This window comes from Paenibacillus sp. EC2-1 (assembly GCF_049311625.1).
GTDB lineage: Bacteria > Bacillota > Bacilli > Paenibacillales > Paenibacillaceae > Paenibacillus_AQ.
Window position 1 is genome coordinate 5374043 of record NZ_CP186006.1, and the last position, 57671, is coordinate 5431713.

Genomic DNA, 57671 nt, shown 5'->3' on the forward strand with positions numbered 1-57671 from the left:
GCTTATCACTACAGCATGTACAACAGATTCTGGTTCCCAAGATAGTTCAGCTCCATATGAAGAGAAAAGTTATACAGTAGATGCGGGTAAGGTCAGCCAACTGTCTTTGACTACCCGAGATCGCACGATTGAATTAGTAGAGTCAACGGATAATCAGATTCATATCAATTATTTTGAAAATGAAAAAGAATCCTATGAAATTAATGTTTCAGACAATAAAGAACTTACAATGGAAGCAGTGAATAATAAAAATTGGAAAGATTACATTGGGCTAGACACGGAGAAAGCACATCGTAATGTCAAGATCGCTGTTCCAAGTGGGATTGCTAGCGGGATTACCATTAAAACATCCAAAGGTAATATTATTTTTTCGAACGTAGATATTGCTGGATCTGTTGATGTAGCAACTTCAGATGGAGCCATCGAAGTTACGAATACGGAAGTTGATAAGATGCTGAAACTGCAAACTAAGAATGACAACATGATCTTGTCCGATGTGAATATAAAAGGTTCCGTTGATGCATACGTATCCAATGGTGATATAGAGGTCACAAATGTCGGAGTTGACGACACCTTGAAATTAGAATCTAAGAATGGGGACATTACTGGCACCGTTAAGGGTTCATATGATGTCTTTAGTATTTCGAGCAACGCCTCCAAAGGTAAAAGTAATCTCCCAGAAAATAAAGCTGGGGGTTCTAAGACTCTAGATGTCAGCACAAATAATGGAGACATCAACCTTGAATTTGTTGACTAGTCTTAAAAAGACCAAAATAGCCAAGAGAAGGTACCTTCTCTTGGCTATTTTACTAATGATTGAGTAGCTCACGTCGTCTTTAGATCATTTAGAATCGGCTGAAGCACTTGCTGAATCGAAATGCGCTCCTGTTGCTTCCACCCATCTTCAGATCGTTCCACCCATATTTCTTCATGATTTAAAAATTCATTTATCGTCATAAGGGGATTCATATCCTCAAGCGTTGTGCAGTGGATACGCGCTTGGTTCACGAAGCGAAAAAGAACCGCATTTTCAAATAAATAGTCCTCAATGTCAGGCTCTATATCTTCGTGTAGTAATGTCTGAATGATAAGTCCTATTCCATCGTAAAGATCTTTAGAGATCGTCTCTTCGTATAGTGCTACGGCAAGTTCCCCTTTGATAGCACACATATAGGCTAAGTACTCGCTCGGAACCGTACTTTCACAGCCCTTGGTCAGCAGCCATTTCTTTATTTCAGGTGTTCTAGCTTCAAGCTGTTCAACGGCAGCAATTTTACCCCAGCCATGGACGGACTGTGCAAGCTTCCATATCTCATGATTCGCTTCCTTCGTTCCATCATCTAGCGCGAATACAACATATGAAGTGAATTCCTCATGCATACCTAGTGTAAAGAGTAAATCCTTATATTCCTCACAAGCGGTACAACCAAGCACTGTGATTGCGAACTTCACAACCTCTCGATGTGCTGCATGCTCTAGTAGCCATAATGCTTCTTGCTGAACGAGTTCTTCATTCCACTCGGCTTGTTGAAAGAGTTCTATAAATTGATCACGATAGGTGGCTATGTTATCAAAAATTATTTCGTCGTACGTCGCCTTTCTCGTTTTGTCTATCGGATTGCTGAGTTGCTTTCTAAACAATTTTAGTAGTTTTTTTGCGAATAAGGGAGTTGGTGCGTCATCGATTATGCGGTCAAATAATCCCGCATCCATTCGGGGTTGATTCTCATCATAGAAGTACTCATCATCTGGTAAACGGTCATCTACTATTTTGTTGTGTGTCTGAACTTGCTGCTGAATGGCAGATACAATTTTTTCTCTATGGGTCCAAGGAAGAAAATCTAGTTTAAGAGATTGATTCAGCACTGTATTTTGGCCGACTTTGACAATACAATTAAACTTTATGTATCCTCCAAGTTTGACGGAAACTTTATGTTTCGTGCCATCTCCCAGTTCAAGAACACCTGACATTTTAGAGTAAGGTATGACGTGAGAGAGCAAAGATTTTCGCTTATTGCTATCAACCGTAATACCATCAATGATAAGCGCCTCTTCACGTAACTGATGTACCACCTCAATAACGTGTCCTTTATAATCTATCTTCCATGTTTGATTGGCTTCTTTTTCTACATCTTTTACCGCATTGCGCGCTGCACGTTTTAATTCATCTTTAAAACCCATAATGTCCTTCTTTCATAATTGAATTGGTTTTGTTCTTTACGATAATACCATGAATTGATTGCTCTACATGTGTGTTCTTTTATATGACGAGATGATCAAGAATAGACGAAAAGGCACCTTTATGGGGTACCTTTTCTTATGAACTCATATTTTACTTTTCAACTTTGAATCGATGAACAAGTCCATTCAGCGTCTCAACCATACCGTTTAATTCTTCAGCTGCTGAAGCGACCATTCGCAACTGCTTCTGCTGATCTTCCATGGTCAAAGCGACCTCTTCCGAAAGTGCACTACTCTCCTCGGATACCGACGTCATGCTCTCTAATTTCTCTTGTACTTGATATACCTGTTCTCCAATGCTTGAAATGTGAGCCCCATTGTCCTGCATCACTCCTGTCATCACGTCTACAGAAGAAGAAATGGCTTGGAATGCATTGCTGACACGCGATACCGTTATCGCCTGCTCGGATGTACTCTCCTTAACAGCGGTCATGGCATCTACACTCCTGCTTACGTCCGATTCAAGCTCAGATACAAGTAGCAAAATGTCATCTGCCGCTGCATTCGACTGTTCGGATAACTTTCGAATTTCAGAGGCGACCACCGCAAATCCCCTGCCTGCATCACCTGCACGGGAAGCTTCAATGCTAGCATTCAGAGCCAGCAGGTTCGTTTGCCCTGCAATTTCTCGGATCGTTGTTAGGATCTGATTAATTCCTGCTGCTTTATGTTGAAGCTCTGTAGTGGCAGACTCAATCTCTTCCGCAGCGCTTAAATTCCCCCGATTGGCGAATTCTAGCTTCTCAATCGTGGTCAATCCTTCCTGGTTATCCTTCTGTATGAGATCAATTGTATCTAAAACATGCCGCGTCGCTAGTTGAAGCTGCTTATATTTCTCCTTCATTTCAGTTGAAATATTGGCACAATCCTCAATCGACATTGCTTGCTCATTGTTGCCACTTGCAATCTCTTCAACAGATGTGGCTGCTTCGTTTATCGATATCTTTACTCCATCCGATACCGAGAACAGCATTCCTGAAGCTTCACGGATCTGATTGGACACACCAATGATATTTTTGCTCAGCCCAGACAAATCACGGACCATCTTATTAAAGTTATCTCCGATCTCCCTAAACTCGTCCCTGCTCTCAATGGAAGTCTGTACGGTCAAATCTCCGTCACTAACCTTCTTCATATCAGCAATAAGGCGGTGAATGGGCTTCGTCATTCGTCCGCTCAGCAGTAAGGCCATGAGCACGGACAATATGAGCGCCCCAACAACTAACCATAAAATGTCGGTTGCCAGCGAGTTTACATCTGCATAGATCTTAGATCTGGGAGAAACAACGAGCAGTGATTGTCCGTTGGATAGTATTTTATGTGATACGAGCATGTCATCTTCACCAAACGACGTATTCGTAACGCCAGTATCATTCTCCTGTATGGTTTTAAACAGCGAAGGATTCAGCTCGGATAAAGAATCAGACTGCTTGTACTCAGGATGGATCAAGAACTGACCTTTCCCGTTTATTAAAGCTCCATAACTATTCTCAAAAGGTTTAATCGATTGCACCAGATTTTTTATTCGGTCAAAATTGAGATCCATCCCTACGACGCCAACAGGTTCACCATCTTTAAATAGTGGGACCACATAGCTAATCATATCCGTTTGTATATTCTCATTGCGGTAAGGATCAAGCCAGGTTGCTTTACCCGCCTTGATGGGGATGTAATACCAACCTACATGCTCCAGATCGCTTGATTCATACTGACTAAAATCTGTCGGAACCAACTGCTCAATTGTGCCATCCCCATCCGTATCTGCATGAAAAACCCCGGATGTCGGATCCGTATAGGTGGGATTAAATCGAACATAAAATGCCATAGCACCATTCGTATCTTCTGCAAATGCCTTTGCAATCGGTCTGATTCTTTCCTGATACTCTTTAACGTAATCAGGATTCTTTTGAAAAGCGTTCACATCGTCTAATAGCGCCAATATCGATACGCTTAAACCATTCACCGATGCTTCAATCTGATTAATCGTAACGTTGAGCTCATTCGCCTTACTCTCTGCCAATAAGCTCATATTCCTGTTCGAGTAGTCCTTGAGCATGTCGATGCTCCGATTAATACTGACTGACCCTACACCCACTCCCGCTACAATGGAACATAGCATAATTGCTGCCATAATTTTGAGCTTAATACCCTTCATCTGTCTAACTCTCCCTGTTGTCCAAGATCCATTGCTTGGCTTATTTTACCACGGGGTGAGTAGCTCGGAAATAAAAAAGTAGTGGCGTAGAATAGTGCTGTTATTTTTGAGAATCAAGAATGAACATGGAGGCATCTTGTCCCATAAAAATCTTATGACCTGAATAAAACGTTTTGGATTGAATATTTCTGTACCCTATTTTCGTCATCAGGTTAGTTAGCTCTTCTTGATTGAATCCGTTATGAACCATATCCGATACAACTTTCTCATTTTTATCAAAATCGACGATTAATAAATGCCCGCCTTCATTGAGAACATTCAATAATCTGGATAACACCAATTCAACATCAGCAATATGGAGTAGAACCTGAGCCATAAAAATATAGTCAGCACGTACATCAAACAAATCTTCCTGTTCCATATCAAAGCACAATGTATCTGCATTCTGAATATTAGATTCAGAGATTTTCTGCTGAATTTGATTAATCATGTTTGGGGATGTATCCATAAAAAGGATAGAATCAAAATCGTTTACCAAGTTCATTCCGACAAGACCCGTTCCACACCCAAAATCAATAGCCTTCTTATGGTTAGCTTCAATTAAGTATTCACGAATCGCATCTGAGGATACCTTCGCAGTATGAGTTCTTTCCGAATTGTCATAGGTACTCGCTATCATTTCAAACTTATCTGTATTTCCCATGATTACCTCTCCGATCTGCTGAAAAATGAGCAGTAAAATAAAAAAAGAGGGGGAAAATGCCCCTCTTCTTAATTCCAAAAATAAATTAGTTTGGGGAACTGCAGTCCCCTTCTATATTTTATTCTTCAACTTTGCTGTTTGCAACAACAGTGATTTTCCAAGTCTCTTACAAATCTGGTAACATTCCTGTCTCCACAGTAATTTCGCTTGTTGCCCATAAATTCTGTTCATCCCAAGCTTCTATCCGAATGTTATAGGATGTGTTCGGACTCAATTCCGTAAAGGTATAATGATTCTCATCAGGAGAGCCGATCATACTTAGATCAATCTCTTCATCATTAAGATAAAGCTTTATTTTTTTCCCTTCATAGTAACCCCATAATACAGTAATTGAATTAGCGGTCACCTCCGTGGACTGAAAGTCAAAAGGTTGAGTGGTTGCCGTATAGTCGGCGAACGCTTCAATCTCATTATCACCATGAACTGCGACTACTCGTAGATTATAGACCGTATCTGGCTTAAGTCCCGTAAGCGAAACATGAGTGTCAGGTGTAGACTCGACTAACTTATCATTCATATAGACGTGATAAGTTATCCCCTCTTCCCCATAGGCATCCCAGTAGAGTTCTATGAAACTGGATGTGACTTCAGCCCTCAAATTCTCAAGCTTATGATAATACGCGAAACGGAATGAAGTGTCGGTCAATCCACCTTTTCCATCGCTGGCTGTAATGCGAATTTCGGAAATACCCTTACCTTTTGTCGTAATCCGTAGCCCACTTCCATTCACGACTACTTCTGCTACAGCTGAGTCACTCGAACGGGCTGAGAATATTAACGCATCTCCATCGACATCATGGAAGACTGTGCTCATATCTATTTCATAAGCATCGTCAGCGTTTACCATTCGATCCGATAGTGGTTTAACCACCTTTGGGGCAGTATTGGTCGGTGTTGTTGGTGTTGTTGGTGTTGTTGGTGTTGTTGGTGTTGTTGGTGTTGTTGGTGCAATTGGCGTTGGTGCTGGTGCTGGGATCGAAGCCTTCGGTTGTTGTGCTTGTTCCTGCTGCTTTTTCTTTAGCTCCAAGGCTTTTTGTTGCTCTTCAAATTTTTGCTTATCCGCATCCGAAAGTCTTTGCTTATACAATTCTTCTGCTCGCTTGGCAGCCTCTTCTTGTTTCTTCTTGTTCTCCTGTTCGAGTCTTTCTTTTTCCGCTTTAATCTTATCTAACATAGCTTTCTTTTGTTCGTCTAGTTCACGCTGCTTATTCTGTTCCTCTAGCCGTTTTCTTTGTTCAGCCTCTAGCTGCTTTTGCTTTTCCTGCTGTAGTTTCTGCTCAGGCGTTAATTGAAGAGGAGGAACTTTACTTAAATCAATACTATGATCTAATTTCTTATTAGCCTCATCGATCAGTGCCTGCAACTGTTTAGGATCCATTTTATTCTGATCAAGAGCCTGTTTTAAAATATTACCGAGCAGATTATTCAAATTATTTTGATACTGTTCTAGATCACTTGGAGACAAATTACCCAGACTTCCCCCAAGGTTGGAGCCCAAAGCCTCATTCTTCATTTTCTCTAGCATCTCTGCATTTTCCTGATCTATTTTATTCTTTTGCTTTATTAGCGATTCGATGACAGCAGGTGAGAGTTGATTGATGAGACTAGATGGGTCCACTATGGACGGCATACTTGATGATCCCAAATTCGGAAGTAAATTTATGATCTGCGCAGGAAATACAAGGACCGGATTCTGACTGGTCCCCTTGCCGCTTACTTGAACCAGGCCGCTGTTTACAAAGAGTGTAGGTATCCCTGTAACCGGATTGATGCTCACCATAAAATTTGTCCCACGAACATGGGTCACACCGGTCGGCGTCAGGATGTTGAAGGTATCCTTGGCATTTACCAGCGAGGACACATGGGCTGAAGCGAGCCCGCTCCATAACATAAAGCTTGTGTGCTTTGTACGAGATGTACCACTCAAATTTGAAATGTAAAGCTCCGAGTTTTCACTAATTGTAATTTCATCCTTACGATCATTCGTCCTCAATATCGCGCTCGTATTCTTTTCCGTAAGAATATGATCACCTTGATGAAGATTCATACCATTATAAGCCTGGTAAGTCATTGAGCCACCTGCCTGAGTTATCCAGACGGTTCCTTTAATCTGTTCAATAACTGCCGAACGAGATTTTCGATCCGCTGCAGGAAGCTTATCAATAGCTTCTGTGATTTCCCTCAAAATAACCGTTCTCGTGTTCGAATCCCATTGTACATCTACTCCGAAGGCCTCACTGAAAAACCTGACCGGAACATAAGAGCGGCCATCTTTCGCATAAGGTGCTGCCTCCATCACCCGCTTTTGTTCCGCATCTGCCATCGTATTCCTAATCGAAATTTCTGAACTCCCCATTTGCAGCCTGATTCTTACTTCGCCCTTCGTTAATTCAATGGTACGCTGGTTATCCAAAAATCCAACCTGATAGCCCATCATTTCACTTAACGCCCTTACAGGAATCATCGTGTGTCCCTTTACAATTTCGGGTTGCATGTCAAAGCTCACAACCGATTCATCCATGACAACCTTCACCTGAGTATTACGTGGCAGATCCGCAGGAAGCTTATAATACTCAAGTTCGCGGATTTTATTGTTATAACTGTCCGCAATGAGCAATCCGCCACTTGGCAAAACCACTACATCGGTCGGTCGATGAAGCAGATTGTTATCATTAATACCATCGACTTGACCAAACTGCGCAGGTACACCCGCAATAGTACTCACATGTCCGTCTGCAAGATAACGAATCGTGTGGTTTAAGCTATCAGCAATAATTAGCCCCTGTTCCTTCGTTACAGCGATCCCTCTAGGAGATTGAAAGCGTGCCCCCGTAGCAGCACCATCCGCATAACCACCTTCAGCATACAGACTGCCTTTCGCATACACAGGCTTCTCCCCCGGAGACAAGCCCGCCGCAGTTGTAACCGTACCTTTTGCTAAATCAATATAACGAATGACCTGGTTACCTGTATCGCTAACATATAAATTACCTTTATGGTCAATTGCAATGCTGGTAGGCTCATTAAACTTGGATGCCGACAATTGACCGTCCGCATAGTCACCTGCACGGACCACGTATCCAGCTTCAACCTCAACCACGCGATCTGACGGAGCATTAAGCGTAGTCACTTGCCCATTCGGCGATATTTGGCGGATCAAATGATTCAACGTATCCGCAACATATAGTGTTCCATCTGCGGCAACAGCAACATCCTGAGGGTGATAAAATCTTGCCCCCGTTCCCATGCCATTTCCTTCGCCGATTATGCCATCTCCTGCAACGGTTGTTACTATTCCATCCTTAGATATTTTTCGTATCCGATGATTTTCAGTATCTGCTATGTAAATGTTACCGTGAATATCTGTGTCCATTCCCGAAGGACCGTTGAACACTGCGGCCTCCTTGGCACCGTCATGCCACGCTCCATCAGGAGTTACGTTGTCTTTTACGTCATACTTGAAGCCCGCATAAGTAGAAACCTCTCCATTCTTAATTTGACGAATGAGATGATTTCGGGTGTCTGACACAAGCACAGAACCGTCCTTTAATACAGCCATTCCCTGGGGCATGCGAAAAGATGCCTCTGGTGCCGCTCCATCAAAATCATTAAACTCGCCGCTTCCTGCGAATGCCGATACTCTTGATAGAACCTTTAGGCTATCATCAATAGACTGCTTGTTTTGAGCCCCGGCAGCCCCTACAGAGTTACCCCCAATTAATGTAATCGTCAGAACAAAGATTAGAAACCGGCTAAACTTGATCCTCACTTTAATCCCCCTCGTGAAATTCATCTTGCACACCCTTCTCCAAACAAGGAGATAACTATGCTAATTTTATAATTATAGAAAAGATGTACATTGCCGAGTAGTGTTGGTTGTCATCAATTTGTCATGTGACAGTCCACTAACCGAAATCCAAACGTCACATAGCGATTCGGCTCTAATCCGCATACCTTGGCAACAAAAAAACACCCTTAATCTGTCCAGAACAAAGTGGCCAGTTAAGGGTATTCAGATTATTCTATCTTTGCACCGCAGGATGTGCAGAATGCAGAATCGCTCTCTAACTGCGAGCCGCAACTGGTGCAAAAAGCATTCACTTGCTGCTGAGTTGTATCCAGAGCCGGTACAGGAGCAAGCTCCTCTACCTTTACTTCACTACCGCAGGAGTTACAGAATCTCGAATTGGCAGGGATGACGGCGCCGCAACTGCATCTTTTTTCCCCTTTAACCAATAGCATCTGCATTTCGAGCGATTCAATCTCGTGTTCCACTTGCGTAATCGCATAGGAACCTTGTTGTATTTGCTCCAACGCATCCTGTAAGTTTCCTCTTTGATTGGCTAGATGAACAATCTCGCCAAGCTTCTTAAGATGTAAGTTTCTCTCTTCTCGCTTACTTGAAATTTGAGAACTTATTCGTGTAGTTTCTACTGTTTGGGCTGCTTTGTCTTTTACTTGGTTCATACCGGATTTCATTTTATTGAAGAAACTCATAGTCTACCCCTCCATCTAAACATTATTTCAGAGCATAGGACGATGTCGTATACTTAAATAACGCAAAGCCTAAGAACACATATATAGCAGGCATAATCATGCCCGATAAAGATAAGCCCGTAAAGGGAAATAACAGAATAAATGCAAATGCCCACAGTGCATAAGGCGTGTATTTCACGGTGTTCGAAGCAAGCGTAGTCCAAACCGTAAGAAAAAATACGACATGAGCCAGTGATGCAATTGGAATCGTGTAAAAAATCGTGTTTAACGTACGATAAGAGCTTACCGGTAGGAAATTATACAGTAACTCTCGCAGCAGCTTTATTCCTAGCGCTCCGAATAATAGTTTTAGCTCCATTGCCCTTACGAGTGGATACCACTTCATTGTCTGAAACCATTTGCCGAGTTCTGTTACTACTTTCGAAAATTGCTCCATGAACGTTCCTCCTAACATTTTTTATAAGCTATTAAAAGTTATAAAAAATGTCATCTATGTACCACTTTTTCCCCACTTTAATTAAATCCAAAGATTCTTCCGTCGACTCTACTTCATCCCCATACTGGACTTCAACCATAAACTCCACCGTCGCTTCTTTGCCGTCGATTTCCACATCAAGAATCTTATAATCCTTAACCTTAAACGGAGAATCCTTTATCATTTCTTTAAATTTATCTTTGAAGAAAGTCACCTCAGACTTCGTCATCCGCTCATCCGGTTTGAAGTAGCTGTACATTTTTTCGATATCCTGCTTTTTGACGGCTTTAATAAATCCGGTAACCGTCCCCTTCGGACTGGACATCCCCGCCCCTCCGCCGAACACCTTAGGTATAAAGAAGAGAATGAGAATAGCAACAACAGCAATAATGCCCCACTTTTTATAGTTAATCGTTGTTGTCTTAGCCTTGAGTGGCTGACTGACCGGTTTACCGCAGTTGCCGCATTGCCCCTCATGTTCTTGAATCTTGGTTCCGCATTGTCCGCAGTACATTGTATTTGCCACCTTATCCAAAATTATTTTTCTACTGTTTTCATTAAAGTATGAATCTTCCAATCTCCGTTTTGCTCTATCAGCTTATATGTGCTCGTATAGCTTCTTTCCTTCCGATTGCCATCCTTATCGATAATGTTGTAGGTGTCATTCGTCGTCACCTCTATGCTTGTATCGTCTAGTACACGAAAGGAGACAGCTTGTACGTTCAGAAGCTCTTCTGTAATTCCCTTTTTCTCTAAATACGGGATATATTTCTTGGATTCTTCGTATGCCGGACCGTCCGGATCTATTAGTCCTGATACGAGACTGAAATCTCTGTTATTAATGGCTTGAACGGATAATGACAAGTAATTGTGCATAACCAATTGTAAGGATTCTAGATCCACCCGATTTGCTGCGCTTTGTACCTTCGCTTCATACGCAACTGTATGCTGTTCTCGAACTTCCTTAAGGTTATCGCTGAACTCTTCCCCGTCGTAAAAAATAGACACTGCATCCATTAACCATTGCTTCTTATTCTCGTCATATATCAGCGTGTAATATCTGCCCTGTGACTCTTCAGAGCCTTCTTTCCACACTTCTCCCTCTTTGTACTCATACAGGTAGCTGCCAATAGCCAGTGCGCTTAGCCTCCATTGCCCCTCCTCCTTGAAGACAATAAAGCTATCCCGATCAAAGGTCGAACCTAAATATGTCGATCGCTCTGCTTCCCGGCTCTGCTCGATTTGATCCACAATCGTCTGCTCGTAGCTCATCATATTATCGGTTACCGATTCTAGCGACATCAGATCGCCTGATGTAACAGCTTTTAATTCATCACGGTTAAATTGCACAATTTGCTCGATTAGTTTATCTTCGAACGCAGCATCTTGAATATCCCCGATGTTAATTCGAACGAAGCTGCTCTCGACCGGAACCTCTTCGGTTCGCATTGTCCCCCATGGCAGCTCCAAATCAATCATGAACTTCACCGTGCCGTCCGTAGGAACCGGACCGAACGATGGTGTTTCAAATGGATTGATGCCCGTTGCCTTACCATTTACATGGAGTTCTCCCTTTAGACCCGTCCCATCGTAATAGCCGGTATCGATTTCAACTTCTGTACCGCTCAGCTCCATGTAAGCCGTATAATCTTGCCCTCCGCTCATGACTGTCGCTGTTTCCTTCTGCTCTAGATCGATCCACTCTGTATGCAGAGCCGTTTCAAGTTCAAATACGCCCGGGAAATATGGACCAAAGGTCTGGTCAAAATCTGCTTTATTCGCGACCGCCGCTTCTTCTCCATTAATTTTAATAATCGTGTCTTTATAGTTCGTTGTAACGTAAATATGTATAGGTTCTATATGAAGTTTATATTCTTCGAAAATAAATGCTATTTTCCCATTTTGCTGAAGCAGCACCTCATAGTCTATATCATTCTTTGCTTCACTGACGCTTTTTAGTGTAAAAGCCTGTCTGCGCAAATCTTTTACGATATCGTCTACAAGCTCATTATTTTTCTTTAAATAATCCACATAGCTTTTGACGGTCTGCTCGTTTATGACCAGCGTCTCCTCATCGGAAGCAAACATCGAGGCCACCGCTTTATAATCTTGCGATTGGACTGCATTCTCAAATCGGCTAATTAATCGTTCCTCCGATGTCCAATAATTGCCCAATTGATAGCCCCCTACCAACAAGGCCGCAACTAGAAGCAGTGATGCCGCCAGGATCAATCGGATACGCATCTTTCCTGTTCGAGACGTAGAACTCGGCTTTAGAGTGTTTGACGCAGTGGCAACAGCCGCAGCCTGCAAAGGCTCGCTTGACATCTCCTTAACGTGGTTGGCCGCTTCCGTCTTCAATGGATCAGACGCCTCTTCGGCTTCAATATGGACTGTTTGCTGAAGGAGGGAATTTATTTCGTCTACATCTGTTTTCGCCCCGCAGCTTCTACAAAATTTGTAACTTGACGTGACTTTAGACCCGCAATTACTGCAAACTTGCAATTGAACCATTCCTCTTTCCTATGTATGATGAAATATGAGTTGCTATACACCTAGGACAAAAGACACTTTTTCCATTATATAACTGTGCAATTTATACTGTAAAGAGATAAATAAATATAACTTAATAATTTTCCCAGCTTCAAAGAGATTGTAACCGCTGTCGCAATTTATACTGCTCTATGCGGAGTCCACATGATCACGATTTAGTCTCCGCAGTACAACATAATAACAAAAGCTGTCTTCGGGGCCTGATTAAGGCCCAAAAGACAGCTTTTTTTCATTCCAACCCAACAGTGCTAATGCGTATAAACAATTCCGCCCTCCGGTAACCTCTACGAGGCCCGTTCTGCACAGACAATCTAGTAAGGAAAACGATAAGTCATCCTACTTCTCCTGCTCCTTCATAACCTGCTCAATTCCGAGCAGAATCAGCTTCAACCCGAACTCAAATGCCCTGTCGGTCCCCATCAGCTCAAATAACCCGTTCGTGAACATTCTCCGGAACAGTCCCGCTTCCCCATCGCTCATGGAATCCAGAAGACGAATCATCTCCTCCCTTGGAGGTGCCGCTCCATTATCCTTAAGGATGGCGGAGATATTACGCTCATGCTGATAATCATCCAGTACGAAATAGTAGACGTAGTTCACAAGTGTAGTAACCACCTGCATCTTCTGCTCTTGCTCAAGCGGCGTCGATTCTACACAGAGCAGCATACGGTTGGTGAACCGGATGATGTCCGGTTCGTGGGGCAGCGTCATCATCATGAGCTGCGTAGAGCAGGGATAGCGGCTGAGCACGTTTCGCACCGTTACCGCAAGCCCGGTCAGTTGGTCCTTCCAATCCCCTTCGGAGTGAAACTCCTCCAGAATGATTTTCGATACCTGATTGGCCAGTCGCTGGTAGATAGTCTGCTTACTCTTGAAGTACCAGTACAAAGAGGGAGCTTGAATTCCTAACCTGTCGGCGAGTCGTCTCATGCTGAACTTCTCAATGCCATCCTCTCCAAGAATCTCCCACGACGTTTCTAATATCTTATCCTCCGAAATCTGAGGTTGCTGTTTTTTCATCAATACCCACCCTTTTATCTAACAGTGTAAGTTTATACTTTACAGATTCATAGGCTCATGATAACATCTAACACTGTAAGGTTCAATCTAACGGTGTTAGATGTTTATAAAAAAAGAAAGAAGTGATCCACATGGATGCAGAAAACCTCCATTACTTTGAAAAAGCACCTATCGCAAAAGCGGTAGCTCACTTTGCTGTACCGATGATGCTAGGCACGTCAATGAGTGTCATCTATGCTATATTGAATGCCTACTTCCTTGGTACGCTCCATAATACGGCCATGTTAACCGCGCTCGCATTAACCTTGCCATTATTCGCTATTATTATGGCGCTAGGCAACTTGATTGGTATGGGCAGTGGGACGTATATCTCTCGTTTGCTAGGTGAGAAAAAGTATGATGATGTGAAGCATGTATCTTCCTTCGCCTTTTACAGCAGTATCGTTCTCGGTCTCATCGTGATGGCTGTAGGACTCCCCTTGATCGATTCCATCGTTAATGGCCTTGGGGCAACAGCTGAGTCCTTCGGTTTTACAAAAGAGTATGTCACGATTATGCTACTCGGTTCGCCATTTGTGGTATTGTTCTTCACACTGGAGAATATCGTTCGCTCCGAGGGTGCCGCCATCACGTCGATGATAGGTATGATTCTCAGCGTTGTCGTAAATATCATTCTCGATGCACTAGTCATCTTCGTCTTCCACTTAGGCGTAACCGGTGTTGCGTCTGCGACGGTTATTTCCAACTTGGTCGCGAGTATATTCTACGCCTTCCATATGGGATATAAGAGCCAGTTCTTAACTGTCTCCGCAAAATGGTTCAAGGCTACCAAAGATATTCTGATCAACGTATTCAAAATCGGAGTTCCCGTCTTTATTATGAGTATCTTTTTAGGTGCAATGTCGCTCATCTTAAACCATTTCCTTGTTGAATATGGAGATCAGGCTGTAGCGGCCTACGGCATTTCATCACGTTTATTACAGTTTCCCGAATTTATTTTAATGGGTTTATGCGAAGGAGTCGTGCCGCTCATTGCCTTTTCTTTTACAGCGAATAAATTACGTATGAAGCATACTATCGGATTTACGATCAAAATGATTGTAGCGTTAGCTGTCGTGTTCGGTATCATCGTTTATCTGATTTCCGACAACTTAATTGGTTTATTTACACATGACCCACAATTAATTCAGATGGGTAGCTACATTCTGCATGTGACGTTCTTATCCTTGTTCGTTACAGGAATGACTACGTTATTTACGGGGATCTTCCAAGCAACAGCGCAAGGAACTGCCGCGTTTATTATGTCAGTTATTCAAGGTATCACCCTGATTCCTGTACTCTATATCGCCAATCACACGAATGGCTTTCACGGGGTGGTTTGGTCACTTGTCATTGCTGATGTGGTAGCATTCCTTGTCGGAGCCATCATGCTGTATATTCTTCGGAACAAGTTACAGCCAGATTTGGATGCTTTAGTACACTAGAAAACAGATAACACATAAATAGGCAGGATCAGGTTACCTCTACTCCCTTTATTGAAAACCCAGCTTTATTAAAGATTGTTGTATTTCCTGATCTGCTTTACCCTTGAAAGTTGCAAATTCCACTGAAGATAAAGAGCTTGGAAGTTTCTGATGGATATAGGAATCAAAATCGATTGCCGTTTTGAGAATGCGAAGCTTGTGAAGCAAGGGCAGATGCTCCATTCCTATCAAACGAGTCAAACCTTTACAATTCCTGATAGATAGCTCCTCCAGTGACTTCATTTGCTGTTCAAAGCAGATTTCTTGCAATTGAATTTGATCCTCAATAACAAGTCTCCTCAGCGCGTGAAAGGCCGTAATATTACTCAGATCATGAAAACCACGGACTCTACAGATCTCCAAGTTCTCGATTGCATTCTCTTCAATTTCCTGAATATGCTCTCGGCCTCCAAGCAAAATACGAAGGTGCTTCAGCGTCCTCAACCGGTTAATAAAATGTAACGGTAACTTGCTGATCGAGTGCAGCGCAAGATAATTCAAGCCCTCCAAATAACCTATAGCATCAAGGTTTTTAACCTTGCCGCCTACATGCAACTCTTCCAGATAAGAGAACTCTTTGAAATATTGCAGGTTGAGGATCTTCTTATCTGAGATAACGTTTAAAATGTTTAGAGACCGCAACGTATCCATCCCCAGAATTTCCGAATTCTCTAGCTCATATATACCTAAACTCAAACTGCGCAGGTTCTCCAATTTAGCTAATGCTTCGGTGTTATGTGCATGGACGAGGCTATTGAGCTGCAGCATTTTGAATCCGCAAGAGGGTATGACAATCAAAAGACAAGGAATTGTGGGCATAGAAACGTACTCCAAAATCCCCATCCCAGCGTGCGCAAAGTTCATCTACTTCTTCCAATATGGAGCCATAAAACTCTGGGTGGGAGAACTGGACAATTACTTGGTTGCCACCGCGCAAGTCCTGCTCGATCTGAACCTGGTCCAGCGTAACAGGATTATCGATCAGAATTCTTTTTTTCCATGTTTTACGCATCTGTTCCCCTCCTACTTGCCACTGATCACAAGTCCGTATTTTCTGGAAATCCAGGACTTACTCAAGTCGTGAAGCGCATCATGGCTTATACGCACAGAGGGCTTTTGCTCCTTCATAGCAGCTGCGTCAAGCGCTGAGAAGCGAAGCGGCTTTGTTATTTTTTTAATAGAGCTCGTTATTTCATTAAAAAACGTATATATTAACCACTTATGCTCCCGGATATCCTCATAGATATAATATTTCCCTTTATCATCTTCCAAATTAACTTGAACGCCTTTAGGAAATGAAAGCAAGATACACGGCAGCTCATCCTCTGCCCATTGTCCGCCATATGGAAAATGTACACCTTCATTTCTCATGAAAAATCCGGAGCTTTCATCATTAGACGTAACAGAAATGGAATACACAAAAAAGGGGTGATAATCTGTCCTTTTCTCCTCTGCCGTAAAATACTGATAAAATGTCTGATACGCCTCATACACCTGACTCTGATCATGCTCTGTCTGGGCATAATTGGTGAGATGGAATTGCGTTTGCTTATGCTCAAAAAGCTTCAAAATGCTTTCAAACTCTTCGGGCGTAATGAAAAATTTAAGTTTATAGAATCCGCTGTTCTTCAACTTGTCCATTTCTCTTCTTTCACCGCCACTCTTCATCATCTTGATCTATATTAAGTAAGCGTACCTATATAGCTCATGTGTTTTTAAAATTCATATTTTCCAAAACGTTTTTTGAGAGTTTCTTCGTGCGGTATCCACTCCGAATCACTCCATAAAGACATTCCTACAAGATCCGACAGTTTATCTACGGCTTGTTCTGGACTCGTAATGCTAATGAAGTCATCAAAATCCACATTACGGATATCAAGTACTTTCCGCAAGTAGTCATCATTAAGACGCTCTTCTTGGAGTTGTTCAAATTCATCCCTCGTCCACTCTTCACAAAAAATTCTTTCCGCTTGAATGTCTCCATTCTCAAAGCACGACAACTCGAATATTTCCTCATTCATATATCCAGCAGTCATCACTGGCTCCTCGATAAGCTGTGATAACGTTTTACCAATCTTCTTCACTGTACCCCATACAAAATAGTCGTGGAGCACGCTGATCCAGTTCTCGTTGCTTTTGCTTACGTACATGACAACTTTGGACTCTTGAGCCTCTTCATTTGACTTGCCTATTACTTTGCCATGCTCTTCGCTTAGCTCTCTTAATGCTTCGACAGTCTTCTCTAGGTTATTTGTCTTGATGTTCAAATTTGCGAATGATCTCCCCACGAGATGGCCTCCTCTAATCGATTTCTTACTTAGCCTGATTCTTGTATATATTCTATGGATCGGTTCTATTTATGTATCTTATTTCCATTATAGTAATCGTTTGTCCTGAGTCTACCTACTTTTCACCTGAATTTTGGAAATTATTTTTTTGCAAGGCTAGAAATATATCCTTGTCCATTCAGCACAATCTCCAGCTCTTTCCCTGCTAGGCTTCGCTCTCTCATTACAAATAAAAAGAGGATGCCCCTCCGTCATTTTATGACTTTTGGGATATCCTCTGTCAAACTATTCACGAATACAAGGTCAACGGTGCAGCAGATTCATAATGATGGTCACTGCCTCTGCTCTTGTTGCTGTTTCATTTGGTTCAAATAAGTTGCCGTTACGTCCGCTTACAATGCCCAGTTCCCTCACAGCAGCAACCGCCCCTTTGGCCCATGAAGGAATTTCTCTATCATCAGCAAAGCCTGTTGACGTCTTAGTTATTATATCTTTTCCTACTACTCTATGAATCATGACCGCTAACTCCGAACGTGTTATGCTCTCGGCCGGACGGAAGGTTCCATCTTCATAGCCTTGTATAATCTTCGCTCCTAGCGCTTGTGCAATGGACTCCTGAGCCCATGCAGGTATTGAATCCGTGAATCTCAGCTCCGCACTTTTTTCAGTAGGCTTTAGTGCCTTCATCAACATAACCGCGAATTCAGCGCGTGTCACCTTAGCATTCGGCTTGAAAGTTCCATCGGTATAACCCTTGACGATACCAGTGCTCACCGCTTGCTTAATATTGGCCTTCGCCCAATGTCCGGAGATATCGCTTAATTCAGCTTCCGTTGTCGGCTTAGTAGATGGATCAGCTACGGGTACACCAGTCACTTGATCAACTACGAGCACAGCAAACTTTGCAAAATGGTCAATATCTACGGAAATGCGATCCCCATTTATTTTTCCACCATTCTTTTTCACCCAATCCTTTTTCACCTCATCATAATAGAAGACCGCTACCGTGTGGCCACTTTTCAAATGTGCTGAGTCGAACACAAAGGTCAGGGTTACCGGTTTACTAAAGTTCTCGGGGAAGTTTTTTAGAACCTCATAGATCGAGCTTGAAGGAATCTCATGATTGCCGAGAAGACTCTGTGTATCGAGCAGTTTCTCAATCGTTAATTTCAGTTCCTTGTTTGTAGCATTAGCAGGTATAGAAATAACAAGTCCATGATCCAATCTAACTTCGCCTGCTTGACCTACGGGAAGCGTTAATTTCCCATTGGTGGAGATAACAGGGGGTATAACAGTTGACCCACCGCCGACGTTGTTGTCATTTCCACTACTGTTATTACCTCCGTTGGTGCTACCGTTGGAACCATTGTCTTGTACAGCTCTCGTGATTATTACTGTATATTTCACACTTGTACCATCTTGGGCAATGACGAATAACTCCACTCGATTCCTGCCTACTTCAAGGGGTAGCGCTAAGCTAGTTGCCCCGCTTGCTAAGCTAATTGGACCAGCTACAAGACTATTCGCACTATTGTATACACTCGCTGTCACAGTACCAAAAATAGGATCACTGACCGTCGCTGTTACTGTAAAGTTAGATAAGGAATACGGTACGCTCGCTGTATATTCATATACACTTCCGCTCACAGTTTGATCTAATCGTACACCGCTCAAATTCAAACTATTCAGGCTTGCGCTTGAGTTTAATATTGGCATGGTATCGACTAATACTTCCGCTGTACTTCCTACGTTATGAAGCGTTAGCACCGCATTATTGCCTGCTGCATCCTTTATCGACGCGCCATTCAGCGATAAGATTGTAATAGCAATGCCGTCGCTGTCATTATCTCCAGCCTGTACGGTGTAGCGAAATTGCAACTCCGTGGTATCGGGCATCGTCCCACCGTCCAAAGAGGCTATCCGATTCGTTCCTCCGATATTGATTTCAAGTTGCGGTGTCCCGCTCCCTTTAATCGTAATTTCCTTACTCATATTCACGGTGAAGTTTAACGAATCACCAATTTTATAAGTCCCTGCGCTCGGTACTGCTACACTGGAGATCGACGGAGGAACTGCATCCACGAGTACATTCGCTGTACTTCCTACGTTATGAAGCGTTAAGATTACATCGTTACCATCCGAATCCTTAATCGACCCACCGTTCAACAGCAAGTCTCTAACGGTAATGCCGTTGCTATCCTCATTCCCTGGTTGAATCGTATACCTGAAAGCAAGTGCATTCGACCCTGAACCAGATGCATAATTAGCATAAACAGTAGTAGATCCTATAACTAGTGCTATACGAGGAGTTCCCATAACGGTTACGGGCTCGCTCATGTTCACTGTGAAATCCAGGTTACCACCAACGCCATACGCGCCGTTACTCGGAACGGCTACACTCGTTACAGACGGCAGAGATCTACTGGCCGTTCTAAAATTCCATACATAATTTGTTGCAATTCCACCAAAATTCGCGCCGTTAGAAACGTTGACGAATGCGCCCGGATCAATATGCACGTAATACTCCGTGCTCGCTTGAAATGGCTTACTTGGTTGTATCGTGACATTTCTCCCTGACGAATCGATCGTAACTGCTCCGCTGGAGGCAACCACGAAGCTTTCGAACACGGCATTCGTAGGATATTCATAGATGGTAATGGTCGCCGAGCCATTTCCTTTTGTAATGCTCTCATCAAAGGTGAGGGACAGCTTAGTATTTGTGTCTACGTTTGGATAATCATCGGCCGGACTTTTGCTTACAATTACAGGACCCGGATCTGCCGCTTTAATGGATGGAGATAACCTTAGCCACTCCAGCAATGAAATTTGTAGTATTAATACAACAGCTAAAACAAGACATATCTTTTTAAAATATCTGCTCATTTATTCACTCCCCAAAAATTCAAACTCGCCCTTTATTGGCCTATTCACCCACCATTGAAATGACCCTTTCAGATTCATGCGTCTTTACTTATTCCATCACTCTAACAACAGAAGCATTAACTACATCTATTATATTGGAACCTATTGTATTTAATAGTGACTGCTATCATCAGTATTGTCACATGACAAATTAACGTAATAATCATATAACAAACCCGACAACAGAGATTATGGAAAGAACCTTCTAAGACAAACCAACTACTTTTCGGATAAAACTCTGGCTAATAAAGCCTTTTTTTTACCTTGATACGTCTAATTAGATATACGAACTAAAAAGTGGGTGAGGAAAATCGAAGATCTGGTACAAAAAGCACGATTAGGAGATCATCATGCGTACATCACGCTATTTCAACAGTATGAAGAGCAATTATATCGAACTGCTTTTGTATACGTGAACAATCAACAAGATGCTTTGGATGTCATCCAAGAAACAGCCTATCGCTCATACAAGTTAATTACAAGCTTGAGAGAACCAAAGTATTTTAAAACGTGGCTAATTCGTATTTGTATAACTTGTTCAATTGACTTGCTTCGCCAACAGAAAAAAGTCACACATTTGAGAGCTAAACATATGGATTTCGCTATTAGTAGTGAGGATTACGATGTGCCACTTTCCGTTTCATTGAAACAATTAATTGAAAAATTAGACGAGGATGAACGAAGCGTAATTCTTTTGAGGTTTTATCATGACTTTACTATCAAGGAAATTACCGAAGTCTTGCAAATCCCTCTCGGTACCGGCAAAACGATACTATACCGCGCCTTGCACAAGCTGAGAAAGGTGATAAAGGAGGAGTATGTGTATGAGCAATAGCATAAAACAGGCGATTGAGGAAATTCCAATTCCTGAAATGCTTCATGAACGAGGTTTAATGGGCATTTACCAAGCGAAAGAAGAATGTGATGCGGCGTTGACTACTCCAATGAAGAACAAGCCGATTAAGCGCCGAATGGTTGCTGCTTCGATCATCGTTGTCCTATCCATGAGTGCAGCAGTAATATTCAATCCCCATCTTTCAGCTGCTATTCAAAGAGCGCTACAATTCATACCAGGAATCGGTGTTATTCAGAAAGCAGACGGTAGCTCAGATTCGTATATGCTAACAGAACCCATTGATATTAAAAATAGCAATCAGACTGGCGCTTTCGTAACTGCTATGTTGGTTCAAAAAGATCTGACTACAATTGAAATGAACGTATACCCAAACTATTCTTATGATATTAGAATCAAGGACGAATCTGGTAAGGTCCACAAAGCTTCATCTTCCCACACTTACGGTGGCGATGACTTTTCACATGTCACATTAAAGTTCGCTGGTCAGGTTGATGTTAAAGAGCAGGCACAATTGTTTTTTTTAGATAGGCCGGATGAAGTCTTTACGATACCGCTCAGCAAGGTGGATAGTATTGACACCTTAAACGCAATCGGAGAATCCGTGGAAGTCCACGATCTAGAGATTACGGCTATTCCAACTCCTGCAGGTCACAAAGGCAGAATATTCTTAAATACGGAACACTCAAATCCATTCAGGTATTATGATAGTTTTCCCGAGAAAGGAGATCTCATTATACTGAATGAAAATATCAGTGTTACAGATGAATTAGGTAACGACTATCCCATTGATAATAAGGGTATACGGATGCCTTTTAAGGATATTTATTTCAACTTGGGAAGCTCAGATATAAAAAAATACACGTTAACCATCCCGCAATTGATAAGTGTCGGACGAGAAGAAATCAATGTCTCAATCAACATCCCCGACGGAGAAGAAGGTCCATTAAACCAATCTTTTAACATAGCTGGTTACCCAGTAGAACTGACAAAATTCAAAAAATCCAAAACGAGGTTTAACGAAGACCACATAGCTATCTACGTAGAGATGCCAAATCCGCTGCAGCTAAGTCGTTCTTTAAAGTATTTCTATGTTTCCACAGATTCTTCCATAGAAAATGGCGGCGCATATGATTCAACAACGGGTGTGATGAAATTTTTCGAGGCTAAATACGATCCTAGCTCCTCGAAACTAAATTTTAAAATAACCAAGCCAATGATCGATATGAAGGGGCCCTGGAAATTTGAAATAGACGCAGATAAATTTAGATAAATACAAAAAATAGGGGTCATTGACCCCTATTAAAATTAACATTTACCATACTCACAGAACCGTACCGATAACAAGAGTACGCTTCAACCAACTAGAATACGATACCGATAATGATAGCTGATAAAACGCTTACAAGTGTAGCCCCATAGAGCAATTTTAGTCCAAACCGAGCAACCACGTTTCCTTGTTTTTCATTCAAGCCTTTTACAGCACCCACGATTGTACCAATAGACCCGAAGTTAGCAAATGAGATTAGAAATACAGAGACGATAGCTGCCGTACGATCACTAAAACCGTCCATGATCTTTACAAAATCAAGCATAGCCACAAATTCATTCGCTACCAGTTTGGTCGCCATGATACTACCTGCACTAACAGCCTCAGCCCATGGTACACCCATAACAAAAGCAATCGGTGCAAAGACATAACCTAATGCTTCTTGGAACGAGATACCGAATATTCCAGCGAATACACCGTTAATGAGTGCAATTAACCCAACGAAACCAACCAACATGACCCCAACCACGACGGCTACTTTAAAGCCATCCAGAATATACTCGCCCAACATTTCGAAAAAGGTCTGTTTTTCCTGTTCCTGAACCTCAACAATATCCTCTTCAGGTTTAACCTCATAGGGGTTAATGATGGATGCAATAATAAAGCCACCAAATAGGTTAAGGATTAATGCAGCCACGACATATCTAGGCTCCAGCATGGTCATATAGGAACCAACGATCGACATGGACACTGTCGACATTGCTGATGCACATAAGGTGTACAGACGCTGTTTAGACAATAATCCGAGTTGATTTTTCACCGAAATAAACACTTCATTCTGTCCAACAATGGCAGCAGCAACTGCATTATAGGATTCCAATTTGCCCATGCCATTTACTTTACTTAGAACCAGCCCGATGTACTTGATAATGAACGGCAATATTTTGTAATATTGCAAAATCCCGATAAGCGCTGACATAAATACGATAGGCATCAATACATAAAGGAAGAATGTGTGAGCCCCTTCATTTGCCATTCCACCAAAAATAAAGTCAATACCTTCATTTGCATATCCAAGTAATTTCGCAAAACTATTGGCAAAGCCCTTAATTAAGAATTCTCCTATACTCGTCTTTAGTAGGAGTAATCCTAAAACAATCTGGATCACAATCATGATAATGATTGGCCGGTATTTAATCTTTTTCTTATCGTTACTTGCAAGCCATGCCAGTATGAGAACAAGAATTAGACCAACCACTGAGATGAGATAATGCATTTTTACCCCTCCATAATTTTCGATTATTGCTTTAGCTTTCTCTGCTGTCTTTCCCTCCACATGAATCCTTGTTCCAGAATAATGGCCAATAAACTTCCGCATATTAACCCATTATTTAGAATAGCGATTACAATGGGAGATAAATGAATGGTGGCTGATGAAGGGATAAACATTAATCCCACCCCCACTAACAAGGAAACTCCACTAACGATAAAAGTTCGCTCTTCATGAATGACCTTTCTCAATTCCCTAAGGGATATTCCAACCATCTTCACAAAAATAACGAATGTAACAGCATAGCCGATTGGAGCAGGAATGCCGGATATGATATTCATAATTGGCGGAAACAGGGATATAACGATCACTAGACTGCATCCTACTAAAAACGATCTACGATCTTTCATACCTGTCTGTTCGACATACCCCGCTGCTCCCGAAATAGGCACCGAACCAACTGCCCCTAAAGAGCCGCCAATTAAATGTGTAATCCCGGATACCACCCCAGCGCGCCTATATCGGCGATGATCCGTGGACTGCTTTTGCCCTATTACAGTTTCCATCAACCTGATGGATGCAATCGCATTGGTTATTAACAATAGTGTCAATAACAACGCCGTTGTAATGGTCCCATCGTCGAGTCGAGGCCACCCAAATGGAAATATTTCCGGTAGGCTAACTAGGTTTTCTGTGTGTGAAAAAACCGGCTTATTACCGCTAATAAAGAATAATAGCCATCCTAGCCCTATACTGATGATCACGGAGAATTGGCGAAGTAAGGAAAATCGGCAATTCCCTAACCAAAAGGTAATGCAAACCACGACCACACTAAGCAAGAACACTTTAACATCTACCATCGTATGGCTAGATGTAATCCCCATCATCCCTTTCATAAAAGAACCACTTAATTGAAAGATCAATAACAGTAAATATATAAAAGTGATGGTTGGTGTAAATAACCGGGCTATTTTATCCATCAGCTTAAAGGCTGATATTAGGATAAATAAGACACCGCTAATGATCATTCCCCCACCCAAAGCTTGCAGGGCAGCAATGTTAGAAGAATACAATACCCCTACTAAACTTGCGTAAATGGTGAAAATGCTCCACCATAACCCTGCCGGACCCTCATGAATAGGAAGTTTATGACCTAGCAGGCCTTGTATAAAGCCCGCGATCCCCAAAGTAATGATTGTGCTCTGGATGAGCCCAGCTGTCTCCATAGAGGTTAAGTTATATAAATCTGCGATAGCAATAGGTGCAGCAATGGCGCCTGCAATCATAAAGACCATCCACTGCAATCCAGACAGAATGACTCTCATTTCTTACTCACTCTCTTTTCCTAACCCTTTAGCTCTATAAACTCGTGTCATCAATGACTGTATTAAGCGCTATTTCTACCATTTCATAAAAGGACTGTTCACTTTCTTGATGAGTTAAGTGCTCCTGCGTTAATAATTGGCTGCCTACAGTCAGAATGGACAATGCTTTTACACCATATTTAGCGGCCAAAGTGTAGAGCGATGTGCTTTCCATTTCTACTGCTAATACACCAAAATCCATAAATTTGTGAAGTCGATCCAAGGTCTCACGATAGAACTCATCCGAGTTATAGATGTTACCAACAAAGACTTTCGCTTGTTTTGCCTGTGCTTGTTGAAATGCTTTCATTAGCAATGAAAAATCCGCCGTAGGTGCATAATTGCAACCATAGAAGATCTTCTCAGTCAGATTGCTGTCTGAAGACACAGCTTGAGCTAAGACAATATCGCGGATCTTAACATCTTCTTGCATCGCACCACATGTACCAATGCGAATCAATTTCTTCACGTCATAATCGTTAATCAGTTCCGTTGCATATATGCTCATGGATGGATTGCCCATCCCTGTGCCTTGCACCGATACCGGCACACCTTTATATAATCCGGTATATCCGTACATGCCTCTTACTTCGTTATAACAGTAAGCTTCCTCTAAAAAATTATCTGCTACAAATTTTGCACGTAAAGGATCGCCAGGAAGCAACACACGATCTGCTATCTCTCCTTTTTTTGCACCTAAATGTCTGCTCATATGGTTTCCTCCAATAATCTGATAGTAAACTTTTTACTTTTCGAAATCGCTTCCATTTCCATGCGGGAAAACAGATGCTTTCATAGTTTCTAAACGAATTGCCTTTGGTTGATCGCCTTATTCGTTTAGAAGCTACTTTGAGCATAAGATTTTTTAACATTACAAACTAGACCAAAATCTTACGTAGCGAACGGAAAATAATTGATCAAATTATTGGAGCAATTCATTACGAATATTATCTAAATCTCTTTGAGACGGGATCGTAGAGATCGTAACAACGGGTACCGTCTTTAAGGCAACCGGGAAGTTACTAATGATGAAATCGATATGATGCTGTTGCACCATTTCATCGGTTAGTCCTTTCATGATCGAAGTATCAATAATCAACTGATCTCCGATTTCCTTCTTGATCAAGTCTGCTATGTAATGGCGAATTGAGAATTCTTCACCGATCACCAAGAAGGCCGTTTTCCTTTTATAACGCAGGCTTGAACGAACCATTAAGGTTAGTTTTGTTAAATGAAAATCATTATACAGAACCGAAGGGAAAGCTTCATTCCACGTTTTCATGCAGTCCTGCAATTCTTGATAAATCTGCTGGCACTCTTGCTGGACATAAGTCGATAGATTGCTTTTTGATATCATCATCCATTCAGGAATGGCATTATCCATTAAGAGCTTGTCAAAAAACTCATATACCTCGAGTGTAAATCGTTCTCCCCTATCCAAGTTCGGATATGCCTCGGCCAATAAGGTGAAGAGCAGATTACCCATTGCATACTCTTCTTTATCCTTGTGTAATTCGACTTCTTTCATTGGTGTCATTTCCGATCCTTCGTAATAATGATATTGGCTGAGACTGACACGTGATTGCATAAAGAATATTTCACTGTTGGGAAATTCAATAGAGAGCTGTTCTTCCAGACTCTTCGCAAGAGTTTTCACCGGCAAATAAAACATCCCTTTTTCCCAGGGATATCTATTCTCGTCGACTTTTACACATTTGCCTCTCGTCACTCGATCTATAACAATCGCCAGCAAAAAGGATAATTTTCTTTTGGAGTTGATAAAATAAACAATATTTTTCTCATTCTCTATGTTTGTGATTAACTGATTAATATAATCGAAGTCGATATTCGCAAAAGGCCATCCTGTAAACTCAAAGGCATCACCATATAACTTCCAATAGAAATATCGTATATTCATTTCATTCCCTTTGATCTTAGGGGTGGAATAAGTAATGCGTAGCTTATATGGTTTCAGATCATTATTATTTAATTGTACAATCAGCTTCTTCAAGGACGAAGTGCTCATAAACATTTCTCCAGCAAGTTCCTCCACAGAGAATTGTCCGTCAGTGGTAAACAGCAGATTCATCAGCCGATAAAAGGTAGTTTGTCTGAACATCGCTGAAATCACTTCACTAATGGTCTGCCCTCTTCCATCACGTCGAAGAAATACTCCCTTTCCTCTAGATACCTCAATGCTGATATCTGGTGGCAGCTGCTTACTTATCTCCTCAACCATCTTACGGATTGTTTTATCTGAGATCCTTAGACTTTTCTCAACCTCGGCTAAGGTAAACCATCTTTGTTCCGTATCCAGCAGTGTTAATAGTTGACTAGCTAATGTAAATCCCTTATCCATTTTCCCACCCAATTTCAATTATATTTCTAACGAAAAGTCGATTCCTCCAGAAGAAGAATCGGCTTTTTGATCGGTTTGTATACGATTTATGATAAGTCTCATCTTAACGGGTCTATCCACGAAAATCCTAAATTAAACTTTAATGCAAACAGGCTACCGGATTCAAATGATTCCGACAGCCTTATCATGTGGTAATAAAGAGAGAGCAAAATCATACTCCAAAGTTGAATAGTACTATCCTTTATATTATAATGCTTTGCCAATAGGAATAAAGGAGTCGTTGTTATGAATATGACAGAAAAAGAAAAATCGCTTGCTGGTATGCTGTACCAACCCGGCGACCCAGAGCTTGTTGCAGACCGTAATGAAACCGTGAAAAAGCTATACGATTATAACAATATACACCCTCTGGACCGCGATGCAAGGCAAGTTGCCATTCGAGGGATTCTGGGCAAGACCGGAGAAAATTGCGTAGTGGAGCAGCCGCTTTTCTGCACGTATGGGTACAACACGACAGTGGGAGATAATTTTTTTCTCAATGTTAACTGCAAGCTCATGGATAGCGGCAAAATCACAATTGGTAACAACGTATTTATTGCACCGAACGTCTGCCTAATAACAGAAGAACATGCAATGGATGTAGAACAAAGATTGGCGGGACTCGAATACACACACCCGGTCAACATTGGTGACAATGTATGGATCTGTGCTGGCGCAATTGTGCTACCAGGCGTGACCATCGGTGCGAACAGCGTGATTGGAGCAGGCAGTGTCGTTACGAAGGACATTCCGCCGAATAGTCTAGCTGTCGGCAATCCGTGCAAGGTTATCCGCTCTTTGTAATAGGGCCTTAAAACCAAAGAAAGGAGGTGCTCTATGAAAATCATTGTATTTGGTGCCACGGGTGGCGTAGGCCAATATGTCGTAAAGCAAGCATTAGAAAAGGGATTCGAGGTAACTGCATTTGTACGTACTCCATCTAAGCTAGACTTGGCTCATGAGCGGTTACATATTATCCGAGGAGATGCCTTCATTAAGGAAGAAGTAGCTGCAGCAATTGCAGGGCATGATGCCGTTGTATCATGTTTGGGCTCAAGTCAAGGGATGAAAAAATCAACAGAGCTTGAAGAGATGACGAAAAATATTGTGGATGGAATGCAGGCACATAATGTGAGACGAATTGTCTATACAGCTTCTGCTGGAATTAACAAAGAAATCCCGGGCATCAGCGGAAAAGTAGTCATGAAAATGCTAAAAAATGCTCTGATGGATCATCGTAACGCCGTTGATTATATTGAAGCACATGGATTAAATTTTACGATCGTTAGACCGCTAGGATTAACCAATGATGCCCTAACAGGAGAGTACAGGGAGTCAAAAGCAGGCGTACCAGAAAAGTCACGAACGATTCCACGCGCTGATGTTGCACACTTTATTGTGAAAGCATTAAGCGATGAACAATACGAAAAGTCATCTATCGGTATTGCTAAATAATGTAGAGCTTCGACTAGTGGTGGAGGCATCGCAAAAATAAAAAGGTTATTTTGCATAAGATGCAAAGTAACCTTTTTAATGAGTGAAATTCGATTTCACTTACTTATGTTAAGGTTATCCATAACATCTAAAGAGCGAAGTTTGGGTATGCCTCTGATCTCGACAATTCAATCAACGACAATTTACCATCTTCCATCCGGTATACCTTATCGCAATATTGAAGCTGCTTTCTGACGCGACTTGACCTCTTGTGCAATTCAGCAGCACTCACATTTGGAACAGCTCTACTTCTGCCATCAATTGATCAGACAATAACGACTTGATCATTGAAGACTGAGACCCTTCTTCAAAGACGACATAATCAGCTTTCATGGTCTTGAATTCATTGAGCTATCTCGATAAATATTCCTAAGGATAAAATCTACTAGCACATTGAGCACATTGTAAAATGATGACTTTCTGTATTAATGTTCTACAAATTAACTTTTGAAACAATTTATAGATCAATGTCCAATGTTCTTAAAAAGGCGATTCTTTAAATATTAACTCAGTACCCGACGATAGATGCAGCACTGCGTACTTTTAATCACTCGTTCTTTCTTCTCTTTACAGATCATATCGTGCCGATACAACAAAATCCATCCCATTCTCAAGAAGGCCTAATTCCTTATCTTCCAAAGAATATATTTTGTTCTTAATTTATTACAACAGGTAGCAGTTGAATCAACCGATTTAGTGCACCACTTATAAAAAGCATGATGATTAGTACAAATAGTATGTCCGTTTTAATCAATGCATTTATCGACTGAATTCGTTTGTTTGCAATGATCTTATAGATTAGAAAAAAGTAAAACAATTGGTAGCATATCATCATGACTAGCCCGACGATTTGAAATGTTAAAAAGAGGGCCGCTGTTTGATTGTCCTTATGTAATTGCCATAATGTCATCGGAGCATCCTTAACTTCAATACTTGTAAATTTGTTTACTGCAATATCCAACTTATCAGGTGAGTAAATCGGATGGTTGATTAGAATAACCATCCCAAAGAAAAACAGCCAAAAGATCAGCAAATAATATCTATATCCATTGGAGATCGATTCTTTGAAATAAGCTACAAGAACCGCAGTTAGTAAACCTACAATCATTACTACAGTGGCAATCTCAATAATCATCGATTTATATTTGATATAAAAGAATATCGCTACCCCAAACACTGTGAGCGCGCCGAAACCTAATACCATAGCTTTCCCTATTTCATCATTCTCGCTGTTAGCGGTGGAAATAACGGGTGCAGGGTGATTCGTGGTGTGATAATGATGCTCGTATGTGGTTTTTCGTTTATCAACGTTTTTTGTTGTATTAAAGCTGTCGGTAATATTGCTGTTGTGACTATTCTTATGTATTGTTTTCGTCTTGTTAACTGTTACAAACAATCCTACACAAGTGATAATAATTCCGATAATACTTAGCCACGTGCTTAAGTCCATAGTGCGCCTCCACTTTCATTTATATTTTTCTGTGTTGGGCTATAGGATACTAGTAGATCAGCATCCACTTCGCACTTGTTGCCCATTCAAGAAAGGGCCGCGAGAGTATCATAGCCCAAGTTACTTATCACATAGTTGACTGCGCCGTGGATTTATCCAGAGTATCCAAGTTCCGCCGAATCGCGATGTTACCGAAGTGCACATCCACGGTACCGCCATGCTCAATCCAACGGCGAGGTGACGAGCACATGGAACAGATTTATGTGAGTCAGACGGTACAGCGAATACAGAAACGGCTGGGTCATAGTAATGATGGAGCGGCTTTTAAAGAATCGATTCCAGTTGAGGAGAACACAAGTACAAACTGTAACTGACTTCGATAAAATGGTAAGCTTGGGCTTCTTATATAGAGCCTACCGAGTGATGAGATACCGTTGAAGCAATTATGAAAACACCAGAGTTTGAGGTAATTAATAACAGATTGGCTGAACAAATGAATAGGGAATATGAGGAGAACTAAAAGAAAACGGGAGAACGCCTTGAGATAGATGTCCTACCTGGTGTTGAAATGTTGGAGCTTGGTGGAAAACTTGACGAGATTATGAGCAAGTTAACTCTGAGAATATCTCAATATTTCATGGTTTCTAAGAGTTCAATCACATCATCTTCCTTGAGGAAATCAATAAGGCATATTTTCTTTCCCAGCCCATTTAAAGAGGTTCCAAGGATAAATCCTTTCTTAGCCTCCGATGATATCCAAAACCTATCGTGGAAATCATCTGTAGTAACAAGCGATATAGCAATCCCTATTGAGTCCAGACTAGATTTCAACTCATTATATAGCTTTTCGTTGTAATTTGAATATGTTAATATTTTTATAGACTTGGCATTAGAATTACTTAACACATAATTAATCAGTTCAAAGTATTGACGATCATACTTACATTCCTTTGGGAAGAAATAACCATCTATAATGAAAAGAGTATTTCCATCAGCATCGATTTTGGATACATACTCCAAAATCTTTTGCTTTTTCTCATCTTCGCTCATGCATCTCCATAAGACTTCTTCAAGTAACAGTTCTCCCGTTAACATACCCGATTTAAACATTGCCTCTATAGCCTGTTCATGTGTATACGCAACATTTCCTAAGCTTAACCCTGTACTTTTATACAAATCATGACCTAGTTTTCCTATTATTTTTCCAATTTCTTCTTTTTTAACTCTACTTTCATCTGTATTAAGGATATATAGACTACTCATACCCAACCCCCTCCCTTTACTACCCTCATTCTTCATCGTCGTATCCTTCGTCATCCTCGCCTGTATAAAACACAGTCGCTTCAGCCAATGTTGCAACTACTGGAATAAACCGATCTTTTTAATTCCAAAAAAATCCCACTAGAACTGTTGTTGCAAATTATTGTATTATCGCATCAAATATTCATTTTGCTCTTTCTTTAGATTGAGGCGCTCAGTAAATGGATATTATTTTTTTCTGCATCAGGTCTAATAAGAACCCCTAAGTACTTTCCCTTCTCACTAAATTCTGACTCTTCCTCTTTCGAGAGCCCAGCTATTTCACGTAATGACTTCCATCATGTATAGAAATCAATATTGCCATCCTTATTGGTCATTAGATGTAAACTGCTCTCATTTACTTAACTAAAAACTAACCAGTCGTAGTATCGAATCAATTTACGGAAATTACTAACAATGGACTGATTGTTTGAATCTAATAGACTAATTCTTTCACTAATGAATAATTGCAGTTCCTCTACATCTATTGCTTTTGGGTCAAGAAGAATGACATTTTCAATAACCATGTGTATTGCCTGATTATTTATTAAATCTTGTATGTTACTATACCGGGATCTAATAGCATCCACCTTTATTTTTGTTGTCCTCGTCAAAAAGCTTTCATACCTGAACTTGGTTTTCTTTTTCACGCTTGGCGGAAGTTCATCAGTAGGTAGTCCACTTTCTTTAACATACCTATACACAGGCACGTATTGATCGCTTTTTAGCAACTCTGGAAGTGTAGTTAATACGATCTCCTTGGAGTCGTACTCAAGGCCGTTTATAATACCTTCAAATAATTCCCTTGAAGAAATACTGCCATAACCTTTCAAACCAAACTTTTTCGCTACGCCGACACCAACAAAAAACTCTACCTTTGACGGGTCAGTATCACTATCCAAATCAAGCGCTGCATGAAGTTGCCCTTTAGGGTCATTAGTTAAGATTAGTTCGTAAATTTGATCTTTCATTTTCCTCATCACTTTTGCCGGGTACTTACGTCTAAAATGCGTTAAGGCTCTATATACCGGAGTGTAGCTGCTCGCTTTTACTCGGGTCAGTGGCAAACTGATTTGATTAATGACTATTGACCCATCCTCAACTGAATCTTCTGCTCCGTGCGCGCGTTCAACAAAAATCAAACGATCTTTCAACTTACCAATGTTTTCGGTGGTCAAACATGCAGTAATAGATTCAAGTATTTTACGAATGTTTTCATCCGTTAGTGAGTATCCGATGAAAATAACTGGGTGCTCAATGAATATTGTTAAAAGCTTTGCTGCAAGATAAGGGTTTCTATCATTAAAATCCTTATAGTCATGAGCAGTAAGTACCAAACTATTTGGATTAGTACAGCAGCCGTGAATTTTGTAAATCTCAGCTACTTCTTTCGGGTTTGAGAAAAGCAATTCCTTTTGACCTACATATTTGAAAAATTCCTGATCTTCAAAAACCTGTTCTAAGAGCAAGTCCCAATTTGTTGTAATAATTCCGTCAATACATACGTCCTTTAATTGTAGAACTTCCTCGTCCAAACTTTCATCTTTTCCAAACTCGTACAGCTTATCATGGAGATATTTCGAGATTTCAATCTTTAGTGGTGAACTTCTATCTATAACATTATCGCGAAAGTCATCTCGGCTTTGCCTATAATTATCTTTTTGAAACCAGACCGGGTGGAAATCTTGTGCGAGTGCAGCGGCGACCTCATCAAGTTTGCCATCAGCAGAAGATAAATAGTACTCAAATTCTGTTGCGCTAAAACTAGCAAACTTTCGTAACAGCCCCGGCCAGTCCTCTAGGTTAATATACCTTCGCGAAAAGCCTGACCCGATAAAAAGAAATGGAGCAGACTGAAACTTTTTTAAATGGTCAGACAGCTTCTGCTCTATGTCCATTTGCTTTCCCTCCTTGCTAAACCATTTCTGAAACTATTCGACAAGTTCAATGCTACATCCTGCCAATAAGACTAAAAGAAGAGGGAAGATTGTCGCATTTCATAGGACTATCCTCCCAAATTACATAGAATCTATAATTTCATGGTGCTGTGAAACCGACATGAATATGGAATTAATCATATATTATTAAGTGTAATATAAGTACGAGGAGCCCTATATGGAGAACAATCACAATAAACTACTTTCACTGCTCGAAACTACTTTTAACCCTGATGGTGACATCTACTTTCTTGCAACCTCTGAAACACTTGTCGATCTGTAGTCGAAGAGCGACCCGTATACCAAGTACGGGTCGCTCTTACTTTTAAGGAAGGAGACACAGTAAACACTTACTATGACGGCACCGACGTATTTATAACGATGAGCGAGGATAGCATCCATTTCACCCCAGAAAATGATTGGGCTGACAGGCCTCCGGCTATGGAAGGAAGCCCAACCGTGCTCGCGCTAGGATGGATGTCGGAGTTGGCCGAACCGTTCTATGTTTCACCCGAGCTCTTGTAGCTGCAAAGCCAGTAGCAACCTCGAAATAATTGTAGTCAGGAGGGATCTGCAAAATGATCGACCTCACGTCAGACACGGTAATTACAAATTTCTACCAATGTAGTGCATTCCCCTATCCCTATTACATGCAGCAACTTCGCTCCACATTTGAGGACGAAGCCTTCCCCTCAACCGGCCACTGGTTTTTCATATTGGAAGAATTTGACCAAGTCCTGATGAGCAGATAGTTTTCTCATGCGCGGTAGGTACGTATTACCCCGAATACATCGAACGATTTATATCCGCCGATGGCACGCCCTCTTTAAAATCAAAACTCTAATATACCTAATTGTAAAAAAATCACAATTAACGAAAGAAAGCGTGTTAACCACATAACCACATTGAGCTCTCCTTTAACGAGGAGACCGGGAAGCAGACTTTGTACTTATCAATGATATAGAGACGCAGCATTCGGAACACCTTCTACAGAGACAAATGTAGAATTCTAATATGACTAATATCTTCAGAAAACTATACGGTGATAAATAATTTATTTATCATTTCAGTCATTGTTCTTCCAACTTCCTCAACAAGAAGATCGTTAAATTCTTCACTAGAAAATAATTTGTAAAGCTCATTTTGCACACGACGCATTGAACGATCGTGACTATACTGAGCACCGTATACACTTTCCAGTCTATCAATAACTTTTTGGTTACCAAAAGTCAGTTGCTGTGCTACTGCATCTAAAACCTGTAGTTGACGATACGGTTGTGAGAAATACTCTTTCAACTTCTCATTAAGAACTTGTTCATACCTTCTAAATAAAGATCCTTCTTCAGAAAATTGAGCTTTAGTTTCCTGAGACAATTGATTAATTTGAAGAGCATTAAGAATACCTTCCAATTCAGTAAGATCACCTTTTAAGTTTGCTGCCGATACCGATACAGCATCCATATTATACAACTGCTCAATACTCATATATGCAGTCAACGAGCGGTAGACAAGGCTCTTCATATTAATACTAATATTCAGATATTTCCCTGGATCTGATTTTGAATTATGTCCCAATCCAAGCTGTAATTTGCTCCAATATGCGTTCACTGTCCATGGTGAAATTTCTAGATAATTTGGTGCCACAGGTTCTGATGGGAATAAGTACGCATTTACGTTTATCTTTTCTTGAGTAAGCACTTTCTTAACTGCAGTAAGCTTCTCCAATATTCTTGTTTTATCAACAAATAATTCAATTGCAACCTTATTACGATCTGGAACAGAAACATAATGTGGCTTTGCCATTCCAGGTGGCAACATACTGTCCAAAATCGATTTAGTCATTTGTTCGAGAATACTATAAAGACCGATTGGTTTAAACGCTTGATCTGCCATTAGTTTAATTTTATGTGATTCTCTTAACTCTTTCATGAGTCTCTTATTGTCGTATTCTTCTAGTGCCTTTTGAATTGGGTCGTCTTCCTTCTCATAATAACGAAGTGAAATCCATCTAGCATCACATCGACCAATCATATTTACGAATTGTTCTGCCTTTTCTTCAACCTCTAATATAGTTTCTATAATGTTTTCATTATAATCTTTTTGACCTATCACAAGATTATTAGTCTTTTGTGATACCCTTGTTCCAATTAACTTATCCCCCTTGGTAAATAAAACATATACTGATTTATGCTGTGTTGACGATTTTTTCTCTAACTGATCATGAATAATATTACAAAAAGGCTTTAAAGTGTCATCCCTATCTTCAAGATTTAACAGAATTAAAAGAGAATTTGCTCGATAAGTTAATCCAACTTCAATACCTTCTTGAATAGTTTGCATATCATTAGCACTTTGATTAACCCCGACAGTATCTCTTAAACAAAGTCGGAACGGTGGTTCACTTAAATCATATGCCTTATCTTTGTACAATTCTTCATGCGGCCTGCAAGCAAGATAAGCTTCACGTATAATTAAACTATATGGTGCTTTGGGATTGAAAATTTGTCTTAGTGCATTAGCTTTTTCGGTTTCTAAAACACTGCCTTCTAACAATAGATCTGCTGGTGGTTCACCCGTCCATTCATATTGAAATTGCTTGCAAAATTCCATCCAAACAACTTTTTCAACTGATTGCAACCACTCTTGAAAGTAACCTTTGATTATTTGATCAGTATTGTCCCATAATGTTGTAAAGAGTTGTTGTCGTATCTCTGGATTTTTAAAAGCTTTCAAAGATGGCTCCTTCTTCTTTTCTTTTAGTAGATCTTCAAACGACGAGCCTTGATAGGTTTCCATATTCTTTAAAATCAATAGAACAGCATCTTTTAGCTCTTCTATACTTATTTGCTCCTTAATTTCACTAAGACGATATGTTGCTTTAGCAGGCTCTAAAACATGATGTAGCAACCAGCTGTCACTTATGTTTCTTACCGTTTCCTCCGCACTGTAATCATTTTTCCAGAAAAGGTCGCATAATGCATCCACCACAATAGTAACAATGCGTTTATAATCAAATGGTTGGGTCCGCACTTTAAATGCAAACTTATCTTCAGAAATACGCGAATCTAAGACAAAATTACAGGTAAACAAGGTCGTTTGATTCTTATCACCCACACCGATTTTTAGAATTTTTGATAAGTTTTTATTAAAAACTGCATTAATAAAAGCTGTTTTCCCCGCGCCAGAGGGACCAATTATACTAGTTGACGGGTATTGTTGGGAACGCATCAAAGCGTCTGTCGGTGAAATTTCTCTAAAACTTCTAGAACTGTTAGTTGTATTCATTGCTTACTCCCTTTCTAAAAATATTTACTCATAATAAGAACAATAATTGGTAGGCGCTTATTTAAATGGGCGCCTACCTTTAACTCTTAATAATACTTACGAGTTTCACAACTTGACTCATAGACACGCCCAGTTGTCTTGGTTGTTTTCAGTTTACAGTACAAGACGAACACATATATATGCTTCTTAATATGTGAAGCACATCTAGTTCTAATGATACTAACAACATAAAACTTTCCTGATTTTAACGGAAAAAGCAGGCTGGGAGAAGAATGATTGTGCAGATAATCCAGCACCTCATTTTGCGAGCTAAACGTTTGGTAAAACAATTTCATTGTAAATGCTCCCTTCGATAAATTCTTATCGACATTCGAGCAATGTACAGGTAAAACGAAAAGCCGTACAGTGTCTAAGGACACAGTACGGCAAAAATTCCTCCGTTTGTGCCTGTATCAACCATGACTAGTCATTGGATGAATATGGCTCGGCTTTATATTTATTGTATCTAAGGATACAACCTTCAATAAAGCTTCATATCTTAATATACAACTTAGCACAACGCCCAAGTTTTGGCAATATAAATAACCGAACTCAAATTCAGACCGCTCTCAGTGTAAAATTATCATTAAAATTTCGCCCTACTTATGATAAGGCTCCCCCCGATTAATCTTCACCGCCCGGTACACCTGCTCCACCAGCACCAACCGCATCAGCTGATGCGGCAAGGTCATCCGCCCGAAGCTCAGCTTCGTCTGCGCACGCTTCAGTACTTCCGCCGACAATCCATTCGAGCCGCCGATCACAAAGGCGACGGTGCTTGTCCCGTAGGTGCCAAGCTTGTCGATATGGGCAGCAAGCTCTTCGCTGGACCACAACTGACCTCCGATGGCCAGGGCAACGACGTGGGCATCCTGCTTAATGTGACTCAAGATCCCCGCTCCCTCTTTCTCCTGCACCTGGCGCATTTCGGCTTCGCTCATGTTCTCCGGCGCTTTCTCATCTGGCACCTCGTGTACAGTCAGACGCACATAAGGTGCTAGACGTTTGCTATACTCTGCAATCCCCTGCACCAGATATTTCTCTTTCAACTTACCAACACATACGATTTGTATATTCATAGCGTAACCGCTCCTTATTCTAGTCCTATTCTGTCGTTCATTCTAACATGATGGTCATTGCGTATAAAGTTCAATACCTTCTTACTTACACGATCTCCAATGTAATAAGCAACTTCCTTTACACATGACTAATCTTCAAAGTAATATATTTGCCATTTAACATTTATAACCATTACAATACTGATGTACTAGAGGCTTATTATTTATGTAGGGGGAGTGATCCATATGAGAGTTGGGATAATTGGCGGAGGGTTTGGATTGCGGGTACAAGCACCTATTATACTAACTCACCCAAGCATGAAGTTAGTGGCTGTAAGTACAATGAACCGCCACAAGTTAACTGAAGAGTCAAGAGAAAAAACACTTCCTGTTCACTATACGGATTGGATTCAGATGCTGGACCATGAAAAACTTGACTTAATTATTATCAGCTCTTTACCTAAGTATCACTATAGTATGGTTCGACATGCCATGAATAAAGGAGTCCATGTTATTTGTGAGAAACCATTCACAATGAACAGCCAAGAATCTAATGACTTGCTAAATCTATCTAATACTAATGAAGTTAAGATTTTTATTGATTTTGAATGGAGATACCTCGCAATTCGTCAAAAGGCTAAAGAACTCTTATCACACCATGCCATTGGTACATTACTTCATCTGGAATATCATATTTCTAGTCCAGAATACCAAAAACTTCAATCTACTGTGCGGGGTTGGATGGGAGAGAAAAATCAGTTTGGAGGTATGTTAGGTGCATTAGGCACACATATGATTGATTGTTTACGATGGTTAGAAGATGATGAGATTGAACAGATTCATGGTTTAACCCATACCCATGTCCCACTAGGTTCTGGCGAACAGAGGGATGCAGACGATGCATTTTTTATTCATGGTACTATGAGGAGTGGATCTACTTTCTCCATTCAATTCTTATCGGGAATTAATCATGCATTCGGCTCTAATCTGAAGATGTTTGGTAGCAGTGGTACACTTCAAATTATTAACGATAAAACATTGTGGTATGGCAGAGCAAATGAACCTCTCCAAGAAATACCTAGTCCTATTCCTATTACAGCACCATCCACCCTGTCAGTTGAAGCTCAGGCTTATTATCCCGCATTTTACACCTTTTTAGATAAGGTATATGACTACATTGCTAATAATAAAAAAGATAAAGATTTACCGACAATTGTAGATGGACATGCGAACCAACTCGCTATCGAGAAAATAATAGGCAATATTTATACAACAAAAAAAGCGTGAATGCTCACGCTTTTTCATTCATATCCATCTATGCTTGTATCCCTAACCTTCTAAACAACCAAAAACTCCGCATGCTTCTCGCACTCCGCGCACTTCACCGGTGGGTCCCAGTCTGAGAACTCCGTCTCCTTCAAATCGACAACGTCCGGGGCTTCCTCGTACTCATCCACGAAATTCTCGATCGCTAGCTCCACATGTTCCTTGCATACGACGTACATTTATAAGCATCCTTTCTGTCTTTCGCATCCTGTTGTGCCTGATATTTAAAAGTATAGCCACTCTTCTGTTCTACCACACTATCTGAGAAAAAGAAATGCTTTTGTCGAAACAGCCGGGAATCGGCAGGATTCCTGCAGAAAAAGGGCGCGAATATCACGCCCTCCCACATTATTCCTCTGGTTTCTCTTCCAATAATACCTTCAAGCTCTGTTCCTTGCCACCACGGTAAAAAGTCACATCCAGCTTGTCGCCGATCTTCGTGTCACGGTACAGAAACTTGCGCAGATCCAGTGTCGTATGAATCGGTTTACCGTTAAACTTCGTAATCACATCGTTCAGCTTCAGTCCTGCATCCTTTGCCGGTCCTAATGCATCAAGTACGACAACACCTTCCGTCACCGTCTTAGGCAGCTTCAGGTCCTTAATCTCCTGTTTGCTCATGGGAGCATAAGGGTTACTAAGGTCTACAGTGTATACACCCAGATATGGACGGGCAATCTTGCCTTTCAGAATCAATTCCTTCACAATTTCAGTCACATCGTTCGTTGGAATGGCAAATCCTAAGCCTTCTACGCCCGTATCTGCGATCTTCATCGTGTTGATCCCAATCACTTTACCGTTCAGATCCACAAGCGCACCGCCGCTGTTCCCTTCGTTAATCGCTGCATCCGTCTGGATCACCTCAGTCTCCCAATCGAACACACCATCTTGGTTCAGTGATACCGGGATAATTCGTTTGGTATAACTGATAATTCCTGAAGTTAGCGTATCACCGAGTCCAAGTGGGTTACCAATGGCAAATACCGTCTCGCCAAGACGAAGCTTGGATGAATCTCCGAATTCAGCAACATCGCCAATGCCCTTGCTATCGATAGCTAACACGGCAATATCACTCACGCGGTCAGTGCCAACCAAAGTAGCTTTTTTGGTCTCTCCGTTGATCGTCACAACTTCAAGTGAATCCGCGCCATCAATAACGTGATTGTTCGTAATAACATAGGCCTTACCTTCGATTTTTTTGAAAATAACGCCGGATCCTAAAGCCGAATTCTCTGCTGCGAAATCATCACCAAAATCAAAATCCTCACCGAAATCGAAATCTTCCCCCAGATCGAAATCTTCCGGTAACTCTTCCAAGTCACCTGATTCTGGCTCAGCGCCTTCTTCCAACTCCTTGCCATCCTGTTCTTCCGGAATGACCGGCTCTGGATCCTTATGCGTAACGATGCTGACGACTGCGGGGCGAACCTTCGCTGCTGCATTCACCAAGCGTTCATACGGATCACCATCACTCTGGGATACGGGATGACCGTTCGTTATGGCGATTCTGGAGGAGGTAGATGGATGCCCAGTTAACAGGCTGAACAAAAAAATGGCAATGAGCGCACTGCATACCGAGCTGATCGCTGAGATCTGGAGTGTAGATAAGCTTCTACGTCTGCGACTTGCGCGCCATTTGACCCGTTCCGGGCGCTCCTCGCTGATTTTTTTACTACGTCTGGATACTTTTGTCGAATAAAAATCATCATCAAACAATCCCATCGCGATCCCTCTCCCCTTCGTCGTTACACGACAAGATGCATCCTGCGCTATAACAACTCTCGTCTTCGGAACCCATTCTCCCGCCCATCAGGTTCCTGCACCGGCCCAAGGCAATAACCGAGTGTCCGTCTTCAGCACATTCTATATAGTAATAAACACTTATGTGAATCAAAAAGTTGCACCTCGTGGGCGATTATACATACTTATCGGTCAAAGTTGTGTAGCTCGACACCCCTTTTTACGAGCAATCGCAAATTCAATCAGGACTGGTATGTACCGGGATAATTTTTGTAAATATGTTCCTATCTATTTATACCACCATGTGGCCCATCATAAGCGCCCTTTTTGATGAATATCCATGAAAAAAACAATCTTTTTGTGAAAAACGGGAATGTTTTTCCAAAGTGGGGACTACAATAGAAACAAGCCTCTATGAAAGACGAATCAGAGATTGCCAGATTCATAGATTTCAAGCCTGTATTCTTCGTTCATTGTACCATAACGGCATAGGTTCACGTCAGTTTTTCTAGCTCACTTTGGAACGTTATTCTTTGGAAAATGATGCTCTACATCAATCATATAAGGAGGAATTTCATTATGGAACGTTATAGTGCAGGATCAGCTATGGATTTCGTACATATCGCGGCAAAGCTGGGGGATTTAAAGGATGAGCACTATCAGAGCACCCTTGCTATTAGCACCATCATCGAGCTGTTAATCGATAAAGGACTGCTAACTCGTGAAGAGATCGCACGCAAAGCTGAGGAACTTGATCAGTTTATGTCTCACCCTTCTTATCCTAATGCATAATAGGTAATAACTATTCCTTTAATTTATCCCACGGGGTGGATTTATTATAGTACGTATCACATAACTTAAATTCACTGTCCTTGAAGAAGCAACCGTTATCCTCCATCGTATCCCGAACCGTCATTTTGGCAAGATCCATCATGTTGTGGTCCAGGCTAAGGTGAGCCAGATAAGCCCGCTTCGTATCTCCAGTGAGCAGCTCACTAAGTGCATCGCCTGCCGATACATTCGATAAGTGACCCATATCGCCGAGAATACGGCGCTTGGTGTTCCATGGATATCGTCCCATACGGAGCATTTCAATGTCATGATTCGCTTCAAGAACCAGTACATCACAGCCTTCAATCGCTTTTTTCACTTTGTCACTTACATATCCGAGGTCTGTAGCTACACCTAGCTTCTCATCTCCATCATAGAAGCAATAACCCACTGGTGCCGCAGCATCGTGTGAGATTTCAAAAGGTTCTACGCGAAGGGTTCCAAGATCCTTCACCTCATGACTGTCCAGTACAACCCGGTTCTCTTCCGCAATCTTGCCGACTGACCGATTGATGGCCTCCCAAGTCTTCTCGTTCGCATAGATCGGAAGATTATATTTACGGGCAACTGCGCCCAGTCCTTTAATATGGTCGGAATGCTCATGCGTAACCAATATCCCATCAATCTCTTCGCCGGACATGTCACGCTCCTTCAGAAGTTCGTCAATCCGCCGTGCACTAAGCCCGGCATCGATTAGAAGTGTCGTGTCCTCATTTCGGACAACCGTTGCATTGCCCGTTGAGCCGCTCGACAGCACGGAAAAAGATATCCCCATAACTTTGTTACTCCTTTACTTTCTCCGCCTTAGGTGTGAATACATCTCCACTAATCCCTTGGACGTAGATCATTTCTCCATTATCCAGTGTAAATCGCCATGCCGGTGCGGCAAGCTCCACATCGGTATTAAACATCTGTCCGTAATAACCAAGCTGTATCTCCTTGACGGATGACCTTGGTGGAATGAAATTTCGCTCAATGAGCGTACCTAGTGCCTTGGAGGCAGATAGTACCTTCTGCTCCTCCATATCATTCGTAGATAGAATCTCTAGCACAGGCTTGCGGAACGATTCTATCTTCTGACTCTCATGAAACAGCTCCAATTCCACATTAAAAAGTGGCCATTCACCATTCACCATCGGCCGAAATACAAAAGCATTCTCTTTATCAGAATATTGATCATGGCGATATTCCGTTATATCAGGTATTTGTGATTCCAGTGCATCTACAAGTTGCTTCTGATCCGAATAGATGAGTTTTGTTTCTACTGGCTCTTCTAGCTCTACCGGCTTGCCTTGTCTTGGAACACTGTACTTATAAGCAATCTTCGGTAGCTGCGGCGTCTCAGAGGGGATCGGACTCAATACCTGAATCCGGTTCTCTTCCATAACCCGCTGCGTATTCTCAGATAGGGAAGTGAAGTCAAGATTGGAGCCGGCCTGCTCCCGGTAATCCATCCACAACTGATAGCCCAGCACCAGGTTCAGCAGGAGGAATGCATAGATCAATACATTTTTAGCCCGTCCCCAATCCATAAACTTCCCCCCTCATCTCCATTTGTGCTTTACTCGATTACCTTCATACTGCCATTTGGAAGCTGAACAGCCCATGCTGGTCTTAGCCATAACCCCGACTCTGTGATTAATGGCAAGTATACCGGCTCTAAATCTATGATTTTCATCTTCTTGGACATGATATCAATCTTCTCACGCAGCTTATCTCCTGCTGCTAGCTTCACAATTTTCTTCTTCTGTTCATCTGTCTCTACATATAGGAGAGACCGCTCATAAGAAGTTACTGTCCCATTCTGCAGCTCTAGCTTCATCGTGCCATAATTAAAATCTGGCGTGTTAAGAATCGGGTATCCACGGTGATACTGCTGAAACTCCACCATGGTTCGATCTTCAATGTCCTTCGATTGGCTCATACGGTAACCACCGTTCCAACCCCCATGCTGGTTCACGAAATCAATGGCTGACAGAACGTCTTTGCCAGGGCTACTATCGCCAGATGGTGGTGCTGCTGGGTCTGTATAGTTGATCCAATTCTGTTTTTCATCCACCTGCAGACTACGTTTACTGTCTGTGTAAATCTCCGACCCATCTCGCTCTCTAATATTTCGGGTAATACTCGGATCAAAGAATAAGCTTCGCTGCATTTGTTCCACCGTGTACATACCAATTGGCAGCTCCAGACTCACCATGCTCAGCTGCTCCTCCGGTAAATAGAAGGAAGCGTCATCCTCCATCGTATATGGAACCCAGTCCCGCCCGAAATCAACCAGTTGATGAACATCTTGCACCGTCAAGTCTACTTGAGCAGCTTCATAGACGACATCCCCTTCAGTACTGAAGAATAACGCATGCACTTTGGGTTCCCCATCTATACTATAGAGCCACATTTTATCGATGCTTTCCCCTTCAAACAAGGAATCCGGCTTGATCTGCATCACCTTCTGAAGCAGCGTCACAGGCATACCGGAGCCAAAGCTCAGCTCAATCCCTTTACTACTTGCACGCAGCTTGGTCCAGTCCATATTGTTTACGGTACGTCGCTGAAAGCTATCAAACTCCCGTCCTTTAAGCCGGTTATAAACAAGGTCGTAGAACATTTGCTCGGGATAGAACACCGTGTGCTTATCGCCGCCCAAGTGTATGATGATTTTCTTCGGATAAATTAAGTTTTCTGCTTTCTCATCTGGCCCCATAGCCTCTGTCTTGATGTATGGAGTCTCAGCTTGCACCACCGAATCACTGCCAGGAAGACGATAGATGAGAAAATAGCTCTGTACCAGACTGCCAAGCACTAATACTAGCAGTGCTGCGGTCTTCAATCGTTCCTTCACATCGGCTCCCTCCCTTCATCATTCAGAGGCAGCGTGAAGGTAACCTTCGTGCCTTTTTCAAGCTCAGATTGGAGAGAGATACTCCCGCCATGTACTCTTACAATTTCCCGGGCAATGGACAACCCAAGTCCGGTTCCACCCATATTCCGAGTTCGGGCCTTATCTACCCTGTAGAAGCGTTCAAATATCCGGTCTAAATCCTTCTTCGGAATGCCGATTCCGGTATCCGCCACGGACAGAGATAACATACTGCCATCCTCTGTCACACTTGCCTCCATCGTAATCGTGCCTCCATCAGGCGTATATTTAAGAGCGTTCGAGATCAGATTATCGAGCACCTGATCAATCCCATCACGATCAAGCATCGCGGTCGATACGCCCGGTTTCGCATCAATGATCGTCCGTACATTTTTTTGCTGCATCTGAAACGAGAACCGGTCCTCCACATCTTCGAGCATCTCCGCAATATCCACTAGCTGTTTGCGCAGCGCGCTTTCTTTGGAATCCAGTCGTGATAAATGCAGTAGATCGGTGACCAGCCGAATCATCCGGCCTGTCTCATTCTGAATAACACCCACAAAGCGCGGTGCCATCTGCTTGTCTTCTAGCGCCCCATCCTCCAGTGCCTCCGTATAACTCTTGATCGTAGTCAGAGGTGTGCGCAGTTCATGCGATACATTCGCAACGAATTCACGGCGTGAAGCTTCCAACTTCTCTTGCTCCGTAACATCTTGTAATACAGCAATCGTGCCGGTAATGCCAATCTCCCGCCGATGAATTGGCGTGAAGGTTACCCGCATCATAAACGGTTCCCCGCCTTCATTCGGCGTGATCTCCAGCAGTTTCGAATCACTACCCCCTCGGGCTAACGACTCTGCCTCAGGCTCCGGAAGACCTAGCAGCGTGCCAATTTCACGACCAGCCAGCTCTTCCCCCTCCACACCAAGCATCTGCCCAGCACGACGGTTCATGAGGATAACACGGCCCCCTTCATCGGTCGCAATCACACCATCACTCATGTTCGTGAGAATGGAAGCAAGTTTCTCCTTCTCTTCCTCGTTCTGGGACAGAGCTTCCCGTAACCGGCTCGTCATATAATTAAAAGCCTGACTGAGTTGGCCAATTTCATCGCTTCCGAATACAGGCGTCTTCTCGGTGAAGCGGCCCTCGGCCACCGCACGCGCATGACGAGTCAATTCCTTAATCGGATGGGTAATGGTGTGGGATAGAATAACCCCAAGCACCGCCGTTAGACCAAGCGCTAACAGGATACCGGATATAAAAATATTATTAATCCGCTGCATCGTCCCATACAGCTCACTCATACTGGCCACGATATAGATCGCACCAACGATTTTTCCATTATGAATGACAGGCTTGGCCACTACTTTCTTACGAGTGCCATCATCATCGATAATATATTCCTCATTATCTACAATGCCCTGTAGCGCGCGGCTAACTACCGTCTGCGTATTCTTATTGCCTACATAGTCTGCATGCGACAGCAGCGATGTGGTGAGCACTTTTCCGGTTGCATCGAGCACCTGAATCTCTGCGCCATCCATATTGAACAGATTGCTGACCATCACTTGTAGGCTTTCTTCCGGATCTTCATCCGATTCACTGCCACCGGCGAGCGTCTTCGCTGCAAGTACAGACATCAGCTCTGCCCGCTCCTGTAGATCGGTCGTAAAGTTGCTCGTTAAGGAGTTTTTCATAGCACTCACAAAGTAAACACCGATCAACTGCATCGCAATCAAGATCAGCAGCACATATATAATGATGACCTTCGCCTGAATCGTGCGAAAGAAGGAGAGCCACTTCATTACAGTCCTCCATTTTTGGAACTGCGCATCAAATAGCCAAGCCCCCGCCGCGTCAAAATATACTCCGGCTTACTCGGATTCTCCTCAATCTTCTCACGCAGCCGGCGAATGGTTACATCGACCGTACGTACATCACCAAAATACTCAAAACCCCAAACGGCCTGCAATAGATGTTCACGCGTCATTACTTTTCCGGCATTCTTGGCTAAATAATAAACCAGCTCATACTCACGGTGCGTCAGATCGAGCGCTTCCCCGCCTTTATATACCATATACATATCTGTATCAATAAATAGTTCAAACAGACGCAGTCCTTGCTTATTAGCTTCAGAGGAGCCGTTGTTATCCGCCGGACTATCTGCTTTATGCTGACGTCGCATCTGAGCTTTCACTCGTGCCAGCAGCTCTCGCGTACTGAAAGGCTTGGTCACATAATCATCGGCACCGAGCTCAAGACCAAGTACTTTATCAATCTCTCCGTCCTTAGCAGTCAGCATGATAATTGGAATATGCAAGTTAGCAGCCCGCACCTCGCGGCATACATCCATTCCGTCTTTTCCCGGCAACATCAAATCGAGCAGCATCAGATCAGGACGTTTTGATAGCGCAAGCTCTACTGCACTGATCCCGTCAAATGCGCAAATTACCTCATAGCCCTCTTTTTCGAGATTAAATTTCAATATATCGGCGATGGGCTGTTCGTCATCCACCACCAGAATGGTACCCTGCATATAGCTATTCACCTCATACTCTCACTTGAACGGTCTTCGCTCTATTTTATCATACCTGACGATCCCAAACATCCGCCTACCGTTGTAAAAAGAGCCCTTTTCACAACAATAACATGGCCGCCCCCATAATAGGAGCGGCCATGTTAACTAAGTTATGATATATGAACCAATAATGGCTTATGTCGTCACTAGTAAACCCAGTATAACACAGGATTATAAATATTTCATTGGGTTTAATTGCACTCCATTTTTACGAATTTCGAAATGGAGATGAATACCTGTAGAGCGGCCTGTACTACCCATAATTCCAAGCTTGCTTCCCTGTGCCACGGATTGCCCGCTGCGAACAGCAATACTGCTCATATGTCCATATAGCGTCTGGTAGCCATTGCCGTGATCTACGATTACCGCATTGCCATAGCTTCCTTGGCGTCCAGCGAACACGACCTTACCTCCGGCCGCAGCCATGATTGTACGTCCGCCTACCATGTCTGTACCTTCATGTGTCCGGCCCCAGCGCTGACCATAGGAACTCGTAATGCGCGCCCCGCTTACCGGCCATGCGAACATCCTGCTCGAAGTCGATGGTTTAGTAACTGAAGGTGACTTAGCTACCGTCTTGGTCGTTGTCACCGTCTTTTTCTTCTCTTCTACCTTCGTTCCCTTATACACAACCTCAGGTAGTGATTCCTTAACGACTTGCTGACCAGTCCACTGCTTGGAGACAACCTTACCATTCTCTTTAGTTACGGTGTAACTAACTGTCTTCACTCCATCACGCCCTGGGCGTACAACCTTGCGTTTACCTTTCGGCAATTCTGCACTGGTGCGAACGATTGTTTCAGGTTTGCTTGCCATCTTCTCCGTTACGGTCTCCACTGTGCGAACCGTCAACGGAGCGACTGGTCTACTGAGCTCAAGCTCTGCACCAATCTGGAGATACTTCTCTTGAAGTCCCGGATTAAGGGCAACCACCTCAGCACGCTTCATACCATGGGCTTTAGCGATGGAGGAGATCGTGTCACCTTCTTTAACCTTGTAAACAATAGGCTCTTCCTTCATGGCTGTAAGTGCGTTTACGGCTTCTTTTACATCTAATACTTTATTGGGATCAGCCTTTGTATGAGAGAAGGAAAGATCCTCTTTCACCTGAACTGATTTAATATTATTAGCCTTATCGCCACTCTTAGCAGAAGAAGCCGTGTTCGCTTTATATGCAACGGTTGCAATTTTGGACTTGGTTTCTACAGCTCCTGGCGCATACTTGGACTTCGCTGCCTCAATAGCAGCTTGTGCTGTCTGCTGATCCTTCACGATTGCAACGGTCTCACCGTTAACCTTCAATTCCACCCCGCGAGCATAGGCTTTCAACATGCCATCCAGCTTAGTCAGCGTTTCTTCGCTCTTTACCTCTGGTTTAAACTCCCGGTCCACTTTCGTTGTGACACCTTCGGTATTTAGAACCATGTTCGCATCTGGGTATTTCTCTTGATAGAATTTCTGCTTCTCTTCAAACAGCTTGTCCAGCTGTTCATCATCCTGAATTGTACCTATATTCTCACCATTCACATATACGTGGTAAAACGGTACTGTATTTGCATTCACATACTCACGTCCCGCGAAAAAAACGGACCCTGCAATAAGCAGCGTTCCTGCTGGGATCAGGATCCACTTGTAGGACGATATCCAACTTTTTGGTGCCGTATCTGTCTGATTATCGGATTCATGCTTAGAGTGTTCATTATCTTTGGCGGAACGATCAGCTTTAAGCGTGCGCTTGATGCTGTCAAACCACCTCGTATCTTTAAAACCTTTCATGTTTCTCTCCTTTTTCAGCCCTATATCCCTATGTACTATTCGTGCTTCATGTGGGTTCTTGTCGAGCGATTATATATGGTGCCATATCTTATAGGCTTGTTTATGATATTTCATCAAAAGGTTTCAAAATCTTAACCTTTTCAACACCAATTAACTTTACCACAGCTTTTAGGACAGGATCAAGTCTGCATTCAGCAGAAAAAACCCACGCGGGACGCGGGTTTGAGGTAACTTCCTGTATTTGTATTTTTTGATCGATGACAAAATGATGACAAACCAAGCCCTACAAGGACTCAGACCTATTTCTGAAGCATCGTCATAAGCTTTTGGAATTCTTCTTCACTTAAATATTTTGAAATACCACTTTGTATTTCATCCAGTTCAGCGGCTGTTAATCCGTCCTCCATCGCTTCTGATATTTTCTGCATTTCTTCCTGTGGCAATTTGGTCATTAACAGTGTGAAGATTTCCTCTTTCTCTTGCGCTGTAAGACTACTCTTCTTATCAACCATTTCGTCAGGTGTCATGACAACCTGCTGATCCGCTGCTGATTGCCCAATCTGACCCATGACCGGTAAGGAATCCTCAGGAGGAGTTTCTCCATCTACAGCTTCAGAGTTCCCACCCGATTCATCTGTGGATCCCCCTTCCCCTGTGTTGCTGCTACCTTGCCCATTTAAATCTTTCGAACCGGAGGTATCATCTTTAGACCCTGATGAGTCAGGTGTCGCACCGTTCTGTGTGCTTCCCTCTTCTACATTGTCCTCTGCCTTATCTGCACTCGATCCGTTCATACCAAGTATATTTTTCATAATGCCCCCCACACCCATCGGCTGGCCTTCCAACTGAATATTAAAGCTGGCCAAAACCGATTGCAGGTAGGCATTTACTACGATTCCTGTTGTCAGTATGGTTAGTGTACTTACAAGCACTGCCGTAAGACTGATTTTAAGCAGCCATTTCATCAGCTTCATGTGCTTTACCTCCTTCTTATGCATGGTCCGAAATGACGAGGTCACAAGTCTCCTCCTTATCCAGTATGGACCGCATGCTGAAGGTTCAACCTCTTAAGCTACCCGATTCTCAACATTTTTATTACCGTTTAATTTAGATCTCTCTCTGAAAAGGATCCTCTTATGCTTTATATTATTTTGGGCTAAACTAGGCTCGTGCTATGATGACAATAATTCAAGTTTCTATTTATACCATTCTAGGAGGTCCACTCAATTATGGTTCACGTATTAATTGCAGATGACGATTCTCATATCCGGGAATTGTTACGATACCATCTTCAACTCGAAGGCTATGTTGTATTTGAGGCTTCTGATGGCGAAGAGGCTTCAGCTTGCTTGGCTAAGGAACAGATCCATCTTGCAGTCGTCGATGTCATGATGCCGAACAAAGATGGATATCAGTTGACCGAAGAAATACGAAATGATTATGATTTTCCCGTCATTTTATTAACAGCCAAGGATCAGCTTCTAGATAAGGAAAAAGGCTTTGCCGTAGGGACTGACGACTATGTTACAAAGCCCTTTGAACCAAAAGAATTACTATTTCGCATCAAGGCCCTTCTACGTCGTTACCAAATGGTTAGCGCAGACAAGATCCACCTAAACAACACAACAATCGACCGAAAAAGCTTTGAGGTATATGGGCACGATAAAGTATTAATGCTCCCTATGAAAGAGTTCGAGCTGCTCTCACAGCTTGCAAGCTACCCAGATCGAACATTTACACGAGATGAATTGATTCAGCTCATTTGGGGTTCGGATTTTGATGGTGATGATCGCACAGTGGATGTACATATTAAACGACTTCGAGAGCGGTTTGCAGATCGAGGTGATGATTTCACCATTCGTACGGTGCGGGGAGTCGGTTACAAATTGGAGGTCACGCCTAAGTGAAGACTCTCTATTCACGAATCGTCATTACAACGATTTGGATTATGATGCTGAGTAGTGTGATCGCATTCGTACTATCTAATGTATATTATCAGTACAATTTAAAGCCTTTTAACGACCAGAAAATCACGGCAATGGCTTATGATATCGAAAGTTTTTACAAGCAGAATCCGGACATTGATGTTGACAGTTATTTAACGCATATGGGTAAGCTCGGTTACCAGATCTATCTTGTGAACGCTGATGGAGCTGGTGCATTTTATGGCGGGGAATTCAGAGGGAAAAACATTGATCCGGAGGTTATACAGCAAGTCGTTAGCGGGCAGACATACCACGGGATACTAAACTTCCCCTCGAAGTTGTTCATTACAGGTTTCTTTGACAATGATCTTATGAATTCAATCGGTGTGCCAATCAGCATCCAGGGTGTGACTTACGCGCTCTTCCTTCGCCCCGATGTGACGGTGCAGTTCGGTGAGATGCGCATCTTTTTCTCGATTATTATGCTCATATCCTTTCTATTAAGCATCCTTCTGGTCGGTATTATTACCCGCCACATCGTAAAGCCTATTGTGCGTCTGACCGAAGCCACCAAACGTATTTCTCAAGGGAAATATGATCTGAAGCTCAATGTTAAACGACGGGATGAAATCGGAAAGTTAGCGAACCATTTCTCACATATGGCTAAGGGCTTAGAACAGCTTGAGCAGATGCGACAGGAATTCGTGTCCAATGTATCTCATGAGATCCAATCGCCACTAGCATCCATTCAAGGCTTTTCTCAGACACTGCAGACATCGCCAGGTCTTTCCGAAGAACAGCGTCAGCATTATCTCTCCATTATCGAGGACGAAAGTCGGCGGATGTCCCAATTAAGTAAGCAGCTGCTTATGCTCGCTTCGCTTGATAAAGAGGAACATATTCTAGAGAAGACCACCTTTGATTTGGCGGCTCAGATCAAGCAGGTGCTATCCGTCACGGAATGGAGCTGGCGTAGTAAGGATTTAGCGATCGATTTAGAGCTTCCTTCCCTTTTTATATACGGAGATCAACAACTGCTTCATCAAGTGTGGATTAACCTGATCACAAACTGCGTGAAATTTACAGATGTCGGTGGAACGATATCCATACGTATCTATCGGCAGGATGACCATTGTGGTGTCGAGATATCCGATACAGGCATTGGGATCGCACAATCCGACCTGCCACATATTTTTAATCGATTCTATAAAGCCGATGCTGCTCGAAATCGTAAAGAAACGAGCACCGGACTTGGCCTATCCATCACCAAAAAGATCGTTGATCTCCATCAAGGGCATATCGAAGTGGAGAGTGAACTCGGCAAAGGTACGACATTCCGCGTCTTACTTCCGGTCGTTTAATCACGTCCTCAGACTCAGTTCATGCTCCGTTCATATAGTCTTCCTATACTGTAGTCATAGCCAAAACATTTGGCAGTATCTACAGAAATGGAGATGAAGCAACCATGTTTCTAGCCTTGCGTGAGCTTAAGCATTCAAAGCTACGTTATTTATTAATTGGATTTATTATGGTTCTGATCGCCTGGCTTGTACTATTCGTAACCGGTCTTGCTCAGGGCCTTGCATCAGACAATGCCTCTTCAATCCAAAATATGAAAGCTGACTATCTTGTTCTTCAAAAAGAAGCGGATAATCGGCTCAATCGTTCCGTACTGACGGAGAAAGATTTCAAAGAAATTCAGGATGTAGCTGGTGAAGAAGCTATCACTCCTCTTGGTGTTCAGATGACCACAGTCACTCGCAGTAACTCTACTGCTAAAGTAGACGCTGCATTCTTCGCTATCGATACGGACCAGAAACTTGCTCCTAAAGTGGTAGAAGGTTCGATGATTAACAAAGAGAAAGCCGACGAGATTCTTGCTGATCGCTCGCTGAAGGAAGAAGACTTCAAACTTGGTGATCAGGTAGTCGATCAAGCCTCTGGCAAAACGTTCACGATCGTAGGTTTTACAGAAGGCCAATCCTTCAGCCATGCTCCTGTTCTTCACATGAACTACAAAGGCTGGGAATCGATTCATAATACAGACTCCGGCCGCGGACTATTCTTTAATGCGATTGCTCTAACTGCAAATAGTGATCAAGCTGATCAATTGGCTCAGCAGGTTTCGAGCGTCGATGTTATTACGAAAGACGATGCACTTCAAGGAATTCCAGGATTTAAAGAGGAGCAAGGCTCCCTTATGATGATGATTGCGTTCTTGTATATCATTGCCGCTTTTGTTCTGGCTGTATTCTTCTATGTTATTACCATTCAAAAAATGAACCAATTCGGTGTCCTAAAAGCCATCGGTGCACAATCAGGTTACTTAGCCAAGAACCTCATCATGCAGGTCCTGCTTCTATCGGTTATCAGTCTGGTCATCAGTATTGCCCTTACTTATGGTGTAGCCGCTCTGATCGGCAACGGACTTCCATTTGTACTCACACCATCTATGGTGCTGCTCACCTCTGGATTGTTCCTATTCGTTTCACTGATCGGATCGCTAATTTCGCTTTACCGGGTGATCAAAATTGATGCAATCGAAGCTATTGGGAGGGCTGCATAATGAGTAATAAATTAGTTCTCGAACATGTGACCAAGGAGTTTGGAGATGGAGATACCTCTGTAAAAGTTCTAAATGATGTATCTTTACAAGTCAAAGCAGGCGAGTTCGTTGCCATTGTTGGACCTTCAGGTTCAGGTAAGAGTACCTTTCTTTCTATCGCAGGTGCCCTGTTATCTCCAAGCAAAGGTAGAATTATTATCGGGGATAAAGAGGTTGGGAAGCAGTCAGCGAAACAGATGAACAAGATTCGACTTGATAATATCGGATTTATTTTTCAATCATCTAACTTAATTCCATATTTAACGGTTCGTGATCAGCTACTGCTTATTTCGAAGCTCGCGGGTAAGCCAAATCGTGAGAGTGAAGAGCGTGCAGATGATCTGTTAAAAAGACTTGGTCTCGCCCATCGTTCTGATTCCTATCCGGAAAGTCTCTCCGGTGGTGAGCGTCAGCGTGTAGCTATTGCACGTGCATGGATGAACGATCCGGAGCTTATTCTAGCGGACGAGCCTACAGCAAGTCTAGACTCTGAACGCGGACGATCCGTTGTACAGATGCTTGCAGACGAAGTGAAGCTGCGCCAGAAAGCAGCAGTTATGGTTACTCACGATAAACGGATGCTCGATTTATGCGACCGTGTGGTGTATATCGAGGACGGAAAGCTCTCAGAACAACCTAAAAAACAATAATATAAACAGGGAGGACCTCTTCATCTGAAGAGGTCCTCCCTGTTTCATGTTTCACTATATATTAAGCCCTACATAGAACAGCAAGCGGCCTCCGCAGGATCCCCAAATCCATCGTAAACATTCTACCTTACCGCTTGCATAGTCTCTCAAGGCTTCAATGTATTGATTATAGACTTAATTGATAAGCAGTATAGGGATACATACTGCCAAATAAAGGATATTTTCCTCTATTCATCTAGTTTTAGTCATCTGCTGACAAGGAAGGAAGCCCGCCAATGATCAGCGGGCTTCCTTCCTTCTTGTAATCATATATTTTAATGTCTTATTGATTAATAAATAGGAAGTACTTGATTCGTCTGTTCACGGTTACGTCCAACCGAGAAGATCGCGATCGGAATACCTGTTAATTCTGCAACACGCTCCACATAACGGCGCGTATTTTCCGGAAGGTCTTCAAGTGTCTTCGCCCCAGTAATATCCTCGCTCCAGCCTGGAAGCTCTTCATAAACAGCTTCACACTCTGCGAGCATTTTCAAGCTAGCTGGGTAATGCGTAATTTCCTCACCACGATATTTGTAAGCTGTACAAATCTTCACGGTTTCTAGACCACTTAGTACGTCCAAGGAGTTCAGAGACAGGCCTGTAATTCCACTAACACGGCGTGCATGACGTACAACTACGCTGTCGAACCAACCTACGCGACGTGCACGGCCCGTTACAGTTCCATACTCATGACCTTTTTCACGAATATAATTACCGATCTCATTATCCAGTTCTGTCGGGAATGGACCATCTCCAACACGTGTAGTGTAGGACTTAGCCACACCGATTACCTGTTGAATCTTCGATGGACCCACACCGGAACCGATACATACACCACCAGCCGATGGGTTCGAGGATGTAACGAACGGATACGTTCCTTGGTCAATATCCAGCATAACGCCTTGAGCGCCTTCGAACAGCACTTTCTCATCAGCATCGATAGCATCGTTAAGTATAACTGAAGTATCACGCACATAACGGCGGATCTCTTCAGCATAAGCAAGATACTGCGTTAATGTTTCTTCAACATCCAGCTCTTCGCCACCGTACATTTGCTTAATCACGTCGTTCTTCTCTTTCATCATATGGCGCAATTTCAGCTCGAATTCCTCAGCATCCATCAGATCAGCGATTCGAATACCGTTACGTGCTGCTTTATCCATGTAAGCTGGGCCAATCCCTTTACGCGTCGTACCAATCTTGTTAGGACCTCTACGATCTTCCTCAAGCGCATCGAGTACCATGTGATAAGGTAGGATGACATGCGCGCGGTCACTGATCACCAGATTATCGGTGTCGAAACCATTATCATGAATGTATTTAATTTCTTCAAGAAGTGCGGCTGGATTAATAACCATACCATTGCCGATCACACAAGTTTTTTCTTTATAAAATACGCCGGATGGAATCAAGCTAAGCTTGAACTTTTTACCGTCAATCAGAATAGTATGGCCGGCATTATTACCGCCCTGGTAGCGGGCTACCACGTCAGCGCTCTCCGCTAGATAGTCCGTGATCTTCCCTTTTCCTTCGTCTCCCCATTGTGTTCCCACAACGACTACCGTTGACATATTCATTCCTCCGCTCGGTGATTAAATCACCTTATATAGATTTCATATTTAACTTCAATTCACACGAAACTATTTACACATCAGTCTGCCCTTTGAGCAGCAATAATAGTGTACCAGCCCCTTTTTTTAATGTCAAATAAAAAAACGAACAATCATACATAGACATGTACGATTGTTCGGAATTGGGACGACTTATAACTAGAATATCTCGAGCTTAAGTCGTAGGTATATGAAATTAAGAAAATAGGCCCCGCTAACCTGCAAAAGCATCGGCATGAGTTCGTTCATAATTGACGAATTTATTGAAGTTCTTCAAGAACACCAGCTCTACCGTTCCTACAGGCCCGTTACGCTGTTTAGCAATAATGATCTCGATGATGTTTTTCTTTTCCGTTTCCTGATTGTAATAGTCATCCCGGTATAGAAACGCGACAATGTCGGCATCCTGCTCGATCGAACCAGATTCCCGCAAGTCACTCATCATCGGACGCTTATCTTGACGCTGTTCAACACCCCGACTGAGCTGGGACAAGGCAATAACCGGAACTTCCAGCTCACGCGCAATTTGCTTCAGTGTACGGGATATTTCGGATACTTCCTGTTGTCGGTTCTCACCAGGCTTACCGCGGCCGTGAATGAGCTGGAGGTAATCGATAAGAATCATACCTAGACCCTTCTCTTTCTTCAGGCGACGGCATTTGGCACGGATATCAGCAACTGTAACACCCGGTGTATCATCAATATAGATCTCAGCTTCAGATAGAGCTGCAATGCCCATCGTCAACTTCGACCAATCCTCGTCCCCTTTGAAATCACCATTACGCATCACATTAGCATCGAGATTCGCCTCAGCACAGATCATACGCTGTACGAGCTGAGGAGCGGACATCTCCAGACTAAATATCGCCACAGTCTCTTTAGCACGAATAGCCACGTTCTGGGCGATATTTAGTGCGAACGCCGTTTTACCTACAGATGGACGGGCCGCAACAATGATAAGATCGTTTCGCTGAAATCCACTTGTCATCTTATCCAGATCGACGAATCCTGATGGAATACCTGTTGTATTGCCTCGGTTTTGGTATAGCCCCTCCACCTTTTCGAATACTTCCATCAATACATCCCGAATCGCGATAAATCCACTACCTGTACGGCGGTTGGAGATTTCCAGGATGCGTCGTTCTGCTTCGCTCAGCATACCGGATACATCCTCGCCTCCGGTATAACCTTCACTTACGATTTGAGTTGCTGTGCGGATTAGACGACGAAGCATCGATTTCTCTTCGATGATCTGCGCATAATACTCTACGTTCGCAGCTGTAGGTACACCGTGGGCAAGTTTAGCTAAGTAACTTACCCCTCCGATTTCCTCAAGCTGTCCTTTATCTTGGAGCCGGGAGGTGAGGGTCACCAGATCGATCGGCTGGTTCTCTTCTCCAAGCTGCACCATTACCTCGTAGATCATCTGATGCGTCTTATCGTAGAAATCCTCGCTCTGTACCCGCTCCATCGCTGTGATCAGCGCCTCGCCTTGTAACAATACAGCACCTAGTACTGCCTGCTCCGCTTCGAGATTCTGGGGAGGCATCCGATCGAAATAGAGTTCTCCG

The 57671-nt window shown here is 42.5% G+C and carries 48 protein-coding genes (2 of these 48 running past the window's edge); 14 read left to right on the plus strand and 34 right to left on the minus strand.

Going from position 1 to position 57671, the window contains the following annotated elements:
* Window positions 1–757, plus strand: partial view of a DUF4097 family beta strand repeat-containing protein gene (locus tag ACK8P5_RS25150; protein WP_422658903.1) — the 3' portion only. It extends 53 nt beyond the left edge of the window; only the last 757 of its 810 coding nucleotides appear in the window; its start codon lies beyond the left edge, outside the window; it ends in the stop codon at window positions 755–757.
* A 68-nt stretch (window positions 758–825) separates the two neighbouring features.
* On the opposite strand, the gene ACK8P5_RS25155 is transcribed toward ACK8P5_RS25150, so the two are convergent.
* The 9 genes from ACK8P5_RS25155 to ACK8P5_RS25195 all read right to left on the minus strand — a co-directional run bounded on the left by ACK8P5_RS25155 (window position 826) and on the right by ACK8P5_RS25195 (window position 13704).
* Window positions 826–2181 (minus strand): hypothetical protein, encoded by a 1356-nt coding sequence (locus tag ACK8P5_RS25155; RefSeq protein ID WP_422658904.1) that lies wholly within the window; start codon window positions 2179–2181, stop codon window positions 826–828.
* A 151-nt stretch (window positions 2182–2332) separates the two neighbouring features.
* Complete coding sequence (locus ACK8P5_RS25160) at window positions 2333–4396, minus strand: methyl-accepting chemotaxis protein (protein WP_422658905.1); 2064 nt, start codon at window positions 4394–4396, stop codon at window positions 2333–2335.
* Between the two features lie 100 nt (window positions 4397–4496).
* Window positions 4497–5099: a class I SAM-dependent methyltransferase gene (locus ACK8P5_RS25165; protein WP_422658906.1), complete on the minus strand. Its 603-nt coding sequence runs from the start codon at window positions 5097–5099 to the stop codon at window positions 4497–4499.
* Window positions 5100–5265: 166 nt separating this feature from the next.
* Window positions 5266–8928, minus strand: coding sequence for a stalk domain-containing protein (locus ACK8P5_RS25170; protein WP_422658907.1), 3663 nt, complete (start codon window positions 8926–8928; stop codon window positions 5266–5268).
* A 248-nt stretch (window positions 8929–9176) separates the two neighbouring features.
* Window positions 9177–9656 (minus strand): zinc ribbon domain-containing protein, encoded by a 480-nt coding sequence (locus tag ACK8P5_RS25175; protein WP_422658908.1) that lies wholly within the window; start codon window positions 9654–9656, stop codon window positions 9177–9179.
* A 22-nt stretch (window positions 9657–9678) separates the two neighbouring features.
* Entirely contained in the window at window positions 9679–10092 is a 414-nt protein-coding gene (locus ACK8P5_RS25180) for a hypothetical protein (protein WP_422658909.1), read from the minus strand.
* 31 nt (window positions 10093–10123) lie between these two features.
* Window positions 10124–10645: a DUF4878 domain-containing protein gene (locus ACK8P5_RS25185; protein ID WP_422658910.1), complete on the minus strand. Its 522-nt coding sequence runs from the start codon at window positions 10643–10645 to the stop codon at window positions 10124–10126.
* Window positions 10646–10668: 23 nt separating this feature from the next.
* Complete coding sequence (locus tag ACK8P5_RS25190; RefSeq protein WP_422658911.1) at window positions 10669–12492, minus strand: TcaA NTF2-like domain-containing protein; 1824 nt, start codon at window positions 12490–12492, stop codon at window positions 10669–10671.
* A 528-nt stretch (window positions 12493–13020) separates the two neighbouring features.
* A complete protein-coding gene (locus ACK8P5_RS25195; RefSeq protein ID WP_422658912.1) occupies window positions 13021–13704 on the minus strand; it encodes a TetR/AcrR family transcriptional regulator in 684 nt (227 codons plus the stop codon).
* Between the two features lie 131 nt (window positions 13705–13835).
* Here ACK8P5_RS25195 and ACK8P5_RS25200 point away from each other — a divergent pair, with 131 nt between their 5' ends.
* A complete protein-coding gene (locus tag ACK8P5_RS25200; protein ID WP_422658913.1) occupies window positions 13836–15188 on the plus strand; it encodes an MATE family efflux transporter in 1353 nt (450 codons plus the stop codon).
* A gap of 48 nt (window positions 15189–15236) precedes the next feature.
* On the opposite strand, the gene ACK8P5_RS25205 is transcribed toward ACK8P5_RS25200, so the two are convergent.
* The 5 genes from ACK8P5_RS25205 to ACK8P5_RS25225 form a co-directional block, all read right to left on the minus strand.
* The gene (locus ACK8P5_RS25205) at window positions 15237–15923 is read right to left on the minus strand and encodes a hypothetical protein (protein ID WP_422658914.1); all 687 of its coding nucleotides are present in this window, start codon (window positions 15921–15923) and stop codon (window positions 15237–15239) included.
* Between the two features lie 55 nt (window positions 15924–15978).
* Complete coding sequence (locus ACK8P5_RS25210) at window positions 15979–16239, minus strand: hypothetical protein (RefSeq protein WP_422658915.1); 261 nt, start codon at window positions 16237–16239, stop codon at window positions 15979–15981.
* Window positions 16240–16250: 11 nt separating this feature from the next.
* The gene (locus tag ACK8P5_RS25215) at window positions 16251–16868 is read right to left on the minus strand and encodes a hypothetical protein (protein ID WP_422658916.1); all 618 of its coding nucleotides are present in this window, start codon (window positions 16866–16868) and stop codon (window positions 16251–16253) included.
* A 74-nt stretch (window positions 16869–16942) separates the two neighbouring features.
* Entirely contained in the window at window positions 16943–17515 is a 573-nt protein-coding gene (locus ACK8P5_RS25220) for a hypothetical protein (RefSeq protein WP_422658917.1), read from the minus strand.
* A gap of 303 nt (window positions 17516–17818) precedes the next feature.
* Complete coding sequence (locus ACK8P5_RS25225) at window positions 17819–20398, minus strand: S-layer homology domain-containing protein (RefSeq protein WP_422658918.1); 2580 nt, start codon at window positions 20396–20398, stop codon at window positions 17819–17821.
* A 340-nt stretch (window positions 20399–20738) separates the two neighbouring features.
* Between ACK8P5_RS25225 and ACK8P5_RS25230 the strand changes: the two genes are divergently transcribed.
* Both ACK8P5_RS25230 and ACK8P5_RS25235 read left to right on the plus strand, forming a co-directional pair.
* Entirely contained in the window at window positions 20739–21272 is a 534-nt protein-coding gene (locus ACK8P5_RS25230) for a sigma-70 family RNA polymerase sigma factor (RefSeq protein WP_422658919.1), read from the plus strand.
* Window positions 21262–22563 (plus strand): hypothetical protein, encoded by a 1302-nt coding sequence (locus tag ACK8P5_RS25235; protein ID WP_422658920.1) that lies wholly within the window; start codon window positions 21262–21264, stop codon window positions 22561–22563. The genes ACK8P5_RS25230 and ACK8P5_RS25235 overlap by 11 nt, the downstream gene beginning before the upstream one ends.
* 91 nt (window positions 22564–22654) lie before the next feature.
* Here the strand turns inward: ACK8P5_RS25235 and ACK8P5_RS25240 are convergent, their stop codons facing one another.
* The 4 genes from ACK8P5_RS25240 to ACK8P5_RS25255 form a co-directional block, all read right to left on the minus strand.
* On the minus strand, window positions 22655–23836 hold the full coding sequence (locus ACK8P5_RS25240) for a NupC/NupG family nucleoside CNT transporter (RefSeq protein WP_422658921.1): 1182 nt from the start codon (window positions 23834–23836) through the stop codon (window positions 22655–22657).
* Window positions 23837–23859: 23 nt separating this feature from the next.
* Window positions 23860–25155, minus strand: coding sequence for a purine/pyrimidine permease (locus ACK8P5_RS25245; protein WP_422658922.1), 1296 nt, complete (start codon window positions 25153–25155; stop codon window positions 23860–23862).
* Between the two features lie 34 nt (window positions 25156–25189).
* Entirely contained in the window at window positions 25190–25906 is a 717-nt protein-coding gene (deoD, locus tag ACK8P5_RS25250) for a purine-nucleoside phosphorylase (protein WP_422658923.1), read from the minus strand.
* Between the two features lie 210 nt (window positions 25907–26116).
* The gene (locus tag ACK8P5_RS25255; protein WP_422658924.1) at window positions 26117–27553 is read right to left on the minus strand and encodes a helix-turn-helix domain-containing protein; all 1437 of its coding nucleotides are present in this window, start codon (window positions 27551–27553) and stop codon (window positions 26117–26119) included.
* A gap of 285 nt (window positions 27554–27838) precedes the next feature.
* On the opposite strand from ACK8P5_RS25255, the gene ACK8P5_RS25260 reads away from it, so the two are divergent.
* Window positions 27839–28396, plus strand: coding sequence for a sugar O-acetyltransferase (locus ACK8P5_RS25260; RefSeq protein ID WP_422658925.1), 558 nt, complete (start codon window positions 27839–27841; stop codon window positions 28394–28396).
* Window positions 28397–28429: 33 nt separating this feature from the next.
* Window positions 28430–29047 carry an NAD(P)-dependent oxidoreductase gene (locus tag ACK8P5_RS25265; RefSeq protein ID WP_422658926.1) on the plus strand — a complete coding sequence of 206 codons (618 nt, stop codon included), beginning with the start codon at window positions 28430–28432 and terminating at the stop codon, window positions 29045–29047.
* 694 nt (window positions 29048–29741) lie between these two features.
* Here ACK8P5_RS25265 and ACK8P5_RS25270 read toward each other — a convergent pair.
* The gene (locus ACK8P5_RS25270; protein ID WP_422658927.1) at window positions 29742–30536 is read right to left on the minus strand and encodes a hypothetical protein; all 795 of its coding nucleotides are present in this window, start codon (window positions 30534–30536) and stop codon (window positions 29742–29744) included.
* Between the two features lie 248 nt (window positions 30537–30784).
* Here ACK8P5_RS25270 and ACK8P5_RS25275 point away from each other — a divergent pair, with 248 nt between their 5' ends.
* The gene (locus tag ACK8P5_RS25275) at window positions 30785–30910 is read left to right on the plus strand and encodes a hypothetical protein (protein WP_422658928.1); all 126 of its coding nucleotides are present in this window, start codon (window positions 30785–30787) and stop codon (window positions 30908–30910) included.
* A gap of 253 nt (window positions 30911–31163) precedes the next feature.
* Here ACK8P5_RS25275 and ACK8P5_RS25280 read toward each other — a convergent pair whose 3' ends face one another.
* A complete protein-coding gene (locus ACK8P5_RS25280) occupies window positions 31164–31799 on the minus strand; it encodes a hypothetical protein (protein ID WP_422658929.1) in 636 nt (211 codons plus the stop codon).
* 398 nt (window positions 31800–32197) lie between these two features.
* Entirely contained in the window at window positions 32198–33733 is a 1536-nt protein-coding gene (locus tag ACK8P5_RS25285; RefSeq protein WP_422658930.1) for an SIR2 family protein, read from the minus strand.
* A gap of 420 nt (window positions 33734–34153) precedes the next feature.
* On the opposite strand from ACK8P5_RS25285, the gene ACK8P5_RS25290 reads away from it, so the two are divergent.
* A complete protein-coding gene (locus ACK8P5_RS25290; RefSeq protein WP_422658931.1) occupies window positions 34154–34297 on the plus strand; it encodes a hypothetical protein in 144 nt (47 codons plus the stop codon).
* A gap of 510 nt (window positions 34298–34807) precedes the next feature.
* On the opposite strand, the gene ACK8P5_RS25295 is transcribed toward ACK8P5_RS25290, so the two are convergent.
* On the minus strand, window positions 34808–37057 hold the full coding sequence (locus tag ACK8P5_RS25295) for a GTPase domain-containing protein (protein WP_422658932.1): 2250 nt from the start codon (window positions 37055–37057) through the stop codon (window positions 34808–34810).
* A 638-nt stretch (window positions 37058–37695) separates the two neighbouring features.
* Window positions 37696–38175, minus strand: coding sequence for a 23S rRNA (pseudouridine(1915)-N(3))-methyltransferase RlmH (gene rlmH / locus ACK8P5_RS25300; RefSeq protein WP_422658933.1), 480 nt, complete (start codon window positions 38173–38175; stop codon window positions 37696–37698).
* Window positions 38176–38400: 225 nt separating this feature from the next.
* Here rlmH and ACK8P5_RS25305 point away from each other — a divergent pair, with 225 nt between their 5' ends.
* The gene (locus ACK8P5_RS25305) at window positions 38401–39441 is read left to right on the plus strand and encodes a Gfo/Idh/MocA family protein (RefSeq protein ID WP_422658934.1); all 1041 of its coding nucleotides are present in this window, start codon (window positions 38401–38403) and stop codon (window positions 39439–39441) included.
* Window positions 39442–39491: 50 nt separating this feature from the next.
* On the opposite strand, the gene ACK8P5_RS25310 is transcribed toward ACK8P5_RS25305, so the two are convergent.
* Both ACK8P5_RS25310 and ACK8P5_RS25315 read right to left on the minus strand, forming a co-directional pair.
* Window positions 39492–39659, minus strand: coding sequence for a CxxH/CxxC protein (locus tag ACK8P5_RS25310; RefSeq protein ID WP_422658935.1), 168 nt, complete (start codon window positions 39657–39659; stop codon window positions 39492–39494).
* A 169-nt stretch (window positions 39660–39828) separates the two neighbouring features.
* Window positions 39829–41202 carry a S1C family serine protease gene (locus ACK8P5_RS25315; RefSeq protein ID WP_422658936.1) on the minus strand — a complete coding sequence of 458 codons (1374 nt, stop codon included), beginning with the start codon at window positions 41200–41202 and terminating at the stop codon, window positions 39829–39831.
* A 597-nt stretch (window positions 41203–41799) separates the two neighbouring features.
* Between ACK8P5_RS25315 and ACK8P5_RS25320 the strand changes: the two genes are divergently transcribed.
* Window positions 41800–42012 carry a hypothetical protein gene (locus ACK8P5_RS25320; protein ID WP_422658937.1) on the plus strand — a complete coding sequence of 71 codons (213 nt, stop codon included), beginning with the start codon at window positions 41800–41802 and terminating at the stop codon, window positions 42010–42012.
* A 10-nt stretch (window positions 42013–42022) separates the two neighbouring features.
* On the opposite strand, the gene ACK8P5_RS25325 is transcribed toward ACK8P5_RS25320, so the two are convergent.
* The 7 genes from ACK8P5_RS25325 to ACK8P5_RS25355 all read right to left on the minus strand — a co-directional run bounded on the left by ACK8P5_RS25325 (window position 42023) and on the right by ACK8P5_RS25355 (window position 50242).
* Window positions 42023–42826, minus strand: coding sequence for an MBL fold metallo-hydrolase (locus ACK8P5_RS25325; protein ID WP_422658938.1), 804 nt, complete (start codon window positions 42824–42826; stop codon window positions 42023–42025).
* Window positions 42827–42833: 7 nt separating this feature from the next.
* Entirely contained in the window at window positions 42834–43583 is a 750-nt protein-coding gene (gene yycI / locus ACK8P5_RS25330; protein WP_422658939.1) for a two-component system regulatory protein YycI, read from the minus strand.
* A 29-nt stretch (window positions 43584–43612) separates the two neighbouring features.
* Entirely contained in the window at window positions 43613–44893 is a 1281-nt protein-coding gene (locus ACK8P5_RS25335) for a YycH family regulatory protein (protein ID WP_422658940.1), read from the minus strand.
* Window positions 44890–46719: a cell wall metabolism sensor histidine kinase WalK gene (gene walK / locus ACK8P5_RS25340; RefSeq protein WP_422658941.1), complete on the minus strand. Its 1830-nt coding sequence runs from the start codon at window positions 46717–46719 to the stop codon at window positions 44890–44892. The genes ACK8P5_RS25335 and walK overlap by 4 nt, the downstream gene beginning before the upstream one ends.
* Window positions 46719–47450, minus strand: coding sequence for a response regulator YycF (yycF, locus tag ACK8P5_RS25345; protein ID WP_422658942.1), 732 nt, complete (start codon window positions 47448–47450; stop codon window positions 46719–46721). The genes walK and yycF overlap by 1 nt, the downstream gene beginning before the upstream one ends.
* Window positions 47451–47663: 213 nt before the next feature.
* Window positions 47664–49268: a peptidoglycan DD-metalloendopeptidase family protein gene (locus ACK8P5_RS25350; protein ID WP_422658943.1), complete on the minus strand. Its 1605-nt coding sequence runs from the start codon at window positions 49266–49268 to the stop codon at window positions 47664–47666.
* A 299-nt stretch (window positions 49269–49567) separates the two neighbouring features.
* Entirely contained in the window at window positions 49568–50242 is a 675-nt protein-coding gene (locus ACK8P5_RS25355) for a hypothetical protein (protein ID WP_422658944.1), read from the minus strand.
* Window positions 50243–50497: 255 nt separating this feature from the next.
* Here ACK8P5_RS25355 and ACK8P5_RS25360 point away from each other — a divergent pair, with 255 nt between their 5' ends.
* The 4 genes from ACK8P5_RS25360 (at window position 50498) to ACK8P5_RS25375 (ending at window position 54448) form a co-directional block, all read left to right on the plus strand.
* On the plus strand, window positions 50498–51175 hold the full coding sequence (locus ACK8P5_RS25360) for a response regulator transcription factor (protein WP_422658945.1): 678 nt from the start codon (window positions 50498–50500) through the stop codon (window positions 51173–51175).
* On the plus strand, window positions 51172–52554 hold the full coding sequence (locus tag ACK8P5_RS25365; protein ID WP_422658946.1) for an ATP-binding protein: 1383 nt from the start codon (window positions 51172–51174) through the stop codon (window positions 52552–52554). Before ACK8P5_RS25360 ends, ACK8P5_RS25365 begins: the two co-directional genes overlap by 4 nt.
* A gap of 104 nt (window positions 52555–52658) precedes the next feature.
* Window positions 52659–53759, plus strand: a complete 1101-nt coding sequence (locus ACK8P5_RS25370; RefSeq protein ID WP_422658947.1) for an ABC transporter permease — start codon at window positions 52659–52661, stop codon at window positions 53757–53759.
* The gene (locus ACK8P5_RS25375) at window positions 53759–54448 is read left to right on the plus strand and encodes an ABC transporter ATP-binding protein (protein ID WP_422658948.1); all 690 of its coding nucleotides are present in this window, start codon (window positions 53759–53761) and stop codon (window positions 54446–54448) included. The genes ACK8P5_RS25370 and ACK8P5_RS25375 overlap by 1 nt, the downstream gene beginning before the upstream one ends.
* 329 nt (window positions 54449–54777) lie before the next feature.
* Here ACK8P5_RS25375 and ACK8P5_RS25380 read toward each other — a convergent pair whose 3' ends face one another.
* Window positions 54778–56061: an adenylosuccinate synthase gene (locus ACK8P5_RS25380; protein WP_422658949.1), complete on the minus strand. Its 1284-nt coding sequence runs from the start codon at window positions 56059–56061 to the stop codon at window positions 54778–54780.
* 253 nt (window positions 56062–56314) lie between these two features.
* A protein-coding gene (gene dnaB, locus ACK8P5_RS25385) for a replicative DNA helicase (RefSeq protein WP_422658950.1) crosses the window boundary here: on the minus strand, window positions 56315–57671 show its 3' portion. 5 nt of this gene lie beyond the right edge of the window; only the last 1357 of its 1362 coding nucleotides appear in the window; the start codon falls outside the window, past its right edge; the stop codon is at window positions 56315–56317.

What these genes read in the sequence shown, in the direction of transcription:
- ACK8P5_RS25255 (WP_422658924.1), bottom strand. Translation starts at nt 27,553, where the DNA reads ATGGATAAGGGATTTACATTAGCTAGTCAACTATTAACACTGCTGGAT.
- ACK8P5_RS25295 (WP_422658932.1), bottom strand. Translation starts at nt 37,057, where the DNA reads ATGAATACAACTAACAGTTCTAGAAGTTTTAGAGAAATTTCACCGACA.
- yycF (WP_422658942.1), bottom strand. Translation starts at nt 47,450, where the DNA reads ATGCAGGGTACCATTCTGGTGGTGGATGACGAACAGCCCATCGCCGAT.
- walK (WP_422658941.1), bottom strand. Translation starts at nt 46,719, where the DNA reads ATGAAGTGGCTCTCCTTCTTTCGCACGATTCAGGCGAAGGTCATCATT.
- ACK8P5_RS25210 (WP_422658915.1), bottom strand. Translation starts at nt 16,239, where the DNA reads ATGCGTAAAACATGGAAAAAAAGAATTCTGATCGATAATCCTGTTACG.
- ACK8P5_RS25275 (WP_422658928.1), top strand. Translation starts at nt 30,785, where the DNA reads ATGGAACAGATTTATGTGAGTCAGACGGTACAGCGAATACAGAAACGG.
- ACK8P5_RS25185 (WP_422658910.1), bottom strand. Translation starts at nt 10,645, where the DNA reads ATGTACTGCGGACAATGCGGAACCAAGATTCAAGAACATGAGGGGCAA.
- ACK8P5_RS25290 (WP_422658931.1), top strand. Translation starts at nt 34,154, where the DNA reads ATGAGCGAGGATAGCATCCATTTCACCCCAGAAAATGATTGGGCTGAC.
- ACK8P5_RS25325 (WP_422658938.1), bottom strand. Translation starts at nt 42,826, where the DNA reads ATGGGGATATCTTTTTCCGTGCTGTCGAGCGGCTCAACGGGCAATGCA.
- yycI (WP_422658939.1), bottom strand. Translation starts at nt 43,583, where the DNA reads ATGGATTGGGGACGGGCTAAAAATGTATTGATCTATGCATTCCTCCTG.
- ACK8P5_RS25225 (WP_422658918.1), bottom strand. Translation starts at nt 20,398, where the DNA reads ATGAGCAGATATTTTAAAAAGATATGTCTTGTTTTAGCTGTTGTATTA.
- ACK8P5_RS25155 (WP_422658904.1), bottom strand. Translation starts at nt 2,181, where the DNA reads ATGGGTTTTAAAGATGAATTAAAACGTGCAGCGCGCAATGCGGTAAAA.
- ACK8P5_RS25235 (WP_422658920.1), top strand. Translation starts at nt 21,262, where the DNA reads ATGAGCAATAGCATAAAACAGGCGATTGAGGAAATTCCAATTCCTGAA.
- ACK8P5_RS25245 (WP_422658922.1), bottom strand. Translation starts at nt 25,155, where the DNA reads ATGAGAGTCATTCTGTCTGGATTGCAGTGGATGGTCTTTATGATTGCA.
- ACK8P5_RS25175 (WP_422658908.1), bottom strand. Translation starts at nt 9,656, where the DNA reads ATGAGTTTCTTCAATAAAATGAAATCCGGTATGAACCAAGTAAAAGAC.
- ACK8P5_RS25380 (WP_422658949.1), bottom strand. Translation starts at nt 56,061, where the DNA reads ATGTCAACGGTAGTCGTTGTGGGAACACAATGGGGAGACGAAGGAAAA.
- ACK8P5_RS25165 (WP_422658906.1), bottom strand. Translation starts at nt 5,099, where the DNA reads ATGGGAAATACAGATAAGTTTGAAATGATAGCGAGTACCTATGACAAT.
- rlmH (WP_422658933.1), bottom strand. Translation starts at nt 38,175, where the DNA reads ATGAATATACAAATCGTATGTGTTGGTAAGTTGAAAGAGAAATATCTG.
- ACK8P5_RS25160 (WP_422658905.1), bottom strand. Translation starts at nt 4,396, where the DNA reads ATGAAGGGTATTAAGCTCAAAATTATGGCAGCAATTATGCTATGTTCC.
- ACK8P5_RS25305 (WP_422658934.1), top strand. Translation starts at nt 38,401, where the DNA reads ATGAGAGTTGGGATAATTGGCGGAGGGTTTGGATTGCGGGTACAAGCA.
- ACK8P5_RS25215 (WP_422658916.1), bottom strand. Translation starts at nt 16,868, where the DNA reads ATGGACAAGTTGAAGAACAGCGGATTCTATAAACTTAAATTTTTCATT.
- ACK8P5_RS25200 (WP_422658913.1), top strand. Translation starts at nt 13,836, where the DNA reads ATGGATGCAGAAAACCTCCATTACTTTGAAAAAGCACCTATCGCAAAA.
- ACK8P5_RS25180 (WP_422658909.1), bottom strand. Translation starts at nt 10,092, where the DNA reads ATGGAGCAATTTTCGAAAGTAGTAACAGAACTCGGCAAATGGTTTCAG.
- ACK8P5_RS25265 (WP_422658926.1), top strand. Translation starts at nt 28,430, where the DNA reads ATGAAAATCATTGTATTTGGTGCCACGGGTGGCGTAGGCCAATATGTC.
- ACK8P5_RS25315 (WP_422658936.1), bottom strand. Translation starts at nt 41,202, where the DNA reads ATGGGATTGTTTGATGATGATTTTTATTCGACAAAAGTATCCAGACGT.
- ACK8P5_RS25350 (WP_422658943.1), bottom strand. Translation starts at nt 49,268, where the DNA reads ATGAAAGGTTTTAAAGATACGAGGTGGTTTGACAGCATCAAGCGCACG.
- ACK8P5_RS25285 (WP_422658930.1), bottom strand. Translation starts at nt 33,733, where the DNA reads ATGGACATAGAGCAGAAGCTGTCTGACCATTTAAAAAAGTTTCAGTCT.
- ACK8P5_RS25310 (WP_422658935.1), bottom strand. Translation starts at nt 39,659, where the DNA reads ATGTACGTCGTATGCAAGGAACATGTGGAGCTAGCGATCGAGAATTTC.
- ACK8P5_RS25270 (WP_422658927.1), bottom strand. Translation starts at nt 30,536, where the DNA reads ATGGACTTAAGCACGTGGCTAAGTATTATCGGAATTATTATCACTTGT.
- ACK8P5_RS25355 (WP_422658944.1), bottom strand. Translation starts at nt 50,242, where the DNA reads ATGAAGCTGATGAAATGGCTGCTTAAAATCAGTCTTACGGCAGTGCTT.
- deoD (WP_422658923.1), bottom strand. Translation starts at nt 25,906, where the DNA reads ATGAGCAGACATTTAGGTGCAAAAAAAGGAGAGATAGCAGATCGTGTG.
- ACK8P5_RS25240 (WP_422658921.1), bottom strand. Translation starts at nt 23,836, where the DNA reads ATGCATTATCTCATCTCAGTGGTTGGTCTAATTCTTGTTCTCATACTG.
- ACK8P5_RS25280 (WP_422658929.1), bottom strand. Translation starts at nt 31,799, where the DNA reads ATGAGTAGTCTATATATCCTTAATACAGATGAAAGTAGAGTTAAAAAA.
- ACK8P5_RS25260 (WP_422658925.1), top strand. Translation starts at nt 27,839, where the DNA reads ATGAATATGACAGAAAAAGAAAAATCGCTTGCTGGTATGCTGTACCAA.
- ACK8P5_RS25360 (WP_422658945.1), top strand. Translation starts at nt 50,498, where the DNA reads ATGGTTCACGTATTAATTGCAGATGACGATTCTCATATCCGGGAATTG.
- ACK8P5_RS25375 (WP_422658948.1), top strand. Translation starts at nt 53,759, where the DNA reads ATGAGTAATAAATTAGTTCTCGAACATGTGACCAAGGAGTTTGGAGAT.
- ACK8P5_RS25320 (WP_422658937.1), top strand. Translation starts at nt 41,800, where the DNA reads ATGGAACGTTATAGTGCAGGATCAGCTATGGATTTCGTACATATCGCG.
- ACK8P5_RS25370 (WP_422658947.1), top strand. Translation starts at nt 52,659, where the DNA reads ATGTTTCTAGCCTTGCGTGAGCTTAAGCATTCAAAGCTACGTTATTTA.
- ACK8P5_RS25195 (WP_422658912.1), bottom strand. Translation starts at nt 13,704, where the DNA reads ATGAAAAAACAGCAACCTCAGATTTCGGAGGATAAGATATTAGAAACG.